Genomic DNA, 56,609 nt, shown 5'->3' with positions numbered 1-56,609 from the left:
GCGCGCATCAGGTGGGCGTGCCCGGCCCCGCGCCCCATACGCACACACGAGGTCTGCGCCGAGCGCATCACCGCCACGTAGCGCACCAGCCGGGGCCCATCCTGGGTTACCAGGCGGCACACCTCCCCTAAGTCGAGCAGCAACAGCTTGGGGGTTACCTTCAGGCTGGCCTGCATCTACCCTCCCAAGAGCACCACCGGCTGGCCCTCGAGCTGCCGCACCCGCACCTGGCGGCCATAAATCCCCTGCAAAAAGTCTTCGGTCAGCACCTCGCCGGGTTGGCCCAGCGCCAAAAGCCGCCCTTCTGCCAGAAAAGCCACCCGGTCGGCCAGGCGGGCCAGGTTGGGGTCGTGCAGCACCGTCAGGATGCCCAGCCCCTGGGCCCGCAAGCCCACCAAGAGGGCCAGAAACTCGGCCTGGTGGTGCAGGTCGAGGTGGTTGGTGGGCTCGTCCAGCAGCAAAAACTGTGGGCGGGCCGCCAGGGCCCGGGCCAGCAGCACCCGCTGCCGCTCCCCGCCCGATAAGGTGGGCAAGAGCCGGTGGCGGAAGGCGCTCACCTGGGTCTGTTGCATGGCCCATTCCACCGCTTCCCGGTCGGCCTTGCCGGCCCGCCCCAGCAGGCCCAGGTGGGGGGTGCGGCCCAGCTCCACCACCTCCTCTACCGTAAGGTCTTCGGGGTAGCCGCCGTTCTGGGGCAGAAAGGCAATCTGCTGGCCCCGCCTCCAGCTCGAGATGCGCTCGAGCCGCTGGTCCCCCAGCCGCACCTCGCCCGCAGCGGGCCGCAAAAGCCCCGCCATCAAACGCAACAGGGTGCTCTTCCCCACCCCATTGGGCCCCAGCAGGGCCAGCCACTCGCCCGGGCACAGCTCGAGCTGCACCCCCTGCAGCACCGCTCGGTTGCGGTAGGCAAAGGACACCCCGTCCGCAACAAGCGCGGAAACCCCCAACTGCTTCAGCCCTGCGCCTTGTTCTGCCCTTTGCGCCATCATGCCCTGCGCCTCCCCCGCCACAGTAAATACAAGAAGAACGGCCCGCCCAACAGCGTGGTCAGGATGCCCACCGGCAGTTCCGCCGGGGCCACCAGGGTGCGGGCCAGCAGGTCGGCCAGCAAGAGCAGCACCGCCCCACCCAGGGCCGAGGCCGGCAGCAGGTAGTGGTAGTCCCCCCCCAGCAAGCGGCGCAGGATGTGCGGGGCCACCAGCCCCACAAAGCCAATGATGCCCGCCTGGGCCACCGCCGCCGCAATCAGCAGGGTAACCAGCCCAATTATCAGCAGCTTGAGCCAGCCCAGCGGCAGGCCCAGGCTGCGGGCGGTCTCTTCGCCCAGGTACAGGGCATTGAGGGTACGCCCCAGCAACAGCAGCAGCGGGAAGGCAAACAGCAGGTACAGCGCCAGCGAGCCCACCCCATTCCAGCCCACAAAGGCCAGGTTGCCCAGGGTATAGGCAAACACCGCCCGCACCCGGTCGGCGTCCTGCAGCATCAGGTAGCTGGTCAGGCTGACCAGCACGCTGCCCACCACCACCCCGGCCAGAATCAGGTCGCCGGTGCGGCTGGCCCCGCCCGAGAGCAGCAGGGTAAGGAGCACCGCCCCCACCGCCCCCAGAAAGCCAAACAGCGTAGCGGAAGCCGGAAGGTGGGCAAACACCGCGTGCTGGGCAAAGGCGCTCGAGAGCCCCCCCATCACGCTTACCGCCAGCGTAACCCCAAAGGCCGCCCCCGCCGCCGAGCCCATCAGGTAGGGGTCGGCCAGGGGGTTGCGGAACAGGCCCTGGAAGGCCGCCCCCGAGATGCCCAGCACCGCCCCCACCAGCAGGGCGGCCAGCGCCCGGGGCAGGCGTAGCTCGGTGATGATGGGGTTTTCGCTAAGGCCCAGCAAGGCCCGCACCACCTCGCCCGGCGCAATGGGCACCGCCCCCTGCCCCACCCCCAGCACCAGGCCCAGCGCCAGCAGCACCAGCAGGCCCAGAAAAACCAGCAGTCGGCAGCCAATGCTCCCATACCCCCTGGCGATGGGGGGCGCGAGGCCTGGGTAGGAGGTCTTTTGCATGGGCCTAGCGCAGGCTGGGGTGGAAGCAGCCCACCAGCAGTTGCAGCCCCTGGGCTACCCGCGGGCCGGGGCGCGAAAGCAGGTTGTTCTGTTCGCCCGCAAAGGCGCAGACTCGCTTGTTGCGAATGGCCGCCAGGTTGCCCCAGCCCGCCCGCTTGGGCAGGTCGGCGGCCCCCGGATGGGTCAGCACGATCACCTCGGGGTTCTTTTGCACCACCAGCTCGGGGCTAATCTTGGGGAACAGCCCCAGCTCCCTGGGGACGATGTTCTGCCCGCGGGCCTTGGCAATCAGAACCCCAATGAAGGAGTCGGGGCCCACCGTGTAGGGGGTGGGGTCGATCTCGTAGTAAACGGTGGGGCGCGCGGTGGCCTTGGCGGCTTTGCTCTCGACGGCGTAGACCTCTTGCTGGATGCGGGCCACCACCCGCTCGGCCTGGGCCTCCTGGCCCAGCGCCCGGCCCAGAAGCCGCGTGGTGCGGAAGATGTCGTCGTAGGATTCGGGTTTGATGGCAAAGGTGGCTACCCCGGCTTTCTCCAGCGCCTCGTGCAGCTTGCCATAGACCGAGACGATCACCAGGTCGGGCTTGAGCGCGACCATGGCCTCGAGGTTCGGATTAAAGTACCCCCCCACCCTGGGCAGCCGCTTGACCTGCTCGGGAAAGTCGGAAAAGTCGTCCACCCCTACCAGCCGCCCGCAGGCGTTCATGGCGCAGAGGGTCTCGGTGACCGAGGGCAACAGGGCTACGATGCGCTGGGGCGCGGCCTTGAGGGTGATGCTGCGGCCCAGGTCGTCGGTCAGGGTGCGCGGAAACTGCGCCCATCCCAGCGCCGAAAGCTGAAGGCCCAGAACCAGAAACAACCACAAAACGATTCGATTCATGTTGCGTCCTTTCCCAACCCGGCTTCGCGTGGGGGGCGATTGTCCTGGGGACAGGCTGGGGCCTGCACCCAAAAAAAACCGCCCTCGGGAGCGAGGACGCTACAAATAACGTAGAAATTCCCCGAAACTCCCCCTTCTTGCGAGAGGTGCCTTCCGTATCGGAGTGAGAAGGCGTTTTGGCAGGTATTCGGACTTCGGGCGGTGGCTGGCGACCGCTTTGCGGATCGCTTAAGCCCCAATGCGCCGTTACCGCTGCGCGACAGTGCCGGACTTGCACCGGACTTCCCCACTTTAAGCCTAGGCTACGCGCCCAAGCACCAAAACTTAGCCGGGCTGTGCGGCCCTAGCGGGCCTTGACTAAAGGCTACACCCGCCAGGCCCACACGGCAAGCACCTACCAACTGGGCCAGGCCGGGGCGGGCTCGAGGCCCCTCTCACACAGATAAGCCTGCAAGCCCTGCAGGGCCTCGAGTTTCACCGGCTTTACCCCGTGGGCCAGAATGCTGCTGTGCCGCTGCTGCAACAAACCCTGAAGTTTGCTCGAGTAGTCGCCGTATAGCTGCTGGGCCAGGGTTCCGCTATGGCCCAGGCGGGTATCGATTTCGAAAGCCAGCCCCAGGGCTTCCTTGAGGCCTGGGGTCTTGCGGCCCGCCAGGTCTTGCAGCGGCTGGGGGTAGGTAGCTGCCACCCGCAGCTCGATGCCGGTACGCTCGTACAGGTCGGCTTCGGCGGCCAGCTCCACCGCACGGTACAGCCGGGCCAGGGCGTCGTCGTAGCGGCCCCGGGCAGCCCTGCGCTCGGCGTTGGCCAGCAGGTCGGCCAGCAGGGCAAAGGTGGGCCTCCCTTCCCGATCCAAAATTTCACGCAGGCGTGCCTTGGCTGCCTGTAGCCCCTGCAACACCCGCACCTTAGCGCCATGCCCCCAGGCCTCGGCCACCGTGAGGGCAGGCTCGAGGTGGGTTTCCAGCTTCTGCCAGGCGGCCTTGTGGTGGAACAAGTCCCAATCGAGCATGGCCTCAGCCACGCCCTGCAAGTGCTGATAAAACCGCCTTTCCGAAGGGCTGAGGGGCCGGGCCAGCAGCTCGGACAAAAAGTCCTGCGCGGCGCGGTAGTCGCCCTGGTTCCAGGCCCGCCTGAAGCCCTCCCACTCGCGCAGGCCATAGCGAAAGGTGGGGTCTTCCAGCAGACGCAGCCGCTCGTTTCCGCTCTTCACCCGCCCCTGCTGGTCGCGCTGCTCCCCGCCCACATAGCTAAAGGTTACCCCTTGTCCGGTAAGGGCCAGCACCATCCCCGCCGACATGGTTTTGGTTCCCCCGGTTATATCGGCCACAATCGTGCGGGCCTCCCACTCCAGCGCCTTTTGCAGCGCCTCGCGCCCCTTGCGAAACACCTCACCCAGGTCTTCGGGGTCGTCGAGCAGCAGGGTATGAAAGCGCAAAGCATTTCCGTACCGCCGCACCAGCTCCCCCGCCACCGCCTGCGTGCCCTGGCTGGCTACAAACACCACCCCCTGCGGCACATGCTCCGCCAGGGCAAACTCGAGGGGCTCGATGGTCTGCCCCACGCTCAGTATCAAAACAGTATTGGCTTGCTCTTGCACACCACCAATCTACCAAAACCTGCAATCCCCTTACGGGGCTTTTTGTTTGCGACAGGTCAGCTAAGGTGGGGGGGGCTCGTCCCCCTCCCTTAGTTGCAATCCCCTTACGGGGCTTTTTGTTTGCGACAGGTTGGGGTGGCTCGGGCGAATTACCTTACCCACCAGGATAAAGTTGCAATCCCCTTACGGGGCTTTTTGTTTGCGACGGAGGTGATCATCGCGGCCAACCGCGACCGCACCGACTGTTGCAATCCCCTTACGGGGCTTTTTGTTTGCGACCGTTGTGCGGCAGTGCCCGAAAACTATTCGCTTATACGCGGAGTTGCAATCCCCTTACGGGGCTTTTTGTTTGCGACGAGTCCCGCAAGCAGTTTGAGCAGGTGGAGGGCGCCGTAGTGGTTGCAATCCCCTTACGGGGCTTTTTGTTTGCGACTGTCAGATGTCATGGTTTTGAAAGCAGAACATCTAGAGTGTTGCAATCCCCTTACGGGGCTTTTTGTTTGCGACGGACCACGATGGCGACGATGCAATCGTATATTTCCAAAGTTGCAATCCCCTTACGGGGCTTTTTGTTTGCGACCAACTGGCACTCGGGTGGTGGCATCCAGGGCCACATGCAGTTGCAATCCCCTTACGGGGCTTTTTGTTTGCGACCTCATGGACCTCCTCCGCAAAAAACAGATGCCCGCTAGTTGCAATCCCCTTACGGGGCTTTTTGTTTGCGACCCGCTGCTGCGTGCGACTGTTCAAAGCCTCGAAGAGGGAGTGTTGCAATCCCCTTACGGGGCTTTTTGTTTGCGACACTACGGGTTCAGCAAAAAAGAGGACGCTGACTGGCTCAATAGTTGCAATCCCCTTACGGGGCTTTTTGTTTGCGACCTTGTCAATGAGTACGTGGATCCACGCAACCTCTAGCTTGTTGCAATTCCCTTACGGGGCTTTTTGTTTGCGACAGCATACCCCGTTAATCGCCGTCCTGTAAAGGGCTCTTAGAAGGGGTATTTATGAGAAAACCGAGTTATCCACAGGCAACCTGTGGATAAGTGGGTGAAAAATGGCGGTTTTTGCGATGAATGCTTACAAACCCACACTTTTAGATTTTTTGTGTGGTGGGTTTGCGATATCTATCGCGCGTCTGGGCTTTCAAGGTGCGTCGTCGAGATGGCCGACACGGGCATTATAGCATTTTGCGCAAAACATAATGGGTCATTTTTGGAAATTGCTTCCATATCGTCCTGGTGGGCGTTGGTGTGGGCTTTTTTGGGTGAGGGGGTGCGGTTGCGACAGCGTTTTTGGGCACAAAATGGTATGTAACGCTTTTTGTAACGGGGTGGCGTGCCTGCTTTGAGGCCCAGGGCTATAGGGCCAGCTTTTCGGCCAGGGCCATTATGGCGCGTTTGGTGGTGGGGGGGCCGTGGCCCACGTAGATGTGTTCGGCCTCGAGCTGGGCCATTTTCCCTACCGTGCGCCGGGCCTGCTCAGTATCGTGGTTGACTATAGCGGGGGGAAGCCAGGGGCCTTTTGCGCCCACACGCAGGGCATCGGCGGCCAGCAGAACCCCCTCGCGCAACAGGCCAATCTGCCCTGGGGTGTGGCCGGGCAGGTGTACTACCTGCCAGCCCAGCACCAGCGCGCCCTCCTCCACCGGAGTAAGGGCTTCGGGCGGAAGAGGCCGGGGGCTGTTGGCAATGTGGTCGCCCAGCCAGGGAATGGGCGGGAAAGGGGGACGGCGGCGCTCGCCGCTTATAAACGGGATGTCGAGCGGGTGGGCATAAATGGGCAACCCGTAGCGCTCCCACAGCATGCGCGCCCCACCCACGTGGTCGAGGTGGTGGTGGGTAAGCAGCAGGGCCGCGGGCTTTCGCCCCTTTAGGTGGCGCAAGAGCTTTTGGTTTTCCTGGGGCATGCCGGTGTCTACCAGCAGTGCGCCTTCGGGGGTGTCCAGCAGGTAAAGGTTGGCGATCAGCGGCAAAACTTCCATGTGGGGCCTTCAGCTTTGGGCTATGGCTTTTTGGCTCACCCCGAGCTCAGCCAGGGCGGCCCGGATGGCCTCGGCGTCGATGCCGGCCTCGCGGTGCATGCGGGCAATGGAGCCGTGGTCGAAGAAGACATCTGGCAGGCCCAGCACGCGAATGTCGGGCTTAAGGCCCAGTTCGCCCAGGGCTTCCAGCACCGCGCTGCCAAAGCCCCCCATCTTCTGGTGGTCTTCGGTGGTAACCAGCTTGTAGCCTTCCAGGGCCAGGCGCTCCAGCATCCCTTTGTCCAGTGGCTTGATGAAGCGGGCGTTGATCACCCCCACCTGAGGGTCATCTCCGGCGGCCTCGAGGGCGTACTTGAGGGTTTTGCCAAAGGTCAGGATGTAGGCTTTGCTGCCCTCCTTCAGCACCTCCCAGCGACCCCACTCGATCTCCGGCCAAACCCCTTCGGGCACCTTCTCCACGCTGTCGCGGGCGTAGCGGATGGCAATGGGCCCCCCCAGTTCCAGGGCCTTTTTGAGCATGGCCCGCAGCTCGAGGGCATCTTTGGGGGCGGCAATCTGCACATTGGGCACGGTGCGCAGGTAGGCGATATCGAAGACCCCGTTGTGGGTGGCCCCGTCGCCGCCCACAATCCCAGCCCGGTCTACCGCAAACACCACCGGCAGGTTTTCGATGGCGATGTCGTGGACAATCTGGTCGTAGGCCCGCTGCATAAAGGTGGAGTAGATGGCCAGCACCGGCCTGAGTCCCCGCAAGGCCATGCCAGCGGCCACCGTGGCGGCCACGTCCTCGCAGATACCGGTGTCCAGGTAGCGCTCGGGGTGGGTCTGGGAGTACCTGACCAGCCCCGAGCCTTCGCGCATGGCCGGGGTAATCACAAACAGCCGGGGCTCCTGGTGGGCCAGCTCGGTCACCGCATCGCCAAAGGCCGCCGACCAGGAGTAGCCCTTGCTCACCTTCTCGGGGTTCTGGGGGTTGAAGCTGGGCGGCCCGTGCCAGTAGATGGGGTCTTCCTCGGCCACCCCGTAGCCCCTGCCCTTCTGGGTCACGATGTGCAGCAGGGTGGGGCCCTCGAGCTCTTTAATCTGTTCCAGAATGTGAATCAGGCCCGGCAGGTCGTGCCCGTCCACCGGCCCCACGTAGCGGATGCCCCAGGCGTAGAAGGGGTTTTCCTGGTGCAGCATCAGCTTGGCGGCCTCCTTGGCCCGATCCACCAGGTTGAAAAGCTTGGGCGAGATGCCTTCCAGCACCTGGCGGCCCCACTTCTGGGTATCCTGCACCCACTTTTTGGTCTGGTACTCCTTGAAGTAGCGGTTCAAGGCCCCCACGTTTTCCGAGATGGACATCTCGTTGTCGTTCAGAATCATCAAGAGCCGGGGCTTGCGCTCCCCAATCACGTTCAGGGCGGCCAGGGCCATCCCGCCGGTCAGGGCCCCGTCGCCAATGATGCCCACCACATGGTAGTCCTCGCCCAGGGTGTCGCGGGCGATGGCCATACCCAGCGCATTGGCCAGCGAGGTAGAGGCGTGGCCCACGGTAATGGCGTCGTGCTCGCTCTCCGAGACCTTGGTAAAGCCCGAGATGCCCCCTTCCTGACGGATGGTGTGGAAAACTTCCTTGCGCCCGGTCAGGATTTTGTGGGCGTAGGCCTGGTGGCCCACATCGAAGAGCAGGCGGTCGCGGGGCGAGTCGAACACCTTGTGCAGCGCCACAATCAGCTCCACCGCCCCCAGCGAGGAGGCCAGGTGGCCGCCATTCTGGGCACACACCCGGATGATCTCGCTGCGCAGTTCCTGGGCCAGTTGAAGCAGCTCTTCTTGCGACAAGGTTTTGAGGTCTTGCGGTTGGTTGACCTTTTGCAAAATCACATATGCCTCCCAAAACGATGAGGCGATAACACGGTTACTACCTGCATCTTGCCCTCAACTTTAGGGGTTTATACACCTGGTGCAGTACCCCAGGGAACAAAGAGGCCGTGGAGGGTGGCCTGCCGCGGCTCATCTGAAGTTGCGGTCAATCAGCGAAAGCCCGCCCTGTTCGCCAAAATTCACCGAGCTAAAGATTTCGCCCACCCCCGGAAAGAACCACAGCTCGAAGTTTTCCCGCAAGGTGGGGTTCCTGGGGTCGCGCACCTCCCAGTTAATGCGAAAAACCTCGAAGCTGCCTGCCGGCACCGTCACGTTGGACTTGCCCAGCACCGTGTAGGTGTAGTCCAGCACCCGGTCGATTACCCGTGTGATGTTGTTGCCCGCGCGCAGCTCGATGACCTCGCGGGTCTGGCCGCCCCAGCGGGCCCCCACCACCAGGCTGGCCTGGGGTGGGTACTCCTGAATGGGGGGCGTGTAGCGGGTTACTTGCAGCCGGTCGAAGTCTTCCATGCCCAGCAGGCGTACCCCGCTGGCGTCTACCTGGCGGTAGTAGGAACGCTCGAGGCCCCGCCCGCTCAAGCGGTAGCGGATGGCTGGCTGGCCTTCAAAGGTAGTGGGCCCCATCACCGACAAGCGCACCGGCGGTTCGCCGATGGCGGCACGGGGTGGCAGGTAGATCCAGTCCAGCCCCGGCTGCGCGGGATAGAAGCCCACCGGCCCCTGAATAAGGGTGGTGTTGGTCTGGGGTTCGGTGGCGCGTGGTGCACAGGCCACCAAAAGCAGCAATAGCGGTACAGCGATTCGTCGCATCGCTCCAATTTACCCTCGGTTGGGGGTGGCTGGATGTAAAACCTCGCGCAATTCGATTAAGAACAGTGGAAGCTCGGCCAGGGCTGGGGGTTCCTCACTGCCCGCAACCAGCACCAGCTCGGCCCCCAGGCGCTCGAGGTAGGCCACCCCCCGTTCAAAAGTGCGCTCGAGGTCGTTGTGGCGACGCAGCAGGTGGTCTCGGGTGGGGCCCTCCAGCCCTGGCTTGTGCAAAAAGCGCTCGAGTTCGGCCTTTTGCGGCAGCAGCCTGCCCAGATCCCGCCCGTACTGGCGCACCTGCTTAAGCACATCGCGCAAATGAGGCAGCCGCTTGCCCTGCTGGTGAATTTCCTCCAGGGCCAGGTGCAACCGGTGAGCCAGCGCCTCTTGTGCTGGCGGCAGGCTGCGCCCGCCACCAAAAAACCAGACCAGCAGACCCACCACCAGCAGCAGCAACATCAGCTCCAACAAGGCGATACCGGCCATTATGCCTTAAGGATACGCACCCATCCCCCAAAAGTAAAAAAACCTCCCCGCCCTACTGCTAGAACCTTTCAAAGCCCGCCCAGCGCTGCTTCGGCTATGGCCTGGGGGTTGGATTCCTGGAGGCCGTCTCTGAGTGCTCCAGTTCGTGTCGGTTCCGCCCCAGCGCTTTGGCCCGGTAGAGGGCTTCGTCTGCACGGTGAACAAGGCTTTCAACGGTATCACCGGCTCGGTAACAGCTTACCCCGATAGAAAGCGTAATAGAAATTTCCCCTAATACCGGCTTGTCCCGAAGCGCTTCGACGAGCCGGGCCGCGAGTTGCTCGGCCTGGGCTAAGTCGGTGGCCGGGGCCAGAATTAAAAACTCCTCACCACCCCAGCGCGCTACGGTATCCGCCTGGCGCAGGTAAAGGTCGAGCCGCAGGGCCACCTCGCGCAGCACCTGGTCGCCGATGGCATGCCCATAGTGGTCGTTGACCTTTTTGAAGTGGTCGAGGTCGATCAGCAAAACTGCAATGAAAGGCCCGTAGCGTTCAGCCCGCTGTAGCTCCCGCTTGAGCAGCGGCTCGAGGCCCCGCCGGTTGGTGAGCCGGGTAAGGTGATCGGTGTGGGCCAATTGCTCCATAGCCACCATGGTCTCGCGCAGTTGTGCATATATGTTGAGCAAAACCAGGAAGGCCAGGTTGGCCAGATAGAACTGTGCGATTGAGTTGAGGGCACTCACGCTGGGCGGGTGAAGCAGCAGCGAGACCACCCCCCCCAACGCGCTCAGCAGGTAGTAGGCCACCGATACCCGGATGGCTTTCTCTCGGTTAAGCAGCAAAAAAGCCAGCGGGTAGATGATTGTGGACCACAAAGCGCTGGCAGAAAACCCCTCCCTGGAGAGATGGCCCTGTAATCCAAAATAGTACAGGTTGCCCAGGTTGTAGGCCAGCAAGAGAATAACCACCATCAGTTCGGTCGTGGCGATACTGATCCGATGCTGCCATAACAGCAGGGTCATGAGCAAAAACCCCACAAACATCACCGGCGAGAGCACCGCGTCCAGCGGGTTGAGGGTTCCGTTCACGATGGACAGCACATAGGCGAGGCTCGAGGCCAAAGCCCCCAGTGGCAGCAACCACAGACCATGGCGCCGCCGATAGGCATCGAAGGAGGAAACAGGGTCGGGATTCATGCAGAGCTTTACGAAAACGATACCACTTTTCTGGCCTTCTTAGTTGCGCCAGGGTAGATTGACAAAACCCCGCGGAATGGGTCTATGCGTACCTGACGCGATTCCTCAGTGATCTTTCGGAACAGCATCGCGCATTTCAACTCTGGAGAAACTTTGATCTGCGGCTCAGGGCGATGCCAGGCAAGGGGTGTGGCGGGTTTTGCAGGCCCTCTGTCAGGGCTGTTTTTGCAAAGCTATGATGGACAAAACCTAGCCTGTTTGTAGTATGGGGCACAGTGGGTTCAAAGAAAAACGCCTGCGGGATGCGGCCATTGCCGCCTACCGGGCCGAGACCATGCAAGCCGGGGAAGCCTGGTATAAGACCGTGGCCTACGAGGAACTGCGGCGTGTGTTTGGCGAGGAGTGGCTCAGCCTGGGGCGCTACCGGCTGGTGGAGGTCTGCGGGGCCCGCGAGGTCACGGTGGAGGTGGACGGGGAGCTGTTCTCGGTGACAGAGGTAGAAAAAACCTCTGGAGGACCTTTAGGGGTGGTGGTGCGCCACCTGCCTACTGGCCGGGCCATAGGCAGCCTGGCCCAGTTGGGTGAGGTGTTTCTTGAGCTTTCTTGATTCCTCCCCTGCCAAGCTGTGGGGGCGGGCAATGCCCGTATAGCTGCGAGACGACCCCCTGGGCTTGGCAAAGATGTGCCCGCATGGGCTTATGTAAAGGCGGTCTCACCCATCCGGGTCTGGCGACTGGGGGTGTTCCCTCGAGCCCGACCCATCTTCAGATGGGCTTTTGATATTGGAAAAACCCAGGGCAGCGCAGCTCAGTTTCCCACTGCTTCCAGCATCTTGTCTACGCTGGTTAGCTTGACCCGCGGGCGTCCCTGGGCCTGCCCTAAGGCGCACTCGAGCGCATCCAGCTTGAGCCAGTGCTCCAGGGTTACATAGCGCACCCCCCGCGCTTGCAGCAGCCGGGTTACGGCCTCGGGATTGGGTTCTGGGGCCAGCGGCAGGTGCTGGGCATCCTCCAGCAGAAGTTTTACGGTCTCGGTGGCGTCGGCTTTGTTGGTGCCGATGACCCCGCTGGGGCCGCGCTTGATCCAGCCGGCGGTATACTCGCCCACCGCCACCTGGCCCTCGCGCAAGACCCGCCCGCCCTGGTTGGGAATAACCCCCTTGCGCTGGTCGAAGGGCACCTCCGGCAGGGGCACCCCCTTGTAGCCCACCGAGCGCAGCACCCTGCCCACCTCGAGCTCCTCGAACTCGCCCGTGCCCACCGCATTCAGGTTCTCGTCCAGGCGGTTTTTCTCCAGGCGAATTTTCTGTACCCGGCCCTCACCCAGAATTGCTACCGGCGAAACAAAAAAACGCAGGTGTACCCGGCGGGGCTTGCCGGTAAGGGGTCTGGCGGCAAACTCCCGCAGTACCTCGAGGTTCTTGAGCAAAGTGGGCTCACCCGCAATAGAGGCGGCACTTTTTTCGTCGAGCTCGAGCTCCTCGGGCCGCACCACGATGTCGGCATTGCACAGCTCGCCCAGCTCGCGCAGCTCCTTGGTGGTGAACTTGGCCTGGGCCGGCCCCCGGCGGCCCAGCATGTAAATATCGCTGACCTGGCTCTGGGCCAGCACCGGCAGGGCATGGTCGGCAATATCGGTCTGGCGCAGTTCCTCCGCCGACTTGGCCAGAATGCGGGTGACGTCCACCGCCACGTTGCCCATGCCCACCACCGCTACCCCCTGCACGTCCAGCCGGATGTCCAGGTTCTGGTAGTCGGGGTGGCCGTTGTACCAGGCCACGAACTCGGTGGCCGAAAGGCTGCCGGGCAGGTCTTCACCAGGGATGCCCAGGTGGCGGTCGCTGGAAGCGCCCACGGTGTAGATCGCCGCGTCGTAATGACGGCGCAGATCGGCGCAGGTAAGGTCGCGGCCAAACTCGACATTGCCCAAAAAGCGCACCCGCGAATCCTGCAGCACCTTCTGCATCACTTTGGTAACCGACTTGATGGTCTGGTGATCGGGCGCCACCCCATAGCGCACCAGGCCGTAGGGGGTGGGCAGGCGGTCGAACACATCCACCGATACGTTTATTTCCGTCTGCTTGATAAGGGCCTCTGCGGCATAGATACCCGAGGGCCCCGCACCGATGATCGCAATACGTAAGGGGCGGTTTGCATCCAACTGGTTTGCCATCTTTCATATCCTCCGGCCTGTTTGGCATCGAGTCGCGCTTACACTGCGCTCAGACAGTGCAAATCATATCCCATCGGCCCCGCACAAACACAAAACTACCGCCCAAGCAGGCCAATCAGCGGGCTGTACAGCAGTGCGCCCGCCCCATACAACCCCAGCCAGAGCAGGTCGGCTACCCGCAGCCGCCGACCCAGCAGCTGGGCGACACCCACCCAGAACAACCCCAGCGAAACCAGCAGGCAAAACAAGCCCAGGTAGGCGATAAAAAGGGGGGCCGCCACCGTGCGGGCCAAGAGCCAGGAGCCCCCCGCCATGACCAGGGGGAGCCAGAGGAGCAGGGTGGCGTAAATTAGCCAGCGGCGGCCTTGCATCGCAGAGCATTCTACCCAAAAGAGCCTGTTTTCATCGGCTCTCAGGGCAATCGAATCCCCTTCGTAAGCCACCCCAAACCCAGAACAAAGGCTCCCAAAGCCAGAAGAAAACCCCAGAGCCATCCCCACATTTGTGGAAGCGTCCCACTGCGAGCCGCCCAGATTAGGGCCAGCAAGCCCAGCAGAGCCCCCAGACCCAGTGCAAACGGCAAGAACAAGCCCAACCCCACCGCCAGCAGCGTTACCAGACCACCACCCGCCGATCCCACCAAGGTTCCCAGAACAATGGCTCCTGCCAGCACCCAGGGCAGCACCAAAAGCCCGATAGCCAGCTGCAGCCAGCGAAGCGGTTTCATAGCTGGCATTGTAAGCGCAGCCTGGACACCGGCCCATCCGGGTTCTTAGCATGGTCTACATGACCGTGCGCAAAGCCCGCACCACCTGCCCGCTGGACTGCCCCGATGCCTGCTCGCTCGTTGCCAGCATTGACGAGGCCAGCAATACCCTGCTCAAAATCGAGGGCGACCCCCAGCACCCCTTCACCCAGGGCTTTGCCTGCGTGAAAACCTACCGCTACCCCGAGCGCAATCACCACCCGCTGCGCCCGCTCCATCCGCTGCGGCGGGTGGGCCAGAAGGGCCAAGGCGGGTTTGAGCGGGTGAGCTGGGAGGTGGCGCTGGACGAGATCGCCCAGCGGCTGAAAGATACCCTCGAGCGCCACGGCGCCGAGGCCGTGCTGCCCTACCACTACGCCGGCACCATGGGCCTGATGCAGTACGAGCACCCCCTGACCTTTTTCCGCGCCCTGGGGGCCAGCGAGCTACAGACCACCATCTGCGCCACCGCAGGCCAGGAAGCCTGGGTAGCCACCTACGGCGACCGCTTCGGCACCGACCCCGAGGCTATTCCCCAGGCCCGCTTCATTCTGCTGTGGGGCATCAACAGCCTGCACACCAACACCCACCTCACCCCCTTCCTGAAAAAAGCCCGGCAAAATGGGGCCCGCATCGTACATATTGACCCCTACCAGAACCTGACCAGCCGCTTTGCCGACGAACACATTCGGATTCGCCCCGGCAGCGATGCCGCGCTGGCCTACGGGATGGCCCGGGCCATCGTGAAGGCTGGCCTGCACGACCAGGACTACATCGCGCGGATGACCACCGGCTTTGAGGCCTTTATGCAGGTGGCGGAGGAATGGACGCCGCAGAAGGTGGAGGCCGTCACCGGCGTGGCTGCCGAAACAGTGGAGAGACTGGCCTTCGAGTTCGCCCAGGCCAAAGCCAGTTTCATCCGCACCAGCTACGGCCTGACCCGCCACCCTGGCGGAGGTTCGGCCCTGCGGGCGGTGGTGTTGTTGCCGGCGCTGATCGGGGCCTGGCAGTACCCTGGCGGGGGGGCGCTTCTGAGCACCAGCGGAGCCTTTGCCCTCAACCGCAAGTACCTGGGAGGCCGCCACCTTCTGGCGGCCCGGGCCACCCCGCCACGGCAGATCAACATGACCCAGATCGGCAGCGCCCTTACCGCCCTGGAACCGCCCATCCGGGCCCTGTTTGTCTTCAACTCGAACCCGGCGGTGGTGGCCCCCCGCTCCGACCTGGTTCAGAGGGGCCTGTTGCGCGAAGACCTCTTTACGGTGGTGCTCGAGCAGGCCCTCACCGAGACCACCCGCTACGCCGACTACGTGCTGCCCGCCACCACCTTTCTGGAGCACCCCGACCTCTACACCGCCTACGGGCACTACTACCTCTCCTGGAACGAGGCGGTGATGCCGCCCCAGGGCGAGGCCCGGCCCAACACCTGGGTCTTCGCCGAGCTGGGCCGGCGGCTGGGCCTCGACGAGCCCACCCTCTACTGGGAGGCCGAGACCCTGGCCCGCTCGCTGCTCGAGTCCGACCACCCCTGGCTTCGGGGCATCACCTTGGGGCGCCTCCAGGCCGAGGGCTTCGTGCGGCTCCACATCCCCCCCGACCACCGTCCCTTCACCCAGGCGGCAAGTACCCCTTCGGGCAAGGTGCAGTTCGACCCTCCGCCCCAGGTCATCCTGACCGAGCCCACCCCGGACTTCCCCCTGATCCTGATGACCCCCCCCGCCAAGCACTTCCTGAACAGCACCTACGGGCATATCGAGCGCCTGGTGCAGGGCGAAGGCGGCGAGCCGGTGCTGCTGGTACACCCCGAGGACGCCCAGACCTACGGGGCCTCCGACGGTGCGCTGGTGCGGATACGCTCCCGGCACGGCGCGGTGGTGCGGCGGGTACGGGTGAGCGAAGCCCCCATCCGGGGCACGGTGGTGCTGGAGGGCACCTGGTGGGAGGCCCCCGCCCCCGACGGCAAGGGCATCAACTGGCTCACCGGCGAACACCTCACCGACATGGGCGAGGGTTCCACCTTCCACAGCAACCCGGTGCGGCTCGAGGCGCTGGAGTAGCTACTCATAATAAATGTCTTTGATTTGTTCTTTTTGCTGGGGCCCCCACCTGAAGCTGCGCCAGGAGCTGCCCTTGCATCCGGTCGGTTTTGACCTGCCCTAAACAGAAAGCTTCAGGTGGGGTTCATATCAAACGCTTGGGGCGTGCTCCAAACCGCTGCGCCACAAGGCTTCGTCCTGCATGGCCCAGGCCGGATACTCCTCGCCCTGTAAAAAATGCCGCGCATACAAGGCCGCCAGCCGGGCGTGGCGCTCGCTGCCGAGGTCGTAGAGCAGGGCCACAATGGCGGCATCGGCCAGGGTGCGCAGGGCTTTTTTGGCCTGCCATTGGGCCTCTTCCGGTGGGAGAGCTTGCAGCTGCTTGAGGGTCTGCTCTAAAGCGGCTTCGGCCAGCCGGGCTTCCTCGCTGCCCACGTTCTTTAGCATGGCGCTAAACTCGAGCAGGAAAGGCTCGGCAGCCCCTTTGCGAAACAGGACCTCGAGGGTATCCAAGGCCTGCACGTTGGCCGGGCCTTCCCAGATGGGGGTAATCAAAGCCTCACGGGCCAGCCGGGCGATGGCGAAGTCCTCCACGAAGCCCACCCCCCCAAAAAGCTCCATGCCAAGCTGGGTACAGTAGGTGCCGTGCTCGGCGGTGCGGGCCTTGGCCAGGTGGGCCAGCAGCCGGGCGTAGTGGTAGCGGAGGGAGTAGGGCGGGGTCTCCTGCCAGGCTTCGTCCCAGGCGGCCACCGCCCGGAAGGTCAGGGCCAGGCCGCCCGCGATGCGCACCGCCAGGTCGGTCAGGTCGCGCCGGATCAGGGGGTGTTCCTCGAGCTTTTTACCAAAAGCCACGCGCGACTGAACACGGAAGAGGGCCTCGAGCTGGGCTTTTCTGGCCAGACCCAAAGCCCCCACCGCGTTGGCCAGGCGCGAAAGGGTGAGGGTTTCCAGGATGTAGTAGATGCCCTCCTCGGCGCGACCTATCAGATAGGCCTCGGTGTGATCGAAGTCCACCTCGCCCGAGGGCACCGCGCGGGTGGCGAGCTTGTCCTTCAGCCGCCGCACGCGGTAGTTGAGCGCTCCCCTGCTGTCCAGCCGGGGCACCAGAAACAGCGCGATGCCTTTGGGGCCGGCAGGCGCCCCCTCGGGCCGGGCTGAAACAATGGCGTAATCGGTCAGGCCTGCGCCACTGGAGAAGTATTTGTCGCCAAAAAGCCGCCAGGCCGCCCCGTCTGGAACAGCCCGCACCCTGTTGGCCCCCAGGTCGGAGCCACCCTGCACCTCGGTCATCCAGGTGGCGCCGAAGGCCCGGCCTGCGAGGAGCTCTTCCTTCCAGCCGGCAAACTGGGGGGCGTACTTGTGGATGGCGTACACGGTGGCGTTGGTGATGGTCTGGATGCAGTACAAACCAGGGTCGGCCAGCAGGTAGCCCAGGGCAAAGTGGTGGTGCCAGCTCCCTCCCTGGTAGGGAGCGCGGTTGATGGCGGCTAGTTGGCGGTTGAGGGTTTCCTGTGCCGGCGAGAGCCGCACCCGGTCTATGCGCTGGCCTTCCAGGTTGTGCATCACCAGCACCGGGCGGGCCTCCTTGTCCACATGGTCGGCCAGACGGTAGGCTTCGCCCCCGGCTACCACACCAAATGCGTCCAGTTCGCTCTGGTGGGCTGCCCAACCCTTCCAGTAGCGGCTCAGGATGCTGGGCAGGTCGGGCTCCAAAGCCCAGTGGTTCTTGTCATAGGCATAGGACTGGTGTTCCATAAGGGCTCCTTTTGCTTTAGGGTAGCTCGAGTCCGGCAAAAGACGTCTGCTCTGGATTTATTTCCAGGGCCACCAAAAACCTCGAGACCATGTTGTAGGCCGCGATTACGCCCACCAGCTCGACCACCTGGGTGGCATCGGGCAGCACCGATTGCACCGCTCTAAAGGTCTCGTCGCCCACCCGCACCGCACGGGTCATTTCAAAGGTGAGTCGGAGCGTGGCCCGCTCCTGGGCATCAAACAGCCGGGCATTCTGTGCGGCTTGCTCGAGGTCGTGCAGGGCCTCGAGCTGGGCCTGGCTGCCACCAGCCTGCAAAAACAAGGGGGCGTGCTGGTCAAACTCGTATTCGGCCTGGTTCAACACCGCCACCCCGCAAATCGCCAGCTCACGCAACCGGGCTGGCAGGCTGAGGCCGCCCCGCACCGCGCCCAAAAAATGGTTCCAGCCCAGGGCATAGGGTGGGCTATAGAGCAGCATCCGGTCGAGATGGCTCAGGGCTCCACCCCGACGCCGACGAATGGCCGAGACCACCTCGGCTGGCTCGGACAGCTCTTCTGGGAGGTAGGGAATCCGGGGCATCGGGAGTAGCATAAGGCTTATGCACTGGATTGATCTCCGCTCCGATACCGTAACCAAGCCCACCCCCGCCATGCGCCAGGCCATGGCCGAGGCCGAGGTGGGCGACGACGTGTACGGCGAAGACCCCACCGTGGGCCGCCTGGAGGCCCTGGCCGCCGAGATGCTCGGCTTCGAGGCCGCCCTCTTCATGCCCAGCGGCACCATGACCAACCAGGTCGCCCTGATGCTGCACCTGAAGCGCGGGCAGGAGGTCATCGCCCCCAAAGGGGCCCACATCTACGAGTACGAGCCCGGCTCGCTGGCGGTGCTCTCGGGCGGAACCATCCGGCTGGTGGAGGCCCCTTACGGCGTACCCGACCCCGAGGCCGTGCGGGCTGCCATCCACACCTCGGTGCACCAGGCCCCCACCGGGCTTATCGCGCTGGAAAACACCCACAACACCGCGGGCGGCACAGTGGTTCCCATCCCCGTTCAGCGGGCCATTCAGCAAGTGGCAGAAGAGGCCGGGCTCCCCACCCACCTGGACGGGGCCCGTTTTTTTAACGCAGTGACGGCCCTCCGCACCACCCCCAGCGAGCTGGCCCGGGGTTTCCGCACCGTCTCGATCTGTTTGTCCAAAGGGCTGGGGGCGCCGGTGGGCTCCATTCTACTGATGCCGCGCGGGTATCGCGCCGAGGCCTGGCGCTACCGCAAGCTGCTGGGGGGTGGGATGCGGCAGGCCGGGGTGCTGGCTGCGGCGGGCATCGTTGCCCTTAGCGAAGGCCCCAAGCACCTGGCCCGTGACCACCAGATGGCCCGCGCCCTGGCCGAGGGCCTGCTGCGCCTCTACCTCGAGGTCGACCTGCAGACGGTGCAGACCAACATGGTGTATGTGCAGGTTCCTCAGGCCCCGGCCCTGGTCCAGCGCCTGCGCGAGCTGGGCCTGCTGGCCAACGCCATGGGGCCCAACCGGGTGCGCTTTGTCACCCACCGCGACCTGCAGGACGAGGACATTCCCCAGGCCCTAAAGCGCATCGAACAGGCCCTGCAGATCGCATAGCCCCCTGGCTCACTCGGCCCAGGCTTCTACCTGTTTGTACTGCACCAGCGCTGCATACAGGGTTTGCGAGGCGGTAGTGGAGGTTGAGAACTTGATGTCCACAATTATGGTCTCTTCCGGCAGGCTCTCAATAAAGCGGTTGAGTCGGTCTTGAAACACGTCCGGGTCGGCTGCGGCAATCAATTTGAGCTGCATCCCTTGCATAGCTAAAGCCTAACGCAGAAGGCCTGCTGGGGTTGTGAAATTTGTCCGCTCAGGGCTTTGCCTGGCTGCGGCAGAGCCTAGCGACGGGCCGCCAGAAGCTCTTGGGGCAGGTCACCAATAATGCCATCCACGCCCCAATCCAGCAGCTCCCGTGCGATTGAGGCTTGATTAACCGTCCAGGTCGCCACAAAGAGCCCCTTTGCCTTGAGCAGGGCTACCCTGGCCGGGTTCAGGAGAACAAACTCTGGATGAGCGCCCTGCAGCGGCAGGCAGGGCAGCAGCTCTTCCATCTCGGGCTCGCTATACAGCAGGGCCAGCGGCACCCCCACCTTCAGTCGGTGCAGTCGGATCAGGGCCAGTGGATCGAAGCTGCTGATCCAGGCCCGCGCCCGGCCCGGCCAGGCCTGTAGGGCCTGCGCCAGCAGGGTTTCACGCCCGTCCGAAGCTCCTGGTTTGCTCTTGAGCTCGAGGTTGAGCCAGGCCCGGGGAAACTCCTCGGCCAGCTCGAAGACCTGCTCGAGCCTTGGCATCCAGGGTGCACGCTGCTGCAAGGTCGGCCAGTCCAGGCTGGCAATCGGATGCCCCTCGAGCTCAAAGTCGTGGTAGACGGCCAGTACCCCATCGCGGGTACGGTGCAGGTCGAGCTCGAGGCCGTCCAGACCCGCCTCGAGGGCTCGTCGGAAGGACTCCAAAGTGTTTTCTCTGGCTTGACGAGGCGAGCCCCGGTGTCCGAGCAGCAAGGGTTTGGTGAATTGCATCTAAGCTCCTCGCTCCCAGATTACCCCAATTGCAAGGCATTTTTAGTCTGAAAGCTCCCGTTTGTAGCGCCTTCCCGCCAGATTTTGCACGATAAATGAAAGCAGATCGGCGCTGGCATGTTGTAGACTGCTCATCATGGGCAAATACGACGAGCGCCTTTCGCAATTGACCCAGTCCGACATTATTGCTCGGCTCGAGGGCCCAGGTGGCCTTCTGGCCATAAGCAGCCGAGAGTTGTTTTATCTGGATAGCAACACCCATCAAAGTGCGCCTCTTTCCCTTATCAAGCGCATCAGCGTAAACAAGCAAACCGGCACCGTGGATGTCATGAGCGAGCAGGGCACCCTTATGGCGATTGCCCCGGCTGCCTTCCAAAAAGACGAGCTGAAGCTCTTCCTGGAGTCGCTTAAGGGGCACGTTCTCAGGGCCAAATCCGAAGCCGCTCAGGTAAACGAACCGCCCAAGACCCTCGAGTCGGCAGAAACACCCCCGCCTCCAGCGGAAGTTGACAACCAGGGTTGGCCTGCGCTTTCCAGCACCTTACCACCTCAAGCCCCCATGCAGAAAGTGCCGCCCGTTACCGATGCTGCCCCACCCCCCTCTTCGGCCCAGATCAGCATCGCCGAGCCAGCTAAAACCTTGCCCGATGAACCCAGCGACTCCATCTGGGCCTACGACGGCTCACCCAAACCCAGCACGGCCTCCGGTGTAACCGAGCCCAAAGCTACGCCCATAACCCAGGCCCAAGCAACACACAGCACGGCCACCATGCCTCCCCTGGCCCCTGCTTCCACCAGAAGCCTTAGCTCGACCCAGCGCATCATCTCGGTCTTGCTAAAAGTATCCGCGCTCATTACTGCGGCGGTTACGATCGGGTATCTGGTCGTGAATATGGGCACCACCAGCGATATCTGGGTTCCGCTGGGGGTGGTTGCGGTTGGCCTTGCCCTGGCCCTGATTCAGTGGCGCTTGTCCGAGCCTTACTGACGCCAAATTTGACCACGGCTGACCCAAACTGGGGAGCGGAAACCCCCGGTTGCAAGGCATAAGGCTTTGTGGCTTGCCGTCAAATAACCCTCTTTAGACCACAGTGGCAGCTAAATTGGGGCCTGATGGGGCGCTGGCTAAACGCAGCATATATTGCCGTGGTTATTGGGATCGGATTGGCGAGCATCTGGCCCAATCTGACGGTTCGATTTTTCCCGACCGAACTCAAAGCACCCCCCCATTCAGCCCCGCTGGCGGCTTCGCCTGCCCTGAAGCCCGGCCCGATTACACCGGAGGTGGGGAAGGTTAATCTCAACACCGCCAGCCAGGCCGAAATCGAGAGCCTGCCTGGAATTGGCCCTGCGCTAGCTCAACGCATCATCGAGGGCCGTCCCTACCGTTCGCTAGAAGAGCTGGATCGGATAAAAGGCATTGGACCCAAGCTGATCGAGCGGCTGCGCCCGCTGGTCACCCTATGATCCCCCTGGCCTTGGGCTCAGGTGCCCTGCTGGGGGCCCTTAGCCAGCTCACCCCCCTGGCCTTTCTGGGCCTGCTAGGGGGGCTCTGGATCCCTCAGGCAGCCCGCTGGCTGGGCCTGCTGGCCTATCTTCTGGTGGTGCTGCACCTGGGTCTGGCCAAAGATCCCTGGGCATCGCTTATAGGGCAGTGGGTAAGGCTGGAAGGCACCTTGCGAGGGGGGTTTCTGTACACCCCGCAAGGGCGTGTGTACGTGCGGTACTTTCCCAGGCTGCAAGATGGGATATATGTGTTGGAGGGCCACCTGCTGCGCCCTGCTGGCAAGCGCAACCCTGGGGGTTTCGACCAGCAGACCTGGCTGCGCGGACTCGGGGTAACGGCGGTATTGCAGGCTCGAGAGGTGGTGCACTTCGAGCCTCTGCCGCACAATCCCCGCCAAAGCTTGAAGGGTCGGCTCGAGGCTGGGCTTTCCCCACCCGTAGCCGCCCTGGTTGCTGCTTTGACCCTGGGGGAACGGCGTGATTTAGGCGAGACCTACGGGGAGTTCCAGCGGGCTGGCCTGGCCCATGCCCTGGCCCTGTCGGGCCTGCACGTGGGGATTTTGACCGGCTTTTTTGTGCTGCTGCTGTACCGCTTTGGCGCATGGCGCTATTTGATCACCATTGTTTTGCTTCTGCTGTACTTGTGGCTGGTGGGGCCACAGCCCTCGCTGGTGCGGGCTGTAATCATGGCGGCTATGGTGCTGTTGGGGCTTTTTATGGGACGGGGCCGGGTGGCAGTCTTGCCCGCTTTAGCTCTGGCTTTGTTTATTCAGCTTCTGCTCGAGCCGCGCACCATCTTCAGCCGATCGGCCCAGCTTTCCTATTTGGCCGTGCTGGGTATGGCCCTGGTGCTCCCCCGCTTGCCCAGGCTTGCGGGCTGGAAGCAATGGGTGTGGGCTTCGGTTGGCGTTACCCTGGCTGCCCAGATTCTGATTCTTCCGCTCTTGCTTCACCACTTCCACCTGCTGCCGCTGCTCTCCCCTCTTGCAAACCTGTTGGTGCTGCCCCTGCTTAGCCTGCTGGTCCCCCTGGGCTTTCTTAAGCTATTGCTGGGAGGCTTGCTGGCCGGGCCAACAGAAGTTTTAGGATTGCTGGTCTTGTGGCTGGCAGGGTGGTTGTCCCATGGCCCCATGCTGCGCTGGGGCGAGATAACCCCCCTGGGGTTCACTTTGTATTACCTTGGTATTTTTCCTTTACTGCTCGGCCTTTATGGGTACCTTCGCTGGCCGCGCGCAGCCGGACTGGCTGCCACAGCGATGCTGGCTTCCATACTGTCGCAGTACCCACCCCGTGCGGAGCTCTGGCAACTCGACGTGGGCCAGGGCGACGCTATTCTGGTGCGCCTTCCCGGAAGGGTAGAAATTCTGGTGGATGGAGGCCGCGACTGGGCCTACCCCCGGCTAGAACGAGCCCTGCGCGCACTGGGCGTAGATGACCTGGATCTGCTCATCGCCACCCACCCCGACGGGGATCATGTGGGGGCTCTGCCGCAGCTCATAGAGAATTTTCCAGTGGGCACCCTGGTGAGCGGACCAAGGGTACGGGGAAACCCGCTGGACGATGCCCTGCACCGGGCTGCGCGCTCACATGGGGTTCGGGTTTTATTTGCTCGCAGCGGGACACAGTTGGCCCTGGCCGGAGCCAGTTTGCGATTCCTGGGACCACAAGGGCATGAAACCGAGGACAACGAGCGCAGTCTGGTGTTTGTGCTGGAATTCAAGGGGCGCAAAGTACTGTTTACCGGCGATGCCCCGGCCTCGGCGGAGGCGCGCTGGCGGCCAGAGGCGGTGGATGTTTTGAAGGTAGGGCACCACGGCTCCGAAACCAGTACCAGCGTGCATCTGTTGCAGAGCTTTCAACCCCAGGTCGCCCTGATCGGGGTGGGCAACAACCCCTACGGCCACCCCTCGGGTGTGGTTTTGCAGCGGTTGAGCCAGTATGGACTGCAAATTCGGCGCACCGATTTAGAGGGGGCCATACGGATTCCGCTTCGGTAGCTTAGCCCTCGTAGCCCAGCGCGTGGAGAATTGCGCTCAATTCCTCTTCGGAGTGGTAGCTGATCTCTATTTTGCCTTTTTTCAAGCTGGTAAAGCGCACTTTTGTACCCAGCCGACGGGAGAGGCTGTGGGCGATATCGGCGTAGGCTTCCTCACTTTTAGATCTTGTGCTCGAGGCCGTCGGCTTGTCTTTGAGTTTCTCGGTCTCCCGCACGCTAAGCTGCTTGGAGAGCACCTCCGACAGACCCCAATTGCGTTTTGGCTCGGGCAGCATCAAGAGTGCCCGTGCATGCCCTGCGCTAATCTTGTTCTCCTCTAGTGCTTTCTTTATCTCTGGGGTCAACTGAAGCAGGCGTAAGGCGTTGGTAACCGTAACCCTGGCCTTTCCCACCGCCCTAGCCACCTCTTCCTGGGTCATCCCCATATCCACTAAGCGCCTGTACCCTTCTGCCTCCTCCATGGGGTTCAGGTCTTCCCGCTGTAGGTTTTCAATGAGGGCAATTTCCAGGGCCTCTCGCTCGCCAATGTCCTTGATGACTACTGGAACCTCGCGCAGACCAGCCATCTGAGAAGCCTTGAAGCGCCGCTCGCCCGCCACCAGCTCGTACATGTCGCCCTTAGGACGAACCAGCAGGGGCTGCAGCAGGCCCTTTTCTTTGATGGAAGCAGCCAGTTCTTCTAACGCCACCGGGTCGAATAAGCGGCGCGGCTGCCCAGGGTTTGGCTTGATAAGGGCCAGGGGCAACTTGGTAAGGGAGGCTGGTGTTTTGGGCAATAGGGCTTCCAGGCCCTTGCCCAAACCGCTAAGCTTCTTGGACACGGCGCATCACCTCCTCGGCCAGGCGTCGATAGGCATGGGCACCACTACTGGTAGGCGCATACTGGCCGATGTCCTGACCATAGCTGGGGGCCTCGGCCAGCCGGACATTGCGCGGTATAACGGTCCAGAAAACCTTCTCCCCCAGGTTGGCACGAATGTTGCTTTCGACCTGTTGAGACAGCAGGGTGCGGGGATCGTACATGGTAATCAGCACACCCAGAAGCCGCAAAGCCGGGTTTAGGCTGGTGCGCACCCGGTCAATGGTTTCCATTAGGCCAGCGATGCCTTCCAGGGCATAGTATTCGGCCTGCACAGGCACAATCAGGCCTTCCGAGGCCGACAGCACGTTTAGCGTAATGGGCCCCAGACTGGGGGGCGCATCCAGCAGAATCAGGTCGTAGGCTGGCTCGAGCGGTCGCAGTACTTCCGCTAGCCGGGTGGGGTTTTCGATGAGCTCAGCAGAAGCCCCGACTAAATCAGGGCTCGAGGGAAGCAGGTCCAGTCCGCTGGCAATGTTGACTACCGCTGCTTGCACTTTATCGTTTCCTACCAGCACGGTGTAGATATTTGGCTCACGAACGGCCTGCCCCATCCCCGAGGTTGCATTAACCTGGGGATCCAGGTCTACCAGCAGCACCTTTTGACCCGCTTTAGCCAAATAGGCCGATAGATTTACGGCGGTTGTGGTCTTACCCACACCCCCTTTTTGATTTACCAGGCCAATGCGTTTCACCTTGCCCTCTAGGATAACGGATTTTTTGCCGGAACCCCCGGTTTCCGGGGGTATTGGTGTGGCGTGGGGGCTATTTTTCGCAGAACGACCAGGGTGCGGGCATCCCCAATTATGGGCAGCTGCAGGTGAAAAATCTGCTCCAACTGCCCGCCCAGCTTACTTAACGCGCCTCGTGCCTCTGCCACCTCATGCTCCACTTCAGCTCCCTTTTGCACCAGCACAAACCCGCCCACCTGAACCAGCGGCAGGGTCAGCTCTGCCACCGTAGCCATGGAGGCCACCGCTCGAGTCAGGGCTGCTCCATATGTTTCACGTTTTACATTCTGGTGCGCCAGCTCCTCGGAGCGCCCCCAAAGGGCCCGGGCATTTTTGAGCCCCAGGGTTTGTATAACCCGAGCGACAAACGCAGTCTTCTTCTGGGTAGCATCCAGGAGGTCGAACTGGGTACTGGGCTGCACAATAGCCAGAGGCAACCCCGGAAAACCCGCACCTGTGCCCACATCAATCACCGAGATCCCTTCCACCAAGCCGGGATAGGTCAGGCAGGTTAGGGAGTCCACAAAGTGCTTCAGGATGATGCCCTCTTCGTCTCGAATGGCCGTGAGGTTGGTGGTTTGGTTGGCCTCGGTGAGCAGATCAAAAAAGGTAGAAAATTGGGGGATGTGGGGCTCGAGGTTCAGGCCCAGCTCCGCCCCCGCCCGTAACAACAGTTGTTTTCCAGCTGACGTCATTTGCATAAGACATGCCTAGAATAGGCCATTCCAATCGGGATTTTCTTTAGATGTAAAACGTGAAACATTCCCCCCAGGTGGGCCTCAGGCCGGAGCAGGCATCTTGGTGATGTGCACCAGAAGCGCAGTCAGGTCGGAGTCGCGAATGCCGGGCACCCTCGAGGCCTCCGCTACCGAACGGGGTCGCATTCGGCCCAGTTTTTCTACGGCTTCCTTGGAAAGACTGGGAACCTGAGCATAGTCGAGGGTACTGGGCAAGAGGTAGGTCTCGAGTTCTTTGAGTTTTTCCCGCAGCCTGGCCTGACGTTCCATATAACCCGCATACTTGGCCCGCACCTCTACCTGGTAGGCCTCTGCTTTACCCAAAGGCACCTCGGGCTGGCCAATAGCCTGCAACACCTGCTCATAGCTGGCTTCCGGGCGGCGCAGGTATTGCAGGGCCGAAACCCCATCCAGACGGCTCTTTTGTAAACGAAGCAGCTCCCCCTCTACTCGAGCGCACTTGGCCCGTACCGCCTGCAAATCCACCATCGCGCGCAAACCCCAGGCAGCGGCCAGCGGCACCAACCGCTCGTCGGCGTTGTCAGCGCGACACAGCAAGCGAAGCTCCACCCTCGAGGTCATCATGCGGTAGGGTTCGTCTACCCCACGGTGAACCAAATCATCCACCATTACCCCGATATAGCCGGACTCCCGCGGTAAGCAGGCCTCGGCCAGGCCCATCGCATAGCGGGCTGCGTTCAAGCCTGCCAGCAGGCCCTGGGCTGCCGCCTCCTCATAGCCCGAGGTGCCATTGAGCTGCCCAGCGGTAAACAACCCTGGTAGCTTGCGGGACTGAAGCCCTGGGGTTAGTTCCAGGGGGTCTACCGCGTCGTATTCCACCGCATAGGCAAAGCGCTGAATAACGGCCTTTTCGAAACCCGGAAGGGTTTGCACCATGCGCACCTGCAATTCTGGGGGCAGGGAAGAGCTAAAACCCTGCAAATACAGCTCGGTTGTGTGCAGGCCATCGGGCTCTACAAAGAGCACATGCGTTTCCTTGTCGGCAAAACGCACCACTTTATCCTCAATGGAGGGACAGTAGCGGGGCCCCACGCCTTCGATATCACCCCCATACAAAGGCGATAGGTGCAGGTTTTCCTGGATGAGCCGATGGGTGGCTTCCGTGGTTCGGGTCTGCCAGGTGGGGCGTGCGGTTGCGTGAGGACCCGGTTTTCCAGCAAAGGTTTCAGGGGGGTCGTCGGCGGGTACCACCTCCAGTTTTTGGTAGTCCACCGAATCGGCCCGAATGCGGGGCGGGGTACCGGTCTTAAAACGCAGCAAACGGTGGCCCACAGCGCGCAAGCTCTGGGACAGAAAGCGGGCCGGAGGCTCGCCCTGCCGTCCAGCAGGCCGGGACTGCCGTCCATACCAGACCACACCCTGTAGGAAGGTGCCGCTGGCTATCACCACGGCCTGGCCTGCCAGCTGGCGTCCATCTACCGTCAATACCCCCCGCAGCACCCCTTGTTCGATCCACAAAGCCGACACTTCAGCCCGTATGCTTTCAATCTGGGGGTGCGCCAGCAAGACCCGCTGGGCTTCCAGGGCATAAAGGTCGCGGTCTACTTGAACGCGCAAACTCTGCACCGCTGGGCCCTTAGAGCGATTGAGGACACGGGTGTGAATGGCGGTGGCATCGGCCAGCTTGCCCATCAAACCACCCAGGGCCTCGAGCTCTGCCACCAGCTGGCTTTTGCCTGGTCCACCCACCGCGGGATTACAGGGCATCAAGCCTATACGTTCGGGGTTAGAAGTAACCAGCCCCACCCTTGCCCCTAGCCTGGCCGCAGCCCAGGCGGCCTCGATACCGGCATGGCCCCCACCCACCACAATCACGTCATAGGCCTTCATCCATCCAGCTCCTGACCTTGCATTGTAGCAGAGGGCCAGTATATAAAACTCAACCCTCACCACACCCGCAGCCAGCGCTATAAATCGCGCACAACCCCGCTTTTTTAGATTAGAACAGGCCTCTTGCAACGGATGGTTCTTTAGTTCACACCCCCATAAGAATTATCCACAGGGGATTTCCAGCCTGTGGATAACTCAGTAGAATGTACAAACCTGTTTATTACGGGAGGATTAGCCTTGACCCAAAACACCGTTTGGCAGAATGTGCTCGAGTACGTGCGTCAAAGCATCACCGAGGTGGAGTACCACACCTGGTTCGAGAAGATTCAGCCGCTGGGGGTGGTTAACGGCTCACTCGAGCTGGGCGTACCCACCAGCTTCTTCAAAGGCTGGATTGAAGACCACTACGCCGAGTTGCTCACCGAGGCCCTAACCCGGCTGGGGGCACAAACCCCTCGTTTCGAGCTGCGGGTGGTTCCAGGAAAGCCCGTACAGGAAGATATTTTTTCTGCCTCCACCCCCGCCAAGCCGCAGGAGGCGCGGGCCCGACTGAACCCCAAGTACATCTTCGAGAACTTTGTGGTGGGGCAGAACAACAACCTCGCCCATGCTGCCGCCGTAGCCGTGGCCGAATCGCCCGGCAATGCCTACAACCCCTTGTTCATCTACGGCGGTGTGGGTCTCGGCAAAACCCACTTGATGCACGCGGTGGGGCACTCGGTGGCCCAGCGCTTTCCCGACAAGAAAATCGAGTACGTCTCCACCGAGACCTTCACCAACGAGCTTATCAACGCCATCCGTGAAGACCGCATGACCGAGTTCCGCGATCGCTACCGCTCTGTGGATTTGCTGCTGGTAGACGATATTCAGTTTATCGCTGGAAAGGAGCGCACCCAGGAGGAGTTTTTCCATACCTTCAACGCCCTTTACGAGGCCCGCAAACAAATCATCCTATCGTCCGACCGACCCCCCAAAGACATCCTGACCCTCGAGGCCCGGCTGCGCAGCCGTTTTGAGTGGGGCCTGATCACCGATATTCAGCCCCCCGACCTCGAGACCCGTGTGGCCATTCTCAAAATGAACTCCGAATACCGCAACATGCGCATTCCCGAAGAGGTGCTGGAGTACATTGCCAAACAAATTACCTCCAACATCCGCGAGCTCGAGGGGGCCCTGATGCGGGTTATCGCCTACGCTTCGCTTAACGGCGTGCAGCTAAGCAAAGCAGTGGCAATTAAAGCGCTTTCCGATGTGTTCGCAGCTTCCGAGACCAGCCAGAGCCCTGAAGAAATCCTCAAAGCTGTGGCCGAACACTACAATCTGAAACTAGAGGAAATACGTGGTGCAGGCCGACGCAAAGAAGTGGTCATTCCTCGGCAGATCGCCATGTACCTGATCCGTGAAATGACCCATGCCTCCTTACCAGAAATTGGGCAGTTTTTTGACGGGCGCGACCATACCACGGTGCTTTATGCGATACAGAAAATCCAGGAAAGCCTGGATACCGACCCCAGCATCCAACAAGCCATTAAGGGCATCAAGGAGCGGCTACGCTAATGTCCCGCTACCAGGTAGGGCAGGCTCTAGCGACAAGCCCTCTCCCTACTTCAGCGCGTGGCGTAATTGAAAAACATAATTGAAGCCCACAAAACTGTGGATAAATTAATTCACCCTGTGGATAACCCTGTGGATAAGATGTGGATAACCCTGTGGATAGACCTGTGGATAAGTGCGTGCACAGCAGGCCTGTGGATAAGTGCCCACTTTCTCCACAGCTTATCCACAGCTTATGCACAATTTTCCACACTCTTTATCCACAGGCCAAATTCGATACCAATGGGTATTAAATGGCCCTTATCCACATATCCACAGGCCCTATTACTACTGTTACTAATTCTTAAAATTTCTTAAAAAAAGTAGGAGTTTAAATTCAGGCGCACCTTGCAAGCAGCTCAAAACCTCAGCAAACAGCTACAAAAAGCCAAACCTCGAGGAGCCTTATGCAGCACACCCATCAAGCACTGGAAAACGGAATCCTAAGACTCAGCTTCAACCGACCCGAGCGCAAGAACGCTATCACCACAGCAATGTATGACGCCTTGGCTCGGGCCCTGGACCAAGCCAACAGCGATCCAGCCGTGCGGGTGGTGCTGTTAACCGGGCAGCCGGGCGTTTTTACCAGCGGCAACGACATTCAAGACTTCCTCAATAATCCCCCCAGCGATGCCCAAAGTCCTGTGTTTCGCTTCCTGCATGCCTTGAGTCACCTGGAGAAACCCCTCATTGCTGCAGTAGACGGCCTGGCGGTGGGGGTTGGAACCACCTTGTTGCTGCACTGTGATCTGGTGTATGCCACCCCCGAAGCCCGTTTTCAGCTCCCTTTTGTCAACCTAGGGCTTGTGCCGGAAGCGGCCTCGAGCTTCCTGTTGCCCAGGGTTGCTGGCTATCAACGGGCTGCCGAAATGCTGCTGCTAGGGGAGGTGTTTACTGCCGAACAGGCCCTGGCCGCTGGAATGCTCAACGGCATTCTTCCCAGCAACCAGCTTCTAGAACACGCCCTGGGTGTGGCCCACAAACTCACCGAGAAGCCCGCCCAGGCCCTGCGGCTGACCAAGCAGCTGCTCAAACAGCCCTACCTGAGCCAGATCGAGCAGACCATGCGCGCTGAAGGTGTGCACTTTATCCGCCAGCTGGGCTCACCCGAAGCCCGCGAAGCCTTCAGCGCATTTATTGAGAAGCGCAAACCCGATTTCAGCAAGCTGGGTTGACTGTTAGAATGTGTGGGCCAAGCGGGGTCACGGCCCCAACCACTTGCCCAAAACGGAGGCCAGCGTGGAAGTTCGCATCCCCAAACGTACCCTTGTCGAAGGACTTTCGACTCTCGAGCGGATCATTCCTAGCCGCAGTTCCAACCCCATCCTGACCTATTTGCCCATCGAACTCTCCGATCAGGGCCTAATTTTGCGTGGCACCAACGGCGAAGTGGACATCGAGGTCAGGCTCCCCGCCGAGGTACAGGGCCTGGGTCAGGTGCTGATACCAGCGCAGACCTTTGTGCAAATTGTGCGCAGCGCCCCGGGCGAGATGGTGGAACTGATTTTTGGGAATGGCGAACGCCTGGAGCTGCACTCAGGGGCCTTCAATACCCAGCTTGCCACCACCAGCCCGGATGGCTACCCCACCCTGGCTTTTGCTGAACCGGGTCCAGAAAAGATTGCTGCTGCACGGCTGGCCCAGGCCATTACCCGGGTCCGCTATGCAGCCAGCAGCGAGGAGTACCGGGCCATCTTCCGGGGGGTGCAGCTCGAGATGTCCCCTACCGGCTTGCGGGCGGTGGCTTCCGACGGTTTTCGCCTGGCCCGCTACGATCTGCCCATGCAGCTGCAGACCCGTAAGCTGGTGATTCCGGCCCGCAGTGCCGACGAGATCGTGCGGGTTTTTAAAGATGCCCAGGGCGAGGTGGCCCTGGCTGTGGGCGAGGGTACGCTGACCCTGGTAGGTGAGGCGGTGCGGATGTCGGTCAAGCTGATGGAGGGTGAGTTCCCCGACTACGCCCGGGTGATACCGCAGAGTTTTGTGCTGGAAGCCACTTTGCCGGCTGAGGCTTTGCGCGAAAGCCTTAAGCGGGTGGCGGTGCTGTCTGACCGCAACAACCACCGCGTCAACCTGCTCTTCAACGACGGTAAGCTCGATATTGACGCCGAAGGGGATTATGGCCGTGGTCGGGAAGAACTGCGCATCGATTCCTCAGGCGAGTCCCAGCTGATGGTGGCCTACAACGCCCAGTACTTGATTGATGCCCTGGCCCCCATCGAAGGGGCGGTGCGGATCAAGCTATCCGGCCCCACCAGCCCCAGCGTGGTGCAGGCTGTGGAGGATGTGGGTTACCTGGCGGTGGTGGTTCCCCTGCGGGTTTGAGGCTGTTTGACCAGGCCCTTTTCTGCGGGGCGGTGGGTTTTTTGCTTGACCGTGAATTGACCGAGATCCTGACCTCGAGGTGTAGACTCTTAAGCGGTTGCAGGAAATAGAAGCGTTTCCAGCAAGGAGGCATAACCAGATGACCACGATCGTTGAAATCAAAGGGCGGGAAGTGCTCGATTCGCGCGGTAACCCTACCGTCGAGGCCGAGGTGGTGTTGGAGTCGGGGGCCCGCGGGCGGGCTATGGTGCCCTCGGGTGCTTCAACCGGCGCCCACGAAGCGGTTGAGTTACGGGATGGCGGACCCCGCTTTGGGGGTAAGGGGGTGTTGCGGGCGGTAGCTGCCATCAACGAGCGCATCGCCGACGAGGTAATCGGGCTGGATGCGCTCAACCAGGAAGCGGTGGACAAAACCATGCTGGAACTCGACGGTACCCCCAACAAGGGCAACCTGGGCGCCAACGCCATTCTGGCGGTTTCGCTGGCCACCGCCCATGCGGCAGCCGACGGTCTGGGTCTGCCGCTCTTCCGCTACCTGGGAGGGGTGCAGGGCGTGACCCTGCCGGTGCCCCTGATGAACGTGATCAATGGGGGTAAGCACGCCGACAACAACGTGGACTTCCAGGAGTTCATGCTGGTGCCCGGCGGCCTGCCCACCTTTTCGGAGGCCCTGCGGGCCGGGGTAGAGACCTTCCATGCCCTCAAGGCGGTGCTGAAGGCCAAGGGCTACAACACCAACGTGGGGGACGAGGGGGGCTTTGCCCCCGACCTTAAATCGAACGTAGAGGCGGTTGAGGTGCTTCTTACGGCCATCGAGAAAGCCGGTTACAAACCCGGCCAGGAGATTGCCATTGCCCTCGATCCGGCCAGCTCGGAGTTCTACCAGGAGGGCAGGTATGTGCTCGAGGCCGATGGTAAATCGCTCACCGGCCCGGAGATGGTGGCCTACTGGGAAAACTGGGTAAACCAGTACCCCATCGTTTCCATCGAGGACGGGCTGGCCGAGGACGACTGGGAGACCTGGCAGCTGATGACGAAGCGGCTGGGCCAGCGAATCCAGCTGGTAGGCGACGACCTGTTTGTGACCAACCCGGCCATTCTCCAGCGCGGCATCGAGATGGGGGTGGGCAACTCCATCCTGGTCAAGGTAAATCAGATCGGGACGCTCTCCGAGACCCTCGAGGCCATCCGGTTGGCCCACCGCAGCGGTTACACCACCATCCTCTCGCACCGCTCGGGCGAGACCGAGGACAGCACCATTGCCGATATCGCGGTGGCGGTCAATGCGGGCCAGATCAAGACCGGCTCGGCCAGCCGCTCGGATCGTCTGGCCAAATACAACCAGCTTTTGCGCATCGAAGAGGAGCTGGGTGCGGCAGCGCGTTACCTGGGCTTTGGGGCCTTCAAAAAATAAGGGCGGGCAGCACAGGCCAGGATGGCCCGAGAGTAAAACTATGGGACTGCTAAAAAGAACCAAAATTGTTGCCACTTTGGGGCCTGCCTCGAGCGCACCCGAGATGATCCGGGCCTTGATTGAGGCCGGGGTGGATGTTTTCCGCCTCAACTTTTCGCATGGAATGCCCCAGGACCACCGCGAATCGGTACGGATGATCCGGGAAGCCTCGAGCGCCCTTGACCGCACCGTGGCCATCCTGCAAGACCTGCAGGGCCCCAAGATCCGTTGTGGCCGCTTTCGCGAGGGCGCGGTGGAGCTTAAGCCAGGGCAAAAGTTCACCATCACCTCCGAGCCCATCGAGGGGGATGAAACCCGGGTCTCGACCACCTACCGCGGCTTACCCAACGATGTTGCGCCGGGGCAGATGCTGCTGCTGGACGATGGGAATATCCGCCTGCGGGTGGATGAGGTTCGCCTCAACGACATTTACACCACCGTCATTGTGGGGGGGCGGCTGTCCAACAACAAGGGCATCAACATACCCGGGGCCGACCTCTCGATTCCCGCTCTGACCGATAAAGACATCGAAGACCTTGCCCTGGGTGCCGAGCTGGATGTGGACTGGGTAGCCATCAGCTTTGTGCGCAGCCGCGACGACTTACTGCTGGCCCGCCACTATCTGACCCGCCACAGCTCCCGCGCGCGGCTTATGGCAAAAATTGAAAAACCCAGCGCGGTGGCCCGCTTCGACGAAATTCTGGAAGAGGCCGATGGCATCATGGTGGCCCGTGGCGACCTGGGGGTGGAGATGCCGCTGGAGGAAGTTCCTGCGGTGCAGAAGCGCATCATCCTCAAGGCTGTGCAGGCGGGCAAGGCGGTTATTACCGCCACCCAGATGCTGGAGTCCATGATCAAGAACCCCAGCCCCACCCGGGCTGAAGCCTCGGATGTGGCCAACGCCATCTTCGATGGCACCGATGCCGTGATGCTTTCGGCCGAGACCGCAATGGGTCAGTATCCAGTCGAGGCGGTTTCCTTCATGAGCCGGGTAGCCAGGACCATTGAGGCTACCCAGGAGTACAAAGACCGCCTGAATGCTTTGCGCCCACCGGCCAACCGCACAGTGCAGGACGCCATAGCTCGAGCCGTGGACGATGTGGTGGAGTCCACCGGGGCCAAGGCTGTGGTGGTATTTACCGCTACCGGAGGGGCGGCCCGCCGGGTAGCCCGTACCCGGCCACCGGTACCGATTCTGGCCCTGACCCCCAACCCCTATGTGCGCAACCAGCTTGCGCTGGTCTCGGATGTGCTGCCCCTCCTGGCCCCTGACCCCAAAGACACCGACGACATGGTCGAGATTGCGGTAGCCAAGGCCAAGGAGACCGGACTGGTAGAGGTGGGCGAGTATGTGGTGATTGCCGCTGGGGTGCCTTTTGGGGTGCGCGGCACCACCAACATGATCCGGGTGGAGCGGGTAAGCTGAAGTGTGCTGCACGCAAGGGTGCAGAAGGTAAAGGCAAAGGCCCTGCGGGTGGGGCTTTTGTTATTCTGGGGGTCCCGGCTTGAAAGCATACCTGCAAAGCACCCTGAAGAGCCTGGTAATGCCGCTCCTACTCGGCAGCCTGGCAATGGCCCAAGGAGTGAGTGTGAAACGTCCAGATGCACCGCCACTGGCCGCTCGAGGTGGCGCGGCGGTCGGGGTCAAGACCCTGCAACTGACCGACTCGAGCCGGCAACGAACCATCACCGCCGAGGTCTGGTATCCCACCACCGGAACGGAGCAAAGCCTCACCTACCAAGCCCAGGTAGGGCAGACCCCGGTTCGAATTGCCGGACGCGCCAACCGGGATGCCGCACCCGCGGGCGGCCCATTTCCCCTGCTTGTGGCCTCCCACGGGCAGCCTGGAACCCGCTTTCAGTTTGCCTACCTCAACGAGCACCTGGCCAGCTGGGGGTTTGTGGTAGCGAGCCTCGATCACCCCGGCTCGACCTACCAGACCCTTACCCAACAAAACTACATCAGCAGCATAGTGGACAGGCCGCTGGATCTCCTGTTTGCTATCGGCGAGGTGGCCCGGCAGATGCCCAGCGCAGATGCCAGCAAGGTGGGCCTGCTAGGCTACAGCTATGGGGGCTACGCGGTGATTAATGCAGCAGGGGCCGGTCTCGATGGCCGGGCCTTGGGCGAGTACTGCCGTGCTACGAGCAACGAGGGCCCCTGTTTTGCCCTGCCCTTTTTTGCGCAGCTCGAGGCCCAGCGCGGCGTAAGGGTGGTTAAGCCCGATCCGCGCATCAAGGCGGTGTTTGCCATGGCCCCCTACGGCCAGCCCTGGATTGGGGCCCAATCGCTGGCGGGATTCAAGCTGCCGTTGTTTTTGGCGGTAGGGGAGGCCGACGACGTGGCGACCTACCGCCGCGATGCTTTGGAGTACTTCCGCCTGGCCGGCTCGCCAAACAAGTACCTCCTGACCCTGGCCGCCGCCCAGCACAACCCCTTTGTGGAGTGCCCCCTGGAGGTGCGGGGCCGCGAAGAAGACTACTGGCGTTGCTGGGAGCCGGTGTGGGACCAGGAGCGCGCCCACGACCTGACACGGCACTTTGCCACAGCATTTTTCGCACGCTTTTTGCAAAACAACAGCGAGGCAGGGCGCTACTTGAGCCCCAGCTTACCCGGATTCAAACCGCGCACCACCGTAGGGGTCAGACTAGAAGCCCCGAAGTGAACGGGCTGGTCTAAGGGGTGCTTTTTTAGGGTATGTTTGTTGCTGTAGGGCCTGGCCTGTGTGGGGTTGCTGCGCAGCTTGAAGGGTGGGCCTCGAGGGCTGCCAAACAGCTAGCAGCAACGCGGTGCGGCCCAACCTGGCCGAGGAGCAGATGAAGCAATGGCTGTGAACGCCCCCACTACGAATCGGGCAGCTTTTGCACGAGGTATGCTGATGTCGCTGCCGGTCTCGGTAGGCATTGTGCCTTTTGGCCTGGTGACCGGCATTGCGGGCATCAAAGCGGGCCTGAGCGTGACAGAGGTAACCCTGATGTCGGGGCTGGTCTTTGCGGGGGCCGCACAGCTGGTGGCCCTGCAGCTGATGGGCGCGGGAGCCTCAATCTTCTTCGTTTGGCTGGCGACGCTGGTGGTGAACCTGCGCTACCTCATGTACAGCAGCGCCCTGGCCAAGCCCCTGGAAGCCCTGTCCGGGCGCATGAAGTTGCTGGCCGCCTTCCTGATGGTGGATCAGAACTTTGCCCTGGCGCTGGGTGAGTACAAGACCCTGGGCCCGCGTCTGACCCCCTGGTTTTACCTGGGCATGGGCGTGGTGCTCTGGCTCAATTGGGTGGTTTGCACCTTGATTGGGGCGCTGTTGGGGGCGCGTTTGCCCGAGGCCTGGTCGCTGGACTTTGCGGTACCGCTGTGTTTTCTGGTGCTGCTGGTGCCGGCGGTGCAGAACCGGCCCAGCCTGCTGGCGGCCCTGGTGGGGGGGTTGGTCTCTACTGCCCTGATCGGCCTGCCTTACCGCTCGGGGCTGTTTATTGGGGCCCTGGCCGGCATCTGGGCCGGGGTGTGGCTGGAAAATAGGGGCGCAGGACGGGGAGACCTCCCATGAGCGACCTGGAACTCTGGATTACCCTCCTGGGCATGACCCTGATTGCCTTCGCGCTGCGCTATGTGCCGCTGGCGATGCTGGAACGCTTCAGCCTGCCGCCCCACCTGCAACAGGCCCTGCGCTACGTGCCCGCCGCAACCCTGGCTGGGCTGGTCTTCCCCGCTTTGCTCACCGCTGATGGGCAGTGGGCCATCGGGCTGGACAACGAGCGCTTGCTGGCCGGAATTATCGCAGTGGTGGTGGCTTGGCGCTTCAAGAACATCCTGCTGACGCTGTTGGTGGGGATGGGGGCCTTATGGCTGCTGCAATGGATGGGAGTCTGAGGTGCGGCTGGCGACCCTAGCCCCCATCCTTTTTGTGCTGCTGTGGAGCACCGGCTTTGTGGGGGCCAAGCTGGGCCTGCCCTATGCCGAGCCCTTCACCTTTTTGTGGGTGCGGATGGTGCTGGTGGTGGGGCTACTTGGGGGCCTGGCCTGGCTGCTGCGCTCCCCCTGGCCCAAAGGCTGGGCCCTGAACCTACACATCGGCGTCTCGGGGCTATTGCTGCACGCGGGCTACCTGGGTGGGGTGTTTTTTGCCATCTCGAGGGGCATGCCGGCAGGCCTCTCGGCCCTGATTGTGGGCCTGCAGCCCATCCTGACTGCTGTTTTGGCCCAGCTTTTGCTGCGCGAGCGGGTAAACGCGGTGCAGTGGGCCGGGCTTTTGCTGGGCTTGGTGGGGGTGGGGCTGGTGGTAGGGGAGAAGGCCCTGAGCGCTCGCATCCTGCACATCGAGCCCTCGGCTTTTGTGGCCATTGGCCTGGCCCTGCTCTGCACCACCTTTGGCACGCTCTACCAGAAGCGCTTTGCCTCGCAGATGCCGCTGGTGGGTGGGACGGTGGTGCAATATGTGGCTGCTGCTGTAGGTTTATTCGTCTTGGCGCTATTGTTCCGCGAGACCATGCAGATCCAGTGGACGCCGCAGTTTGTCTTCGCCCTGACCTGGCTGGTGCTGGTGCTCTCGATAGGGGCCATTCTGCTCCTGATGTACCTGATCCGGCACAACTCGGCCAGCAGCGTGGCCAGCCTGTTCTACCTGGTGCCCCCGGCCACGGCGCTGGAGGCCTACTTTTTGTTTGGCGAGCGGCTTGGGGGCTGGGCCATCCTGGGCATGGGGCTGGCGGTGGTGGGGGTGGCGCTGGTGGTGCGGCGGTGAGAGGATCCCTACGGCGGGACTTGGCTAAGCCAACCTATACCTACTTATAGAAGGTTATACTCAAAATGTATTATAAGTATTTATAAGTTGATATAATCGAAGCTATGGATCCAATCGCAAACCCATTTTCCCCTGGGGCTGGGGCACCACCGCCTGAGCTGGTAGGCCGCGACCAGATTCTTAGCCAGGCGCAGATTCTACTGGGTCGGGTCAAACAGAAGCGCCCCGAAAAGAGCATGGTTCTGACTGGGCTGAGGGGGGTGGGAAAGACAGTTTTGCTCAACGAGATTGAGCGGATGGCCCGCCAGAACGACTACCGCACCATCCTGCTCGAGGCCCACGAGGACAAACCTTTGGGCGTGCTACTGGCGCCGGGCCTAAGAAACCTGCTTTATGAACTGAATCGTGTTGCAGGCGCTGGCGAGCAGGTAAAGCGGGGTCTGGCAGTGTTGCGCAGCTTCATCGGAGCTATCAAAGTCTCGGTGGGCGAGCTCACGCTTGGTCTGGATATAGAGCCCGCAAGGGGCAGCGCCGATACAGGCGATATCGAGATAGATCTACCCAACCTGCTGGTTGCCATCGGGGAAGCTGCAGAAGACCGCAAGACGGCTGTGGCCTTGCTCATTGACGAGGTGCAATACTTCAGCTCCAAAGAGCTGGGGGCGCTCATTATGGCCATGCACAAACTCCAACAACGCCAGTTGCCGATTGTCCTGGTAGGAGCCGGTTTGCCCATCTTGCCCGGACTGGCGGGCGACTCGAAGTCCTATGCTGAGCGGCTGTTTGCCTTTCCGGAGGTGGGCGCGCTCTCAGAATCCGATGCCATAAAGGCCCTGGCCGAGCCGGCCCTGGCAAAAGGGGTGCGCTTTGAGCCTGCTGCCTTATCCGAGATTTACCGGCTGACCAAGGGCTACCCCTACTTTTTGCAGGAGTGGGGGTATCAGTGCTGGAACCTCGCCGAGCAGAGCCCCATCACCCTAGAAACCGTGCAGGCTGCAACGGCCAAGGTTATTTCCAACCTAGATCAGAACTTCTTCCGGGTGCGCTTCGATCGCCTCACCCCTAGCGAAAAGGTTTTCTTAAGGGCAATGGCCAAACTTGGTCCGGGGCCGCACCGGGTTGGCGACATCGCCGAAACGCTGAAAGTCAAAACCACAAGCCTCAGCCCGGTGCGCGCCAAGCTCATCAAAAAGGGCATGATTTACAGCCCAACCTATGGCGAGATAGCCTATACTGTTCCACTATTTGACCAGTTTATGCGGCGGGTGATACCCGATTGAGAGGGTGATGGATTAGACCGCTTGCTTCACTGCCACACCGCCCATCCTTTACGCCTCGCGCCGAACCAGGCTTTGTAACAGCTCCAACACCACCCCCCCCACTGTGCGCCTGGGGGCCTCGAGCAACACAGGCTTTAGCGCGGCCAGCCCTTCGGCCAGCAGCCGCTCGGCCATCTGCTGGGCATAGGCCACCGCCCCCGACTGCAACAGACGCCGGTGCAGCCATTTCACTTCCTGGGCGGGCTTTTGCTCCCTGGGAATGCGGAGCAAGTCCTCGGCCCTTTGGCGCTCCTCGGCCCCGGCGGTTTGCAAGAAGCGCAGCAGAATAAGGGTGCGCTTGCCCTCCCACAGATCGCCGGCAATTTCCTTGCCGTACTTGCTGGGGTCGCCCCCCAGGTTGAGCACGTCGTCCACAATCTGAAAACCGATCCCGAGCTTCATGCCGGCCTCCTCGAAGACGGCGGGGGGCTCTACCCCGGCAGCCAGGGCGCCCAGCCGCAGGGGGGCCACAGCGGTGTAGTAGGCGGCCTTTTGCCCCACCATCTCCAGGTAGTCGGCTTCCTGCAGGTCGAAGCGCTGGCCTTCCATCCAGGTCATCTCGAGGTGCTGCCCCTGGGCGGTCTGCTCGACCAGCCGGGCAAACTCCAGGAGCACCTGCCGGGGGGCGCTCGAGCGAACCAGGAGGGCCCACTGCAAAGCGTGCAGGGCATCGCCTGCGTTGAGCGCCAATGGCACCCCGTACAGCTTGTGCAGGGCGGGTTTGCCCCGTCGTTCGTCGGAGGCGTCCTCGATGTCGTCGTGGATCAGGGCCCAGTTCTGGAAGAGCTCGAGGGCCGCCGCAATGGGCAGGAGCGGCTGGAGCTCGGCCCCGTAGGCCAGTCCGGTGTAGACCAAAAGCATCCCGCGCAGCATCTTGCCGCCGCGCTCGGGGTAGTCGCGCAGCATCCGGGCGTACTCGGCCAGCTCGGGGCGGTGGGCGGCGTCGGGCCTGGGGAGCGCCTCGAGCAGGTGCTGCTGGATGGCCTCGCGCACCTGGGCTTGGGAGAGGGGAGCGGTCATGCAAAGATACTACGGCGACCCTGGCTTTCCAGCCACATGCACACTTAAACCTTTCCCAAGAGGCCTATACATCACCTGTGCCAGGCCTTATCATATTTTCTCGCAACGGCAGTTGGGCCTGCGCTAAGGGTGAGCATAGCCAGCAAACATTGGGTGTTTGTCAGCGGTTGTGAGCGCCATACTGGTGCGCTACACTGAAGTTCCACAGGAGGCTCAAACATGGGTATTCTTGACCGCCTTTCCCGCTTAATCCGGGCCAACATCAACGACCTCATCAAACGGGCCGAAGACCCCGAAAAGATCATCGAGCAGGCCCTGGAGGATATGCGGGCTACGTTGCGGGACGCTCGGATGGAAGTGGCGGAGGCCATGGCCGAGCTAAAGAAGCTCGAGCGCGAGCAGCAAAACTACGCCGAGCAGGCGCGGGCCTGGGAGCAAAAAGCCGCCGAGGCCCTCAAAGGCGAGCGGGAAGACCTGGCCCGCGAGGCCCTCAAGCGCAAACAGCAGGCCCACGCCCTCGCTGATGGCTTCGCCCAGCAGGTGGCCCAGCAGCAGACCCTGGTCAACCAGCTCACCACCCAGCTCAAGGCCCTGGAAGGCAAAATTCAGGAAGCCGAGGCCAAAAAAGCCCTGCTGATTGCCCGCAAGAAGGGTGTGGAAGCCGCCGAGGCCGTGCGTAAGTTCGAGTCCAAGGTGGATGCCCACAGCGCGGTGCAGGCCTTCGAGGACATGGAGCGCCGCATCGAGGCCATGGAAGACCGGCACGCGGCCCTTTCGGAGCTGGACAAAAGCGATGTGGAGAAAGAGCTCGAGAGCCTGGGCAGCAGCAAGGAAGTCGAGGACGACCTGGCCCGTCTCAAACGCGAGCTGGGGCTGGCATAGGGCACTTACGCAACGTAGGACACCTCACCTAAGCGGGCTGCTCCAGCGATAGGCGGTGGCCATGGCCCGACGGAGGGTCTGGGGGTCAGGTGGGCTTGCCAGGAGGCGCTCGAGCTCAGCCTCGCCGACGGCCTCGAGGGGCGGTGCGGTGGGCTCTTCACCCGCAAAGCGCATGGCCAGCCCCTCGGCCTTCCAGCGGGGCCAGCCCTCGGGCTGGGCCAGGTGAAAAAGCTCGTGGCGCAGGGTGCGCTCCAGGCCCCCCCGCTCCAGCAGAACCCGCAAGCGCTGGGTGTCAATCCGGTGCTTCTGGCGGTTGGCGGCGGCCAGCACAAACCACGGGAGCCTGGTGGCGCGGGTGTAGGACCTCAGGTCGGGGTGGATGACCACGCCGACCCTTGGCGGAAGCGCGTAACCGGCGGCCCGCAAGTCCCGGCGGGCCTTTTGCAAAACCGCAAAAACCTCGCGCAGGTGCGCTGCGTCGGCCTTTGCCGCGACCTGCACCACAAAACCGGGGGCGTGGGCGGTTTGCCAGGTTTGCGCCAGGGCAGGGCCCAGCAGGGCCAGCAAAAGCACCAAAAGACCTGCCGGCGAGGGCATACTTCCCCTGCTCACTTACTCCGTCACCCGCACCTGCTGGGCCGTTCCAACCCCCCGCACCTCCGGCTCGTACATCATCCAGGCCAGGGTGGGCAGCGCGGTGAAGCTGCCGGGGGTCTCGGCCCGCAGCACGTAGGTGAAGGTAACCGGCCCGCTCAGGTAACTGAAGAAGAACCCCACCTGCCGGTCGCGGATCTCCCGCCCATCGAACCAGTAGTTCCAGCCGTAGTAGTCGTCGCCGTAGCGGGAGCGCACCCCGGCGATGCGGAAGGAATCGTCGTTCTCCACCACCACCAGGCCGGCTGGGGTGGGTTCCTCCACCACCACGTAGCGCAGCGCGCCCTGCTCGGGCCGCACGGTCAGGGTTACCAGCACCAGCTCGCCTGCCTTCACCGGGCCCCAGGGGGTGCGCTCGTAGACAAAACGTTCGGCTTTGGCATCGTAGCGGGGGGTGAGCTTCTGGTAGGTGCGGGCCACCCGCAGGCCTCTGGCCTCGGGCTGCAGGTATTCGCGTTCCTCGAAGTAGCTCAGGCTGCCGCTCACATACAGGCGCTGGCTGCCGATGACCTGTATCTCGTTCTCGCCCGCCCTCAAGCCTTCTAAGGTGAGCTCGGCCCCTTTGGCCGGAACCTTCAGGGTCTCTTCTTGCCCATTAACCCGAATCTGCACCGCCTGCTCGCCCGGCTGTTCACCGGTCGCCTTCGCAAGGGCCAGTGCGGCTACCACCACCGCGGCGGTGTCCTTGGTGGAGACCCAGCGGGCCCCTCTGCGCTCCTGCATCAGCCAGTTCACAATCCTGGGAATGGCGGGGTGGTTGGGGTTCAGCTTGGCCAGGGCCTCCAGACCTCGAGCGGTGGCCTCGAGGTGGTCGTCGTTCCAGGCCCAGCGCGGGGCGCGTACTTCCCAGTAGGCGGTGCGCTCGCGCTCGGTCAGCTTGGACAGCAGACCCTCCAGGGCTTGCTCGGCCAGGTTTCGGTTGCCGTTGTGATGGTAGGCCAGCACGATGAGGGCATGGCCGTAGGGGGTGAGGTCGGGTCTTTTCAGGTAGTCTTGCAGGTAGCCAAAGTCCAGCGGCGGGGTCTGCTGATAAGCGGCTCGGCTCAAGTGCGGCCGGTGGGCGTGCTGCCAACCCTTGGGCACACGGACAAACCCCATCCCGATAGAGGAACGTTCTTTGGGCATATACGCGGGCCCGGCCAGGGCAAAGGCATAGGCGGCATAGGCCACCGCATCGGCGGCGTAGGTGTGGGCGTCGGGGCGATTCAGGGTTTTGAGCAGGTAGGCCACGCCCTGCTCGAGCACCTCCTTACGCACCGGGTAACCGGCCTGCTGGGCCTGCAACAGCCCGGTCAGCACATACGAGGAGATGTACACCGAGGAATCGTCGTTTTGCCAGAAGCCCCAGCCGCCGTCCTCGTGCTGGAAGTCGTAGAGCCGTTTGAGGCCGGCGGCCACAAAGTCGTCGAGGTTTTGCTCGAGCTCAGGGGGCAACTGGGCCAAACCCCCCGCCTGTTTGGCCAGCACGCTGGGCAGAAAGCGGCTCATGGTCTGCTCGGAGCAGCCATAGGGGTAGCCGGCCAGGTAGCCCAGGGCGGGGGTTACGGCGGCGGCCAGCGAGGGGGTGAGGTAGAGCCTGGCCTGCGTCTGGCCGAGGTCGGTGCGGGCGGGCAGGCTAAACCTCCAGCTATCCCCCGACTGCCCGGCCCAGCCCATTTCCTGCTTGAGCCCTTTGGGGAAGATGGGCAGCCGGGTGCGCAGGGCATCGGAGGCGGCAGGGGTCAGGGCCGAAGCTTCCAACACAGCAGTGCCGCTTTGCAGGGCCTGCACCCGGTAGCCGGCGGCAGCCCGGCCCCCCGCGGGAAGCTGCGCCAGGGTGGTGGGGGGGGTGAGCAGGCTGAGCCCGCTGGCCTCGAGCCGGAGCTGGCCGGCCTGGCTTTTTTCCAGGTTGTTTTGCCCGATGACCCGTAGGATCGCCTCGTCACCCCGAATCAAGAAGCGGGGGGTCGAGAGGCGGGCAATCACCGGCAGGGTGGTGGTGATGGTCTGGGTGGCTTGCGCCACGCTGTCCGAAAGCGAGATGGCCCGGGCCGTCAGGCGCCACTGGGTCAGGTTGTCGGGGAGGCGGGCCTCCACGCGGGCCTCGCCCTGGGCGTCGGTTTCCACCTCGGGCAGCCAGAGGATGGTATCGCGGAAATCCTCGCGCACCTTGGGGGCAGCCAGCCCCTCCTTGCTCTGTCCAAACACCGCTTTGTCCATGGGGGCTCGAGCTGCCGTACTGGGCGCGGGGGCCACGTTGCCAAAGTAGTAGCCCCCGGCGGTCTGGGTGCCCACCAGGTTGGACCTCAGGCCCCAGAAGAAGGCCCGGATGTCCGGGGCCTTCTCGGAGCGCACCAGATAGATGGCCTCGTCCACCAGGCCCAGCGTGACCTGGCTCTGCACCGGGCGTCCGTTCCTGTCGGTGACTTTGAGGCGGTAGACGGCGGTCTCGCCGGGTTTGTAGGTGGTCTTGTCGGAGGCCACCGCCACATTCAGGAATTTCTCCACGGGCGGCAGCAAGAAGCCCGCCACCTCGCTGTAGTATGCGCCGCCCCCCAGCACTGTAACCGAGAGGTAGCCGTTGGGGGCCATCTCTGGGGTGAGCTTTAGCTCGTAGGTGAAGGTGGAGCCCTGGAAGCGCACAATTTCGGGCTTGCTGAGGCGAGGGCCCTCCAGGTTTACCAGGGCCCAGCCGTCCGAGACCGGCGACTGCACCACAAAGCGGGCCGTCTGGCCCACCCGGTACTCGGGCTTGTCCACGGTAATCTTCAGGCTCTTGTAGTCCCAGTACCAGTACGAACCATCCGAGACCCAGACCCAGTCTTCGGCCTGGGTGGCCCGCCCGGCGCGGTCGCGGGCCTGCACCACCAGGGCATACGAGCCCTGTCTGGGTAGCTTGAGCTGCACGGTGGCCTGGCCTTGGGCGTCGGTGCGCCCCTGGACTCGGGCTCCCGGCTCGCGCTGCTCGCCTTGGCCCCGCACCCAGTAGGCGCGGTTGGCGCTCAGGGTAAAGGGCACCGAGACCGGGTTGCCCTCCAGGTCCTGGGCCCGCACGGTGGCGGTCAGGGTGTCCTGGGTCTGGTAGGCGTACTGGTCGGTGCGGATATCGAGCACGATGCCCGCACGGTAGGCGGTGATAAAACCACTTCCGCTGATCTCCCGCCCGGCCTCGTCGCTCACGCCGGCCTCGAGGGTCAGCCGGTAGTCCTCCCCCTCAGGTCTTAGGGGCACCTCCACCACCAGCTCCCCCTGGGCGTTGAGCCGCCCCTCGCCGCGCTCGACGATCTTGCCCTCGTAGGTGTCCTCGTACGCCTCGCTCTGGTAGAAGCCGAAGCTCGAGACATAGGCAAAGCGGTAGTAGGGCCGCTGGATGAGGGCGTAACTGACCCTGCCACCCGAAACCGGCCCGCCAAACAGATACTCGCCCTTCACCACAAAGCGGGCCTTCTCCCCCTGCACCGCCACGGGCTTCTCGGGGGTCACGCGCACGCTGTACTCGGGCTTGATGAACTCCTGCACCTCGAACTCGCTCGAGTGCGTCTCGCCCTGCACCTGCGCCACCAGGGTATACCCCCCCAGCCGCGCGTCCAGCCCGACGCGGAACTGGCCGGAAAAGCTGCCGTAGCGGTCGGTGGTGAAACGGCCCGAGAACACCTCGTTGTCGTGGTGGTCGTGCACCGCCACCTCGACCGGCTGGCCCACAAGGGGGCGCAGGCCGCTGGCGCTGCGGGCGGTGCCCTTGAAGAACACCGTGTGGCCGGGGCGGTAGACCGGGCGGTCGGTGACCAGGTAGACCCGGTTTTGCTGCTGGCTCCAGCGTTGCCAGTAGGCATTGCTAAAGGCCCAGGAAGTACCCGAGCGGGCCGCCACAAACAGGTTGTCGGTGCCGAGCAGGCTGCTTTGAAGCTGGGCCAGCCCGCCTTCGGCCCGCACCTGCTGCACGATGCGCCTATCTTTGGAAACAAAAATCTGGGCGGTGCGGGGCTGCCCGCTCTCCAGGCTGGCGGTATAGGTCAGTATGCGCTCTGCATCCGACTTAACCACCAGCCCCAGGTTGGTCACCAGCACCAGCGTGGCCGAGGTGGGGCGGGGGGTGCCGATCTGGGCCAGGTACAAGCCTTCAGGCAGGCGACCCAGGCTCACCTCGCCATAGGGCCTGTTCTGGGTACGAAAGACCGGTACGGTGCGTACCGGCGTCAAATCCAGCTCGCGGGTGCGCTGAAAGTCGCGTGGCCCCCCCAGCTCCACCACCTTTTGGGGGTTCTGAATGCGCAGGAGGCGAATCTGGCTGCTGCCGCCTCCGGGCAGGAAATACTCCAGCCGTACCTGCTGGGTGGGGCTGTAGGTTCCACCGCCATACAACTGGGGTTCCGGGCGCTGGGCCGACCCCGGCAGCAAACTCAGCAAAAGTACCCCGAATAGGCTTAGTCCCGCTCGTCCAAAATGCCTCATCTTCACTCGCCTCCCGAATCTTTGCCCCTACACGCGCAAAACATAACAAGACGCTTGTTGCCGACCCACCCTATCCCCTAGTAGCTTGCGATTTTCCAACGGTAAAACCCCAAAAAGTGGGGGTTGTCAGGCCGGGGGTGCCAGTATTTTTGGGGGTGTTTGCCCAGGGTCTGTAAGCTGACCAGCCGTACCTCACCGCCTTCCTGGGGTGCGTAACCCGTGTGGTAGACCACCAGGCCGTTTCCCAAATACACCATGCTGTGATAAGCCGAGCCCCGGGCCAAAGGGCGCACAAAAAACAAGAGGTCGCCGCGCCGGGCTTTGTCCGGGGTGCGGCCCAGGAAGACGCTCGAGTAGCGCATCAGGTACATGGCGCTGGCCCATCCCACCAGGCGGCCTGCTTGCACGTCGTCGGGGCGGTAGGCCCCCGGGGCGATGCGGAAGACCGCACGGCCAATCTGGGGCAGGGGGTAGGCGCTAATGGGGGGGGCCTGCACCCTGGGCAGGTAGGGAAACTTCTGGAACCAGGCCGCAGTCTTTGGCTTAAGGGCTTCAAAAAAGGCAAAACGCAGCAGGCCGGCACAGTCTTGCTCCTGAGGTAACCAGGCGGGTGAGGGGGCGGTGAACTGGGCTTCGGCGATGGCCGCAAACCACTCCAAAAAAGCCTCCCGCTGGGCGCTGCTGTGAAACTCGGCGATGTCGGGATAGCCGTCCTGGTCGAGGTCGGCCAGGTTGGAAGGGGGTGCGGGCAGGGGAGGTGCGGCCAGGGCCAAAGCCCCGGTCAAAACAAACCCCAGAAGCCCTACCCGCGGTATGCTGGCCCAGTGCGTCATGGTTAATTCCGATTGTAGCGCGAGCCGGGGTAAACTGGGGCCAGCTCAAGAAGGTGCGGAAGGCAATGAACGAATGGAGCTGGCTTTGGCCTGGATTGGGGGTTTTCAGCCTGCTGGGCTTGCTGTGGGCAGAGTGGCAGAAGCAGCGCCCGGCTCGAGCCCTCTTCAAATCTCTGTGCTCGTTGGGGTTCCTGCTCTTTGCCCTTAGCCTGGGCTTGGATGGCTTATTTGCCCAGCTCGTCTTTGCTGGGCTGCTGCTTTCGGCGCTGGGGGATGTGCTGTTGCTGTTTGGCTCGAGCCGGGCCTTTCTGGCCGGTTTGGTGGCCTTTCTGCTGGCCCACCTGGCCTACCTGGGGGCTTTTGTGCAGGTGGCTTCGCCGGGCCTGTGGGCTTTGCTGCTGGTGCTGGCGATGGGGTATGGCTGGCTGCGCTGGCTGTGGCCCTATCTGGGAGGCTGGAAGGCCCCGGTGCTGGCCTACGGGGTGGTCATCAGCCTGATGCTCTGGGTGGGGCTGGGTGTGCCTCGGCCAGAGGTGCGGCTGGGAGCGCTCCTCTTCTACCTTTCCGACCTGTTTGTGGCCCGGCAGCGCTTTGTGGTGCAGCAGCCGCTGAACCCCTTGCTGGGCCTGCCGCTTTACTATGTGGCCCAGTACCTGCTGGCCGGGTCGGTGCGCTGAAGGCTGGCCCCGCTTCAAACCAGCCACAGCACGCCATACGGTGGAATCTGCCCGGCAAAGTATTTTCCGCTGATCAGGTCGCGCCCCACCCGCTGGATGGGCTGGGGCTTGGGGGTTACGTTGATGTAGCAGCCCACCTGCCGGTCGCGGTAGCCCCGGATGATACGCAGCACCTCCCTCGAGGCCATGACGGTCTGTGGTGCATTGGGATGAAAAGCCGGGTGCGACGCCCGCACCTTGAGCAGGTGGGTGAAGCGGGCCAGCACCTTGTGGGCGCGCGAGTGGGGATTGGAGAGCAGCCCATCGAGCTCCGGCCCGGTGAACTTGTGCCGGTTGAGGCGGCGGTTGATCCCGCTTTCTTCCAGGCCAGCGTGGTCGGAGGGGGAACCAAAGAGGCTGTGGATGTAGACCCCTGGCACACCCTGCAAGCTCAGTAGAACGGCATTGGCAGCCATGAAGCGGGCAATTTTGAGGTCTTCGTCCTCGTCGCTGTGCGGATGGTTGAGCGCATCAAATAGGGTTAGGCACAGTTCGTAGGGTACTGGGCCCTCCGGGGTGTCCTTGTAGTTGACCCGGCCCCCATGATCCAGGGCTTGCTGCACGATAGCGGCAATTTCCGCCGGTTCCAGAATGCCATTGGCGGGCACCACCCCCAGCCCATCGTGGGAGGCCAGGAAGTTGAAAAAGGTGGTGCGCTCGGAGGGGGGCTCTAGGCCCGCTGCCCAGGCGGCAATTTTGCTGGCATCCCCGGTGCGGAAGGTGTGCAGCACCAGCGGGGGCAGGGGGAACTGGTAGACCATCTGGGCCTCGTCGTGCCCATTCCCGAAATACGAGATGTTGTCCTGGTGTGGGACGTTGGTCTCGGTAATCAGAACCACCTGCGGCGCGGTCGCATCCAGCACCAGCCGCATCAGCTTAACGATGCGATGGGCCCCTTCAAGGTGCATGCAACTGGTTCCGAGCACCTTCCAGATAAAGCCCACTGCATCGAGCCGGATCAGCTGTGCGCCGTTTTGCACGTAGAACAAAAGCGCATCCAGCACCTCTAAAAGCACCTCGGGGTGGGCAAAGTTGAGGTCTACCTGATCGGTGGAGAAGGTCGTCCAGACCAGCTTTTCGCCGCTCTTGCTCTGGAAAGGGGTGAGCAAGGGCAGGGCGCGGGGCCGGAAGACCTGGGAGAGGTCGGTGCCGGGTTCCACCGCGATGAAGTAGTTTTTGTAGCGGGGGTCGTCCTGCAAAAAGGCCTGGAACCACGGGCTCGAGGCCGAGACGTGGTTGCAGACCAGGTCGGCCATCAGGCGGAAGTCCTGGGCGATGGCCCGGATGTGCGCCCAGGTGCCCCACTCGGGCTTGACCTGTTTGAAGTCCACCACGCTGAAGCCATCGTCGGAGGTGTAGGGGTAGAAGGGCAGGATGTGCACCCCGGAGAACACCCCTTGCAGGTGCGCTTGCAAGAAGCGGTGCAGGGTTTGCAGGGGGGCTTCGCCGGCCTGGGTGATCTGGTCGGGGTAGGTGATGAGGATGGCGTCTTTTTCGCTCCAGATAGGCTGGGGCTGGGCGGCAAGATTTGGGTAGCGAGCGAGCAGGGCCAGAAGCCGCTCCCCTACTTCTGACCCCCGGCCGGGGTAGAGGAACTCGAGGTGCGCCCGCATTTTTTGGTGTAGGTCGGGGGTCGGGTTCATGGTCATGCCAGCGGGGTGAGACAAGGACTTGGTTGAAATCTGGCACCAGGGCTATCTCCACAGGTCAGCCCCTTTGCTTTACCAAGTATATGGCCGACATCCAGGAGAACGCACCGCCCATCGGGGCTTGCCGGGGGCGGGGGTGCTGCCTCGAGGCGCAGTGGGCGGTGGCCCAGATTCGGGGACTCGTGTAACCTAAATTCCAGCAGGGGATTCAGCATGTCGGTTGTTGAGCGTATGCAGGCGCAGGTTCGCCGTTGGGAAGAGGCCCACGACCACCGGGCGGTGTTTCTTGGTTGTTATTCCATGATGACCCAGAACATGCTGGTTGCGCTTGACGAGGGTGCGTTTCAAGACCCAGGCTGGGTGAACCGGCTGCTCCACCACTTCGCCGATTACTACTTTGAGGCGCTCGAGGCCTACGAACAAAACCCGCTCACCGCCCCAGCGGTCTGGCAGATTGCCCACGACGGTGGCCAGAGCCCCAACCTGAAAGCCTTGCAGAAACTGCTGCTGGGGGTTAACGCTCATATCAATTACGACCTGGTATTTGCCGTAAGCGACTTGCTGCAAGACGAATGGGCCTTCTTGAGCCCAGGGCAGCGCCAGATGCGCTACGCTGACCACTGCAAGGTGAACGTGATTATTGCCCAGACCATAGACGCGGTACAGGATCAGGTCATCGAACGCTACGACCCCAAGATGGATACGGTGGACCGGCTGATGGGTTCGCTGGACGAGTGGCTGGTTTCGCGCCTGATTACGGGCTGGCGCGACCGGGTCTGGCGCAACGCCCTTGACCGCGTGGCAGCCTCCCAGGCCACGCGTGTGTTGCTGGCCCAGCAGGTCGAAGAGGCCTGTTTGAAGGTTGCCGACTCGATCTTGTTCAGGCCCTAGGGCCTACCCGGCAAACTTACGCAGCATCGCGGCAATCTGCGCGGGTTTTTGGCTGTCGCCCCTGGCGATATCGGTGGCGCAGAGGGTCAGGAATTCTTGCAGAATCAGGGTAGAGGCCGACTCCATGGCCTTCTTGGTGGCGGTCATCTGGGTCAGCACTTCCTCGCAGGGGCGGCCCTCCTCGACCATTTTTTGTAAGCCCCGCACCTGCCCTTCGATCCGGCGCAGGCGCTTGAGAATGCCATCCAGGGTTTCACCGTTGAGGTCGGTGGTGTTCATATAAACACAGTCTATCCGGTTTTCTGGGGCTGTGGGTGATTGCAGATATTTTCGGCCCGCTGCCCGGCGGCGCTTTTAGTCGACCTCCCCCTCGAGGTCGGAAGCTGTGGCCTCGAGGGCTGCCTCGCGCGGGGCCTCGGGATAAAACTTGCGCAGCCTTCCACCAAATAGCCGTACCAGCTTTTGGAAGCGGGGGTCTTCCAGCAGGCTGGCCTCACTACCGGGCTTGGCCTCGGCCTCCTCTGGCACCTCGTCGGGTGGGGGCGCATCAAACGGCGAGGCTTCGGGGCTCCAGGGCTCCGGTTCGGGGGGCTCATGGGCCTCCTGGGGTGCATCGGCTGGAGCTGGCACGGGCTCAGGATTGGGGGACTGGGGCGGCTGTGCGGGTGGCGTGGACGACCGGGTGCTGGCCGGACTCGGCGCTGGCTTGGGGTTGGGACTCGCTGCTGGGCTGGGCGGAAGAGGCCGGGCTGCGGGTTCATCCGCTAGTTTTTTTTTCCCTCCCAGCCTGAGCTCAACTTGCGGGATGCCCAGCACCTCCTGCACGGCCTTCTGGATATCGCTCAGATGCTTTTGTGCGCCCTGGTGGTGGAAGCTTTTTTGTTCCGCAAACAACAAAACCAGCCTGTCCTCTTCGAAGCGGGGCTCGGCCTCGCGCACAAAAGCCCGGATGGTGGTCTTCAGCGCCCCCATGACCCGCCGCCACTCCGAGGCCAGGTCGGCCACGCTTTGCGGGGTGGGGCTGGGGGATGCGGGCGCTTCTTCGCGCGCCACGGGGCGGGGTGGGCGTCCCTCGGGCCTTCTGGGTCTGGGGTCAAAGTCGGGGATGGTCGGGGTGCTGGCTGGGGTGGCCGGGGCTGCTGGGGCAGCGTGCAGGGCCTGAAAGGCGCTCAACACGGCCAGCTCGAGCGAGAGGGCATCGGAGCGCTTCAGGAGGCGCTCCTGGGCCTCGTCCAGCGCGGTCATGGCAGCCACCAGGCGTTCCTCGGGCTGGTTCAGGTAAGGGCCCCGGCCCCCTGGCGCATAGGCGTCAGCCTGTCCCGAAGGGGATCGTCCCAGCCCCATGCGGCCATACAGGCCAGCCCGCAGGGCTTCCAGCAGCCCCTGGGCCAGGGTGCGTGCGGCAAACCCCTGGGTATAAAGCTGCTGGGCCTGCTCCAAGGCCTGGCGGATCTGCCCTTTGTCCAGGGCCTCGGCCAGAGCAAACAGGGCTTCCTGGGGGGGCAGCCCCAGGGCGTCTTCGGTTTGCTTGAGGGTGAGGGGGCCCTCGAGGGTCAGCAGCCGGTCGAGCAGGCTCTCGGCGTCGCGCATGGCCCCGTCGGCCAGCCGGGCCACAAGTTGCAGGGCCTGGGGCTCGGCCTCGCGGCCCAGCCCGGCCAGAATGCGCTCTAACTTCTCCACAATCTCGCTCTCGGAAAGCCGGCGAAAGCGAAAGTGCTGGGTGCGCGAGAGGATGGTGGGGGGCATCCGCTCGGGTTCGGTGGTGGCAAAGATGAAAATCACGTGTGGTGGAGGCTCCTCGAGGGTCTTCAACAGCGCGTTGAAGGCACTCTTGGACATCATGTGGGCCTCGTCGAGAATCACCACCTTGTGGTTGCCCAGGATGGGGGCCAGCAAGATTCGCTCGCGCAGGTCGCGCACGTCCTCCACCGAGTTGTTGGAGGCGGCGTCAATTTCCAGCACATCGGGGTGCCGCCCCTCCCGCACCAGCCGACAGCCCTCGCAAACCCCGCAAGGTTTGGGATCCTGGCTACAGTTGACGGCCTGGGCAATCAGCCGGGCGCTGCTGGTTTTGCCCACCCCTCTGGGTCCCGAAAACAAATAGGCCTGCGCCAGCTTGCCCTGCCGGAGTGCATTCATCAGCACTTCTTTGACATGCTCCTGCCCCACCATCTCGTCGAAGGTGGTGGGACGGGCCTGGCGGTAGAGCGCACTCACGGGTTCTAGCTTAAGGCCCATAGCCCAAAGCGCAAAGCTGGGAAGGGGCAGCAGGCTGCCAGAATGCTAAACATCCGGCAGATCCAGGTCGGGGATGCGGCTGAAGGCGATGCGCGTCACCGCGCTCTGCTCGGTGCGGTGCATGCCAGCAAAGTAGAGGGCCTGGGGGCCATATTTTTCGTTGGCCCGATCCATGGCCTGGGCCAGCCGCAGGAGTTTTTGCTCCGACTCAAACAGCGGCCAGCTTAGCTCGAGCTCGGGAATCAGGTGGCCCAGGGCAATACCCACCTTGTAGGGGGTGCCCTCGAGTTTTTGCTGCCAGAGCTGCAAGCTAACCCGCAGGAGACTCAGGGTGTCCTGGCTGGGCTGGATGCGGCTATGGGCCTCCCAGCTGCGTTTTTCGCCACCATCCAGAAAGCGCACAAACAGGGCTACAGAACCCGCCCAGTACCCTTCGTGCCGCAGGCGGGCAGCCGCACGATGCACCAACCGGGTCAGCACCGCGCGGGCCCCGGCCTCGCTACGAAATACCGGGGGCAGCACGTGCGAGTGGCTCAGGCTGCGCCGCCGGGTAGGGGCTTCGGGCAGGTCGGCCCCGCGCAGGCGATGCCACCAGCTAAAGCCGTGAATCTGACTGCCCCAGACCTGCGCCAGCTGCTGCACAGAAAGCCGGTAGAGCTGCTCCACGCTGGTTACACCGTGCTTGAACAGGCGCTGCTCCATGTTGGGGCCAATGCCCGGCAGGTCGCGCAGGTGCAGCGAATAGAGCCGGTGGGGCAGGTCGGAGAGCTGCAGCAGGGTCAGGCCGTCGGGTTTGTGCATCTCGGCGGCCACTTTAGCCAGGAAGCGGTTGGGCCCCAGGCCCACCGAACAGCGCAGCTCCACCCCCACCTGCCGGTAGATGGCCCGCTTGACCTGCTCGCCCAGCTTCCGGGCGTGGGCAGGCTCTTTTTCCCGGCCCATCAGCTTGCAGACCATCTCGTCAATCGAGAGCACCGCCTCCACCGGCAGTACGCTGTCGACCGCCTGCAGGATCTGGTGATGAATGCGGATGTACTCCTTGGGGCGGGCCTCGACCAGCTCGAGCCTGGGGCACAACAGCCGGGCGTCCTGTACCCGCGTCCCGGTCTTGATGCCGTAGCGCCTGGCCTCGTAGCTGGCGGCGATGCAGCAGGTGGTCTCGGCCAGCATGGGCACCACCGCCACGGGCTTGCCGCGCAGCTCGGGCCGGAGCTGTTGCTCCACCGAGGCAAAGTAGGAATTCATGTCCAGGAACAGGTAGTTGATGCCCATACGAGCCTCCGGGATGGGGGACTGTGCTCACTGATCCGGCTCAGTGTTATGTACATCACATAATATATTTATCATATTTTTGTAATAGCAAATGAGTCGGGCATCTACTGTGGTGCAAAAAAAGAAAGAGCCCCCAGAAGAGGGCTCTTTTTCTCAGGAAAATCGCGATCAGAAGTTCAGTTTAAAGCCTGCCCGCGCTCCCAGGCCAAAGTTGCCGCCGCTCTCGAAGCGGGGGTTGCCTTCCACGAAGAGGCCCAGGGGGCCAAACAGGTTGAGGTCGAGCCCCACCGCGGCGCTGCCGTAGATGGGGTTGGCCAGGGCCGGCAGGAAGCGGGCACCCACGCCCACATAGGGGCTAATCAGCCCGCTGCCGAAGTGGCGCATCAGGTAGGCCTCGAGGCCCAGGGCACTGGTGCTGAGGTTGTAGTCCAGGCCGGCCCGCAGGCCAAAGCCCAGGAACACATCGCGTACGCCCACCATTCCGCTGACGTTCAGGTTGCTGCTGTCGAAGATACCACCGCTCGGCTGAGGGATGATGCCGAGCGCAACGCCCGCGCCAAAGTAGAGGTTGCGGGTCGGAGGGGTGGCCGGTGCAGCCGGGGTTGCGGGTCGCGTTTCCGGCTGCGGCTGGGGGGGCGGGGCGGGCTGTTGGGCCTGCTGGCGCAGCTCGTTGACCTGGCCTTGCAGGGTGGTGACCTGGTTGCTCAGGCCGCGCACCTGCTCTTCCAGGGCGGCGACGCGGGCGGCATCGGGACGGTTGCGAATCTCTTCTTCCAAAGTGGCGATGCGGCGCTCGAGGGCCACCGCATCCTGCGCGGCGGTGGGGGCGGCAGGGGCCTGACTCAAGCGCTGAAGCTGCTGCTCCAGGGCCGCAATACGGGCCTGGAGTTCGGCTGGGGTGGGATCCGCCGGTTGGGCGGGTTGGGCCGGGGCCTGGCTCAGGCGCTGAACCTGCTGCTCGAGGGCCGCCAGGCGCTCCTGCAGGGCGGCTACGCGCTTGCTGGTCTCGATGGCCTGCTTGACCTCGGCCTCGAGCGCGGCCAGCCTACCGGCCTGATCCTGGTTGGTGCGCTCGAGGGCAGCAAAGCGCTGCTGGAGCTGCTGAAGCTCGGGCGCTACCTCCTGTGCGCCCCGCTCAACTGCCAGACGGCACTCAGGGCGGGTGTTCTCGAGGCGGTTGGTCTGGTAGAGCCGGAAGAAAATCAGGGCGGCCTGGTAGCGGGTCAGGTTCTGGTTGCCCCGGAAGGTGCCATCGGGGAAACCCTCGATCAGGCCGCACTGCACCGCAAACTCCACGGCCTGGTGGGCCCAGTGTCCAGCCGGAATATCCCGAAACTGGGTCTGGGCGCTTGCAAATACCCCAAAAAATGTAGCCAACACAAAACTGATAATGGCTAAACGGCTTCTGGACATACAAACCTCCTTTTGGGCTTTTGAAGCCAAGGCTGCCTGGCTCCGTTTCCTACGCTACGCAGCCAAGGTGAGGGGCTACGGTGGCTCTGCTATAACCGAAATTGGGAACCCTATCACCCATTTCATGATTGGGGCGGCGAGGTGTGGCTAAAAAATTTGCTGGAGCCGTGCACCCCACACACAGCGACATCCTGTGTGTGGCTGCCAGGCGGATGCTCAGGCACCGCCGACTGTGGCTCCGACGGCTTTAGCCCGCAGCGCATGTGCGGAACCTTTCATGGAAAGCAAAATAATGAAATTTCGGCGTATACTTACGTTTGGTATGCGTATAATTGCTGTGTTGCCCTGGCTGGTTGCCCTGGTGCTGGCCCAGGCTGGCCCCACCTATACGGTGCAGCGCGGCGACACCCTGTTCTCCATTGCCAAACGCCACGATACCACCGTGGAAATTCTGATGCGGCTCAACAACCTGAGCGACGCTACCCTGAACGTGGGCCAGGTGCTTCAGCTGCCAACCCAGACGGTACAGCACACTGTTCAGCGGGGCGATACACTTTTTTCTATTGCCCGGCGCTATGGCTCCACGGTGCAGGCCATCCAGCAAGAAAACAACCTCGAGGGCACCACGCTTTCGCTCGGTCAGGTGCTGCGGATTCCTCAAGTACGGGTGGTTTCACCCAGCAACCCAGCGCCTACCCCTAACCCGAATCCACCAGGAGGCGTCTCCGCCGGCCTGACCAACCCAACCCCCTTGCCCAATCCCACCCCACCCCAGCCGGCCCCTGAACCTGCGCCGCAGCCCCAGCCCAGCCCGCCCCCCAGCCAACCCCTCGACACCGACTACGACCCCACCCACCCCCTGATTCTGGTGGTGCTCAAATACCTGGGCCTGCCCTATGTGTTTGGGGCCAGCTCCGACCGCGCGGTGGATTGTTCGGCCTTTGTGCAGCAGGTCTTTGCCGAGGTGGGCATCAAGGTGCCCCGCACCAGCCGCGAGCAATGGGCCGCCTTCAGCACCGTACAAGGGGCCATGCGTCAGGGCGACCTGGTGTTTTTTAGCTTTGGGGGCCGCCAGATTGACCACGTGGGCATCTACCTGGGCCGCGGCGTGTTTGCCCACGCCAACAGCTACGGCAGCCGGGTGGTGATCGAAAGCCTGGACAGCCCTTTTTACAAGCGGGTCTACCGGGGGGCCAAACGGGTGGAGGCCTTGTCGGCCCAGCAGCCCTGAGGGCATCTGGGCTCTCAGGTGGGGTTTACCCCGCACAAGGCCCAGGGCTGGCGGGGTTATATAAACCCGATCAAATAATCCCTTCGTGTGCTACTTGACCTTGCCCCCAGGGATGTGAAAAAAGAGGGGGTGCTATGCAT

General features: G+C 62.8%; 50 protein-coding genes, 1 CRISPR repeat array and 1 riboswitch (1 of these 52 running past the window's edge). Of the genes, 20 read left to right on the top strand and 30 right to left on the bottom strand.

The genetic code is table 11. The features are described from left to right. The 10 genes from ABWU19_RS03490 to ABWU19_RS03445 all read right to left on the bottom strand — a co-directional run. Nucleotides 1-176, bottom strand: partial view of a hypothetical protein gene (locus tag ABWU19_RS03490; RefSeq protein ID WP_435900384.1) — the 5' portion only. It extends 160 nt beyond the left edge of the window; 176 of the gene's 336 nt are visible here — the first part of the coding sequence; its start codon is at nt 174-176; the stop codon falls past the left edge of the window. Continuing rightward, nucleotides 177-989 carry an ABC transporter ATP-binding protein gene (locus ABWU19_RS03485; RefSeq protein ID WP_435900383.1) on the bottom strand — a complete coding sequence of 271 codons (813 nt, stop codon included), beginning with the start codon at nt 987-989 and terminating at the stop codon, nt 177-179. Beyond that, complete coding sequence (locus tag ABWU19_RS03480) at nt 986-2,050, bottom strand: FecCD family ABC transporter permease (protein WP_435900382.1); 1,065 nt, start codon at nt 2,048-2,050, stop codon at nt 986-988. The genes ABWU19_RS03485 and ABWU19_RS03480 overlap by 4 nt, the downstream gene beginning before the upstream one ends. Nucleotides 2,051-2,054: 4 nt before the next feature. Beyond that, nucleotides 2,055-2,930, bottom strand: a complete 876-nt coding sequence (locus ABWU19_RS03475; RefSeq protein ID WP_435900381.1) for an ABC transporter substrate-binding protein — start codon at nt 2,928-2,930, stop codon at nt 2,055-2,057. A 161-nt stretch (nt 2,931-3,091) separates the two neighbouring features. Then, a riboswitch (cobalamin riboswitch) is annotated at nt 3,092-3,267 on the bottom strand. A 57-nt stretch (nt 3,268-3,324) separates the two neighbouring features. Then, complete coding sequence (locus ABWU19_RS03470; protein WP_435900380.1) at nt 3,325-4,530, bottom strand: TIGR02710 family CRISPR-associated CARF protein; 1,206 nt, start codon at nt 4,528-4,530, stop codon at nt 3,325-3,327. Between the two features lie 18 nt (nt 4,531-4,548). Further along, nucleotides 4,549-5,483: a CRISPR direct-repeat array (repeat unit 35 nt; unit sequence GTTGCAATCCCCTTACGGGGCTTTTTGTTTGCGAC). A 404-nt stretch (nt 5,484-5,887) separates the two neighbouring features. Continuing rightward, nucleotides 5,888-6,511, bottom strand: a complete 624-nt coding sequence (locus tag ABWU19_RS03465; protein WP_435900379.1) for an MBL fold metallo-hydrolase — start codon at nt 6,509-6,511, stop codon at nt 5,888-5,890. A gap of 9 nt (nt 6,512-6,520) precedes the next feature. Beyond that, nucleotides 6,521-8,377, bottom strand: a complete 1,857-nt coding sequence (dxs, locus tag ABWU19_RS03460) for a 1-deoxy-D-xylulose-5-phosphate synthase (protein ID WP_435900378.1) — start codon at nt 8,375-8,377, stop codon at nt 6,521-6,523. A gap of 129 nt (nt 8,378-8,506) precedes the next feature. Further along, complete coding sequence (locus ABWU19_RS03455) at nt 8,507-9,187, bottom strand: hypothetical protein (RefSeq protein ID WP_435900377.1); 681 nt, start codon at nt 9,185-9,187, stop codon at nt 8,507-8,509. Between the two features lie 9 nt (nt 9,188-9,196). Next, nucleotides 9,197-9,670, bottom strand: coding sequence for a hypothetical protein (locus ABWU19_RS03450; RefSeq protein ID WP_435900376.1), 474 nt, complete (start codon nt 9,668-9,670; stop codon nt 9,197-9,199). 94 nt (nt 9,671-9,764) lie between these two features. Further along, nucleotides 9,765-10,844, bottom strand: coding sequence for a diguanylate cyclase (locus tag ABWU19_RS03445; protein ID WP_435900375.1), 1,080 nt, complete (start codon nt 10,842-10,844; stop codon nt 9,765-9,767). Nucleotides 10,845-11,109: 265 nt separating this feature from the next. Here ABWU19_RS03445 and ABWU19_RS03440 point away from each other — a divergent pair, with 265 nt between their 5' ends. Further along, nucleotides 11,110-11,451 (top strand): hypothetical protein, encoded by a 342-nt coding sequence (locus ABWU19_RS03440; RefSeq protein WP_435900374.1) that lies wholly within the window; start codon nt 11,110-11,112, stop codon nt 11,449-11,451. A gap of 200 nt (nt 11,452-11,651) precedes the next feature. On the opposite strand, the gene ABWU19_RS03435 is transcribed toward ABWU19_RS03440, so the two are convergent. The 3 genes from ABWU19_RS03435 to ABWU19_RS03425 form a co-directional block, all read right to left on the bottom strand. Further along, nucleotides 11,652-13,016 carry an FAD-dependent oxidoreductase gene (locus ABWU19_RS03435; RefSeq protein WP_435900373.1) on the bottom strand — a complete coding sequence of 455 codons (1,365 nt, stop codon included), beginning with the start codon at nt 13,014-13,016 and terminating at the stop codon, nt 11,652-11,654. A 95-nt stretch (nt 13,017-13,111) separates the two neighbouring features. After that, nucleotides 13,112-13,387, bottom strand: a complete 276-nt coding sequence (locus ABWU19_RS03430; RefSeq protein ID WP_435900372.1) for a hypothetical protein — start codon at nt 13,385-13,387, stop codon at nt 13,112-13,114. Nucleotides 13,388-13,428: 41 nt separating this feature from the next. Beyond that, a complete protein-coding gene (locus ABWU19_RS03425) occupies nt 13,429-13,743 on the bottom strand; it encodes a hypothetical protein (RefSeq protein ID WP_435900371.1) in 315 nt (104 codons plus the stop codon). 59 nt (nt 13,744-13,802) lie between these two features. Between ABWU19_RS03425 and ABWU19_RS03420 the strand changes: the two genes are divergently transcribed. Then, complete coding sequence (locus ABWU19_RS03420; protein ID WP_435900370.1) at nt 13,803-15,818, top strand: molybdopterin-containing oxidoreductase family protein; 2,016 nt, start codon at nt 13,803-13,805, stop codon at nt 15,816-15,818. 129 nt (nt 15,819-15,947) lie between these two features. Here the strand turns inward: ABWU19_RS03420 and ABWU19_RS03415 are convergent, their stop codons facing one another. After that, on the bottom strand, nt 15,948-17,552 hold the full coding sequence (locus tag ABWU19_RS03415; RefSeq protein WP_435900369.1) for an acyl-CoA dehydrogenase family protein: 1,605 nt from the start codon (nt 17,550-17,552) through the stop codon (nt 15,948-15,950). Between the two features lie 16 nt (nt 17,553-17,568). Continuing rightward, nucleotides 17,569-18,132, bottom strand: coding sequence for a carboxymuconolactone decarboxylase family protein (locus ABWU19_RS03410; RefSeq protein ID WP_435900368.1), 564 nt, complete (start codon nt 18,130-18,132; stop codon nt 17,569-17,571). A gap of 19 nt (nt 18,133-18,151) precedes the next feature. Between ABWU19_RS03410 and ABWU19_RS03405 the strand changes: the two genes are divergently transcribed. Beyond that, the gene (locus ABWU19_RS03405; protein ID WP_435900367.1) at nt 18,152-19,171 is read left to right on the top strand and encodes a threonine aldolase family protein; all 1,020 of its coding nucleotides are present in this window, start codon (nt 18,152-18,154) and stop codon (nt 19,169-19,171) included. Nucleotides 19,172-19,180: 9 nt separating this feature from the next. On the opposite strand, the gene ABWU19_RS03400 is transcribed toward ABWU19_RS03405, so the two are convergent. Together ABWU19_RS03400 and ABWU19_RS03395 are read right to left on the bottom strand one after the other, a co-directional pair. Continuing rightward, nucleotides 19,181-19,375, bottom strand: coding sequence for a hypothetical protein (locus tag ABWU19_RS03400; RefSeq protein WP_027877882.1), 195 nt, complete (start codon nt 19,373-19,375; stop codon nt 19,181-19,183). A 77-nt stretch (nt 19,376-19,452) separates the two neighbouring features. Beyond that, nucleotides 19,453-20,133: a glycerophosphodiester phosphodiesterase gene (locus ABWU19_RS03395; protein ID WP_435900366.1), complete on the bottom strand. Its 681-nt coding sequence runs from the start codon at nt 20,131-20,133 to the stop codon at nt 19,453-19,455. Between the two features lie 136 nt (nt 20,134-20,269). Between ABWU19_RS03395 and ABWU19_RS03390 the strand changes: the two genes are divergently transcribed. The 3 genes from ABWU19_RS03390 to ABWU19_RS03380 all read left to right on the top strand — a co-directional run bounded on the left by ABWU19_RS03390 (nt 20,270) and on the right by ABWU19_RS03380 (nt 23,636). Next, complete coding sequence (locus ABWU19_RS03390; protein ID WP_435900365.1) at nt 20,270-21,121, top strand: hypothetical protein; 852 nt, start codon at nt 20,270-20,272, stop codon at nt 21,119-21,121. A 125-nt stretch (nt 21,122-21,246) separates the two neighbouring features. Continuing rightward, on the top strand, nt 21,247-21,600 hold the full coding sequence (locus ABWU19_RS03385; protein WP_435900364.1) for a ComEA family DNA-binding protein: 354 nt from the start codon (nt 21,247-21,249) through the stop codon (nt 21,598-21,600). Continuing rightward, nucleotides 21,597-23,636, top strand: coding sequence for a ComEC/Rec2 family competence protein (locus tag ABWU19_RS03380; protein WP_435900363.1), 2,040 nt, complete (start codon nt 21,597-21,599; stop codon nt 23,634-23,636). Before ABWU19_RS03385 ends, ABWU19_RS03380 begins: the two co-directional genes overlap by 4 nt. 1 nt (nt 23,637) lies before the next feature. On the opposite strand, the gene ABWU19_RS03375 is transcribed toward ABWU19_RS03380, so the two are convergent. The 4 genes from ABWU19_RS03375 to mnmG all read right to left on the bottom strand — a co-directional run bounded on the left by ABWU19_RS03375 (nt 23,638) and on the right by mnmG (nt 27,813). Continuing rightward, nucleotides 23,638-24,456, bottom strand: a complete 819-nt coding sequence (locus tag ABWU19_RS03375) for a ParB/RepB/Spo0J family partition protein (RefSeq protein ID WP_435900362.1) — start codon at nt 24,454-24,456, stop codon at nt 23,638-23,640. Beyond that, complete coding sequence (locus ABWU19_RS03370) at nt 24,440-25,204, bottom strand: ParA family protein (protein ID WP_435900398.1); 765 nt, start codon at nt 25,202-25,204, stop codon at nt 24,440-24,442. Before ABWU19_RS03370 ends, ABWU19_RS03375 begins: the two co-directional genes overlap by 17 nt. After that, nucleotides 25,198-25,926 (bottom strand): 16S rRNA (guanine(527)-N(7))-methyltransferase RsmG, encoded by a 729-nt coding sequence (gene rsmG / locus ABWU19_RS03365; RefSeq protein ID WP_435900361.1) that lies wholly within the window; start codon nt 25,924-25,926, stop codon nt 25,198-25,200. Before rsmG ends, ABWU19_RS03370 begins: the two co-directional genes overlap by 7 nt. Nucleotides 25,927-26,004: 78 nt before the next feature. Then, nucleotides 26,005-27,813, bottom strand: coding sequence for a tRNA uridine-5-carboxymethylaminomethyl(34) synthesis enzyme MnmG (gene mnmG / locus ABWU19_RS03360; protein WP_435900360.1), 1,809 nt, complete (start codon nt 27,811-27,813; stop codon nt 26,005-26,007). Nucleotides 27,814-28,050: 237 nt separating this feature from the next. Between mnmG and dnaA the strand changes: the two genes are divergently transcribed. The 10 genes from dnaA to ABWU19_RS03310 all read left to right on the top strand — a co-directional run bounded on the left by dnaA (nt 28,051) and on the right by ABWU19_RS03310 (nt 39,200). Further along, entirely contained in the window at nt 28,051-29,370 is a 1,320-nt protein-coding gene (gene dnaA / locus ABWU19_RS03355; RefSeq protein ID WP_435900359.1) for a chromosomal replication initiator protein DnaA, read from the top strand. A 443-nt stretch (nt 29,371-29,813) separates the two neighbouring features. Beyond that, nucleotides 29,814-30,581, top strand: a complete 768-nt coding sequence (locus ABWU19_RS03350) for an enoyl-CoA hydratase (RefSeq protein WP_435900358.1) — start codon at nt 29,814-29,816, stop codon at nt 30,579-30,581. Between the two features lie 64 nt (nt 30,582-30,645). Further along, nucleotides 30,646-31,731, top strand: coding sequence for a DNA polymerase III subunit beta (gene dnaN, locus ABWU19_RS03345; protein WP_435900357.1), 1,086 nt, complete (start codon nt 30,646-30,648; stop codon nt 31,729-31,731). Between the two features lie 139 nt (nt 31,732-31,870). Further along, nucleotides 31,871-33,145, top strand: a complete 1,275-nt coding sequence (gene eno, locus ABWU19_RS03340; RefSeq protein ID WP_435900356.1) for a phosphopyruvate hydratase — start codon at nt 31,871-31,873, stop codon at nt 33,143-33,145. Between the two features lie 40 nt (nt 33,146-33,185). Next, nucleotides 33,186-34,610 (top strand): pyruvate kinase, encoded by a 1,425-nt coding sequence (gene pyk, locus ABWU19_RS03335; protein ID WP_435900355.1) that lies wholly within the window; start codon nt 33,186-33,188, stop codon nt 34,608-34,610. A gap of 163 nt (nt 34,611-34,773) precedes the next feature. Continuing rightward, nucleotides 34,774-35,850, top strand: a complete 1,077-nt coding sequence (locus tag ABWU19_RS03330) for an alpha/beta hydrolase family protein (protein WP_435900354.1) — start codon at nt 34,774-34,776, stop codon at nt 35,848-35,850. 207 nt (nt 35,851-36,057) lie between these two features. Then, entirely contained in the window at nt 36,058-36,726 is a 669-nt protein-coding gene (locus ABWU19_RS03325) for an AzlC family ABC transporter permease (RefSeq protein ID WP_435900353.1), read from the top strand. Further along, nucleotides 36,723-37,049 (top strand): AzlD domain-containing protein, encoded by a 327-nt coding sequence (locus ABWU19_RS03320; protein ID WP_435900352.1) that lies wholly within the window; start codon nt 36,723-36,725, stop codon nt 37,047-37,049. Before ABWU19_RS03325 ends, ABWU19_RS03320 begins: the two co-directional genes overlap by 4 nt. Before the next feature lies 1 nt (nt 37,050). After that, nucleotides 37,051-37,920: a DMT family transporter gene (locus tag ABWU19_RS03315; RefSeq protein WP_435900351.1), complete on the top strand. Its 870-nt coding sequence runs from the start codon at nt 37,051-37,053 to the stop codon at nt 37,918-37,920. 104 nt (nt 37,921-38,024) lie between these two features. After that, nucleotides 38,025-39,200, top strand: coding sequence for an AAA family ATPase (locus ABWU19_RS03310; RefSeq protein WP_435900350.1), 1,176 nt, complete (start codon nt 38,025-38,027; stop codon nt 39,198-39,200). Nucleotides 39,201-39,248: 48 nt separating this feature from the next. Here the strand turns inward: ABWU19_RS03310 and ABWU19_RS03305 are convergent, their stop codons facing one another. Then, nucleotides 39,249-40,259: a polyprenyl synthetase family protein gene (locus tag ABWU19_RS03305; protein ID WP_435900349.1), complete on the bottom strand. Its 1,011-nt coding sequence runs from the start codon at nt 40,257-40,259 to the stop codon at nt 39,249-39,251. Between the two features lie 219 nt (nt 40,260-40,478). On the opposite strand from ABWU19_RS03305, the gene ABWU19_RS03300 reads away from it, so the two are divergent. Next, entirely contained in the window at nt 40,479-41,141 is a 663-nt protein-coding gene (locus tag ABWU19_RS03300) for a PspA/IM30 family protein (RefSeq protein ID WP_435900348.1), read from the top strand. Between the two features lie 24 nt (nt 41,142-41,165). Here ABWU19_RS03300 and ABWU19_RS03295 read toward each other — a convergent pair whose 3' ends face one another. From ABWU19_RS03295 to ABWU19_RS03285, 3 genes are all read right to left on the bottom strand, one after another. Next, nucleotides 41,166-41,738, bottom strand: coding sequence for a hypothetical protein (locus tag ABWU19_RS03295; RefSeq protein WP_435900347.1), 573 nt, complete (start codon nt 41,736-41,738; stop codon nt 41,166-41,168). Between the two features lie 15 nt (nt 41,739-41,753). Further along, nucleotides 41,754-46,226: an alpha-2-macroglobulin family protein gene (locus ABWU19_RS03290; protein WP_435900346.1), complete on the bottom strand. Its 4,473-nt coding sequence runs from the start codon at nt 46,224-46,226 to the stop codon at nt 41,754-41,756. Nucleotides 46,227-46,303: 77 nt separating this feature from the next. Further along, a complete protein-coding gene (locus ABWU19_RS03285) occupies nt 46,304-47,059 on the bottom strand; it encodes a DUF1175 family protein (RefSeq protein WP_435900345.1) in 756 nt (251 codons plus the stop codon). 65 nt (nt 47,060-47,124) lie between these two features. On the opposite strand from ABWU19_RS03285, the gene ABWU19_RS03280 reads away from it, so the two are divergent. Beyond that, nucleotides 47,125-47,736 (top strand): lysoplasmalogenase, encoded by a 612-nt coding sequence (locus tag ABWU19_RS03280; RefSeq protein ID WP_435900344.1) that lies wholly within the window; start codon nt 47,125-47,127, stop codon nt 47,734-47,736. A gap of 14 nt (nt 47,737-47,750) precedes the next feature. On the opposite strand, the gene ABWU19_RS03275 is transcribed toward ABWU19_RS03280, so the two are convergent. Beyond that, the gene (locus tag ABWU19_RS03275) at nt 47,751-49,424 is read right to left on the bottom strand and encodes a sugar phosphorylase (RefSeq protein WP_435900343.1); all 1,674 of its coding nucleotides are present in this window, start codon (nt 49,422-49,424) and stop codon (nt 47,751-47,753) included. A gap of 213 nt (nt 49,425-49,637) precedes the next feature. Between ABWU19_RS03275 and ABWU19_RS03270 the strand changes: the two genes are divergently transcribed. Beyond that, on the top strand, nt 49,638-50,315 hold the full coding sequence (locus tag ABWU19_RS03270) for a DUF5995 family protein (protein ID WP_435900342.1): 678 nt from the start codon (nt 49,638-49,640) through the stop codon (nt 50,313-50,315). Between the two features lie 3 nt (nt 50,316-50,318). Here ABWU19_RS03270 and ABWU19_RS03265 read toward each other — a convergent pair whose 3' ends face one another. From ABWU19_RS03265 to ABWU19_RS03250, 4 genes are all read right to left on the bottom strand, one after another. Next, entirely contained in the window at nt 50,319-50,594 is a 276-nt protein-coding gene (locus ABWU19_RS03265; RefSeq protein ID WP_435900341.1) for a metal-sensitive transcriptional regulator, read from the bottom strand. 75 nt (nt 50,595-50,669) lie between these two features. After that, nucleotides 50,670-52,532: a DNA polymerase III subunit gamma/tau gene (gene dnaX / locus ABWU19_RS03260; protein ID WP_435900340.1), complete on the bottom strand. Its 1,863-nt coding sequence runs from the start codon at nt 52,530-52,532 to the stop codon at nt 50,670-50,672. Nucleotides 52,533-52,598: 66 nt separating this feature from the next. After that, complete coding sequence (locus tag ABWU19_RS03255; RefSeq protein ID WP_435900339.1) at nt 52,599-53,825, bottom strand: DNA polymerase Y family protein; 1,227 nt, start codon at nt 53,823-53,825, stop codon at nt 52,599-52,601. A 168-nt stretch (nt 53,826-53,993) separates the two neighbouring features. Further along, a complete protein-coding gene (locus ABWU19_RS03250; RefSeq protein ID WP_435900338.1) occupies nt 53,994-55,238 on the bottom strand; it encodes an S-layer homology domain-containing protein in 1,245 nt (414 codons plus the stop codon). 322 nt (nt 55,239-55,560) lie between these two features. On the opposite strand from ABWU19_RS03250, the gene ABWU19_RS03245 reads away from it, so the two are divergent. Further along, nucleotides 55,561-56,469, top strand: coding sequence for a LysM peptidoglycan-binding domain-containing protein (locus ABWU19_RS03245; RefSeq protein WP_435900337.1), 909 nt, complete (start codon nt 55,561-55,563; stop codon nt 56,467-56,469). Nucleotides 56,470-56,609: the final 140 nt, after the last annotated feature.

Origin of the sequence: Meiothermus cerbereus (genome assembly GCF_051297115.1) — a bacterium.
Classification (GTDB): domain Bacteria; phylum Deinococcota; class Deinococci; order Deinococcales; family Thermaceae; genus Meiothermus; species Meiothermus cerbereus_A.
This window is presented reverse-complemented; position numbering and strand designations above follow the sequence as displayed.

Coding starts and splice junctions, on each gene's coding strand:
- ABWU19_RS03485 (WP_435900383.1), bottom strand. CDS start 989: ATGATGGCGCAAAGGGCAGAACAAGGCGCAGGGCTGAAGCAGTTGGGG.
- ABWU19_RS03480 (WP_435900382.1), bottom strand. CDS start 2,050: ATGCAAAAGACCTCCTACCCAGGCCTCGCGCCCCCCATCGCCAGGGGG.
- ABWU19_RS03475 (WP_435900381.1), bottom strand. CDS start 2,930: ATGAATCGAATCGTTTTGTGGTTGTTTCTGGTTCTGGGCCTTCAGCTT.
- ABWU19_RS03465 (WP_435900379.1), bottom strand. CDS start 6,511: ATGGAAGTTTTGCCGCTGATCGCCAACCTTTACCTGCTGGACACCCCC.
- ABWU19_RS03455 (WP_435900377.1), bottom strand. CDS start 9,187: ATGCGACGAATCGCTGTACCGCTATTGCTGCTTTTGGTGGCCTGTGCA.
- ABWU19_RS03450 (WP_435900376.1), bottom strand. CDS start 9,670: ATGGCCGGTATCGCCTTGTTGGAGCTGATGTTGCTGCTGCTGGTGGTG.
- ABWU19_RS03445 (WP_435900375.1), bottom strand. CDS start 10,844: ATGAATCCCGACCCTGTTTCCTCCTTCGATGCCTATCGGCGGCGCCAT.
- ABWU19_RS03440 (WP_435900374.1), top strand. CDS start 11,110: ATGGGGCACAGTGGGTTCAAAGAAAAACGCCTGCGGGATGCGGCCATT.
- ABWU19_RS03435 (WP_435900373.1), bottom strand. CDS start 13,016: ATGGCAAACCAGTTGGATGCAAACCGCCCCTTACGTATTGCGATCATC.
- ABWU19_RS03430 (WP_435900372.1), bottom strand. CDS start 13,387: ATGCAAGGCCGCCGCTGGCTAATTTACGCCACCCTGCTCCTCTGGCTC.
- ABWU19_RS03425 (WP_435900371.1), bottom strand. CDS start 13,743: ATGAAACCGCTTCGCTGGCTGCAGCTGGCTATCGGGCTTTTGGTGCTG.
- ABWU19_RS03420 (WP_435900370.1), top strand. CDS start 13,803: ATGACCGTGCGCAAAGCCCGCACCACCTGCCCGCTGGACTGCCCCGAT.
- ABWU19_RS03415 (WP_435900369.1), bottom strand. CDS start 17,552: ATGGAACACCAGTCCTATGCCTATGACAAGAACCACTGGGCTTTGGAG.
- ABWU19_RS03410 (WP_435900368.1), bottom strand. CDS start 18,132: ATGCCCCGGATTCCCTACCTCCCAGAAGAGCTGTCCGAGCCAGCCGAG.
- ABWU19_RS03405 (WP_435900367.1), top strand. CDS start 18,152: ATGCACTGGATTGATCTCCGCTCCGATACCGTAACCAAGCCCACCCCC.
- ABWU19_RS03400 (WP_027877882.1), bottom strand. CDS start 19,375: ATGCAAGGGATGCAGCTCAAATTGATTGCCGCAGCCGACCCGGACGTG.
- ABWU19_RS03395 (WP_435900366.1), bottom strand. CDS start 20,133: ATGCAATTCACCAAACCCTTGCTGCTCGGACACCGGGGCTCGCCTCGT.
- ABWU19_RS03390 (WP_435900365.1), top strand. CDS start 20,270: ATGGGCAAATACGACGAGCGCCTTTCGCAATTGACCCAGTCCGACATT.
- ABWU19_RS03385 (WP_435900364.1), top strand. CDS start 21,247: ATGGGGCGCTGGCTAAACGCAGCATATATTGCCGTGGTTATTGGGATC.
- ABWU19_RS03380 (WP_435900363.1), top strand. CDS start 21,597: ATGATCCCCCTGGCCTTGGGCTCAGGTGCCCTGCTGGGGGCCCTTAGC.
- rsmG (WP_435900361.1), bottom strand. CDS start 25,926: ATGCAAATGACGTCAGCTGGAAAACAACTGTTGTTACGGGCGGGGGCG.
- mnmG (WP_435900360.1), bottom strand. CDS start 27,813: ATGAAGGCCTATGACGTGATTGTGGTGGGTGGGGGCCATGCCGGTATC.
- ABWU19_RS03350 (WP_435900358.1), top strand. CDS start 29,814: ATGCAGCACACCCATCAAGCACTGGAAAACGGAATCCTAAGACTCAGC.
- eno (WP_435900356.1), top strand. CDS start 31,871: ATGACCACGATCGTTGAAATCAAAGGGCGGGAAGTGCTCGATTCGCGC.
- pyk (WP_435900355.1), top strand. CDS start 33,186: ATGGGACTGCTAAAAAGAACCAAAATTGTTGCCACTTTGGGGCCTGCC.
- ABWU19_RS03325 (WP_435900353.1), top strand. CDS start 36,058: ATGCTGATGTCGCTGCCGGTCTCGGTAGGCATTGTGCCTTTTGGCCTG.
- ABWU19_RS03320 (WP_435900352.1), top strand. CDS start 36,723: ATGAGCGACCTGGAACTCTGGATTACCCTCCTGGGCATGACCCTGATT.
- ABWU19_RS03310 (WP_435900350.1), top strand. CDS start 38,025: ATGGATCCAATCGCAAACCCATTTTCCCCTGGGGCTGGGGCACCACCG.
- ABWU19_RS03305 (WP_435900349.1), bottom strand. CDS start 40,259: ATGACCGCTCCCCTCTCCCAAGCCCAGGTGCGCGAGGCCATCCAGCAG.
- ABWU19_RS03300 (WP_435900348.1), top strand. CDS start 40,479: ATGGGTATTCTTGACCGCCTTTCCCGCTTAATCCGGGCCAACATCAAC.
- ABWU19_RS03295 (WP_435900347.1), bottom strand. CDS start 41,738: ATGCCCTCGCCGGCAGGTCTTTTGGTGCTTTTGCTGGCCCTGCTGGGC.
- ABWU19_RS03290 (WP_435900346.1), bottom strand. CDS start 46,226: ATGAGGCATTTTGGACGAGCGGGACTAAGCCTATTCGGGGTACTTTTG.
- ABWU19_RS03285 (WP_435900345.1), bottom strand. CDS start 47,059: ATGACGCACTGGGCCAGCATACCGCGGGTAGGGCTTCTGGGGTTTGTT.
- ABWU19_RS03280 (WP_435900344.1), top strand. CDS start 47,125: ATGAACGAATGGAGCTGGCTTTGGCCTGGATTGGGGGTTTTCAGCCTG.
- ABWU19_RS03275 (WP_435900343.1), bottom strand. CDS start 49,424: ATGACCATGAACCCGACCCCCGACCTACACCAAAAAATGCGGGCGCAC.
- ABWU19_RS03270 (WP_435900342.1), top strand. CDS start 49,638: ATGTCGGTTGTTGAGCGTATGCAGGCGCAGGTTCGCCGTTGGGAAGAG.
- ABWU19_RS03265 (WP_435900341.1), bottom strand. CDS start 50,594: ATGAACACCACCGACCTCAACGGTGAAACCCTGGATGGCATTCTCAAG.
- ABWU19_RS03255 (WP_435900339.1), bottom strand. CDS start 53,825: ATGGGCATCAACTACCTGTTCCTGGACATGAATTCCTACTTTGCCTCG.
- ABWU19_RS03250 (WP_435900338.1), bottom strand. CDS start 55,238: ATGTCCAGAAGCCGTTTAGCCATTATCAGTTTTGTGTTGGCTACATTT.
- ABWU19_RS03245 (WP_435900337.1), top strand. CDS start 55,561: ATGCGTATAATTGCTGTGTTGCCCTGGCTGGTTGCCCTGGTGCTGGCC.